Raw genomic sequence first — 56,526 nt, 5'->3', positions numbered from 1 at the left:
CTTTGCGCTCTGGCGGCGGCGGGGGCCGCGATGTCTTTCTTCGCCGGCGTCGATGAATCGGCTGATTTCGTCTTCAACGAAACCCAGTTCGACAAGCTGACCGGATTGCTGGCGCGTCCGGCAATGGTCGGCAAGATCGCCGAGGCAGCCTGCGCGACGAGCCGCACCGGGGCCCCGATGTTCCTCATCGACATCGACATCGACCGGTTCAAGCAGATCAACGACGCGATCGGCTACAGCCAGGGCGACGAACTGATCCGCGCCTTCACCAAGCGGCTGCAGGCCTGCGTGCCCGAGCGCGTGCTGATCGGGCGCATCGGCGCCGGCGAGTTCGCGGTGCTGCTCCCTGATCATCAGATCCAGGGCACGATGGAAGCTATGGTGGAGAGGCTCATCGACGAGATGATGGAGCCCTATGAGCTTAGCAGCCACCAGCAATCGGTGAGCCTGTCGGTGGGCATCGTGGCGATGCCCAAGGACGGCGTCGACCCAGTCCTCATCCTGCGCCGCTCCAACCTGGCGCTGCAAAATGCGCGCGCCAGGGGAGTCGGCAACTGGTCGGTCTTCGATACCGAGATGGGCCGGGTCGCCGATCATCGCCAATGGGTCGAATCCGAGCTGCACATCGCATTCGAGCGCGGTGATTTCGACCTTCACTATCAGCCGCAGTTGGACCTGCCGAGCGGCCGCATCGTCGGCTATGAAGCGCTCATCCGCTGGAACCATCCAGAACGCGGCATGATCCCGCCTCTGGAGTTCATCCAGATCGCCGAGGAAACCGGCATGATCAATCCGATCGGCGAATGGGTTCTGCGCAAGGCATGCAGCGACGCCCGCCATTTGCCCGACGACTGCTTCGTCGCCGTCAACATCTCGCCGGTCCAGTTCATGACCAAGGACTTCATCGGCCTCGTGCGCGACACGATGCGGACCACCGGCATCAAGCCGTCGCGGCTGGAGCTGGAAGTCACCGAGACGGCCATGATGCAGGATCGCGACCGCGCCGCCGCCATCCTGAAAGAGCTTGCGGATATGGGCATCTCGGTTGCCGTTGACGATTTCGGCACCGGCTATTCCAATCTCAGCTACCTGATCGATTTCTCCTTCGGCAAGCTGAAGATCGACCGCTCCTTCGTCAGCCGCATCGATACGGATTCGAGCTCCGGCGCCGTCGTATCGACCATTGTCGGCCTCTCGCGAGCACTCGGCGTCAGTATCATTGCCGAGGGTGTCGAGACAGAGGACCAGGCGACACTGCTCAGGGCTGCCGGTTGCGAGGTGGTGCAAGGCTATCTGTTCGGCCGGCCGGCGCCGCTTGCGGTCATGGCCGGCGCGGAACATGTCGTCGAGGATTCGAGGCGCGTCGCCAATCTGCACTGAGTGCCACGCCGTTGCGTGTCAGCGACGCGCGGAAAGAACCTTGAACATGCCGTCACGGGCGAGCTCAGCATGGCTGGAGAAGGCGGCGGCCAGTACCGGCTCGTAGGGCAGCTGGCGGTTCGCCACCATGTACAGCCGGGCCCCCGGCTTCAGCGCCTTTGCCGCTGCCCGGATCAGGCTGGCGCCGATCTCCGGTTCAGCCGCCCGGCTGCGATGAAAGGGCGGGTTCATGACGACCGCGTCGTAGCGACGCTCGACCGGCTCGCTCTGCAGGTCCGTCCAGAAGAAACCTTTCGCAACCGACTGGCTGGCCATGGCAAGATTGGCTTTGGCGGCTTCGAGAGAAGCGAAATCCGCCTCATAGAGATCAAGTGCCGAGATGCCGGGCGAGCGCGCTTCCATCTCCGCCGCCAGATAGCCCCAGCCGGCGCAGAAATCGGCGACATGGCCGCGCAGGTCGGCCGGAAGATGGTCGGCCAGCAACTTCGAACCGGCATCGACACGATCAAAGGAAAACATGCCGGGCGCCGTGCTGAAGCGGCCGTCGACCAGCCCGGCGGGATTGGCGGCACGCAGCGCGGCTGCTGCCGTCGTCCCGGCCGGCCGGCGAAGCCAGAAGGCGATGCCGTGATATTTGGGCAGATGGCCTTCGAGGGGCACAAGCTCGTCGATGCGCTTGCGCAAGCTGGCGATGCCGTCATCCTTGCCGCCGGCAATGACGATCAATCCGCCCTCGGCGACGCGCTCCAGCGCTTCCGCGATGCGCAGCTCGTTCTGGCCGCGATGGCGACCCGCGAGCACCAGCGCGGCCTCAAAGCCATCGCCTTGCGTTTGCGGGGTGACAGTGAAGCCCGCGGCTTGCAGCGCGCGAAAGTGCGGCCGGAAGCCTTGCACCACGTGCAGCTCGGCATCGAAGTCCTGCGGTGTCCGCAAGCCGGATTCGGCCCCGAGAAAAAGCACGCGCTCGCCCTTTCGCGGCAAGGCGACCGCCTCGGCCTCGAATGGATGGAACAGCGTCTTCAGCGCTTCAGCGGACATGCCTTTGCTCCATAAACGAAAGCGGGCGCGACATGAGCCGCGCCCGCTTCGATTTTTCCGTCAGCCCGTTCAGGCGGCGTTTTCTTCGCTCTCGGCCTTCTTGTCGCGAACGATTTCCTTGCCGGTGGCCTGGTCGACGACCTTCATCGACAGGCGGACCTTGCCGCGCTCGTCGAAGCCCATCAGCTTGACCCACACCTTGTCGCCTTCCTTGACGACGTCCGAAGTCTTGGCGACCCGGTCGTTGGCTAGCTGCGAGATGTGGACCAGGCCGTCACGCGGGCCGAAGAAGTTGACGAAGGCGCCGAAGTCGGCGGTCTTGACGACCGTGCCTTCGTAGATTTCGCCGACTTCCGGCTCGGCGACGATGGTGTGGATCCACTTCTTCGCAGCCTCGATCTCCTTGGCGTTCGCCGAAGCGATCTTGACCGTGCCGTCATCCTCGATGTTGATCTTGGCGCCGGTCTTCTCGACGATCTCGCGGATGACCTTGCCGCCGGAACCGATCACGTCGCGGATCTTGTCGGTCGGGATGTGCATGACCTCGATGCGCGGCGCGAACTCGCCGAGTTCGGCGCGCGCGCCGGACAGCGCGTGGCCCATTTCGCCGAGAATATGCTGGCGACCGTCCTTGGCCTGGTCGAGAGCGATCTTCATGATCTCCTCGGTGATGCCTTCGATCTTGATGTCCATCTGCAAGGAGGTGATGCCGTTGGTGGTGCCGGCGACCTTGAAATCCATGTCGCCGAGGTGATCCTCGTCGCCCAGGATGTCGGAGAGCACGGCGAAGCGCTCACCTTCCTTGATCAGACCCATGGCGATACCGGCGACGGGCTTTGCCAGCGGCACGCCGGCGTCCATCAGCGCCAACGAGGTGCCGCAGACGGTTGCCATCGACGACGAGCCGTTGGACTCGGTGATCTCCGAGACGACGCGCAGCGTGTAGGGGAACTGGTCTGATGTCGGCAGCATCGGGCGGATGGCGCGCCAGGCGAGCTTGCCGTGGCCGATCTCGCGGCGGCCGGGCGAGCCCATGCGGCCGGTCTCACCGACGGAATAGGGAGGGAAGTTGTAGTGGAGGAGGAACTTCTCCTTGTACATGCCGGTCAGCGAATCGACATACTGCTCGTCCTCGCCGGTGCCCAGCGTGGCGACGACCAGCGCCTGGGTCTCGCCTCGGGTGAACAGCGCCGAACCATGGGTGCGCGGCAGGACGCCGACCTCGGACACGATCTTGCGCACGGTCTTCAGGTCACGGCCGTCGATGCGCGAACCGGTGTCGAGAATGTTCCAGCGCACGACCTTGGCCTGGAGCTCCTTGAATACGCTGCCGATCTGCTCGGAGGAATATTTCGGCTCTTCGCCTTCGGCCGGAGCGAAGGCCGCCTTGACCTTGGCCTTGACGGCGTCCACGGCGGCATAGCGCTTTTGCTTGTCGGTGATCTTGTACGCGTCGCGAAGCTCGTCGCCGACGATCTTCAGCATCTCGGCTTCGAGAGCGGAATAGTCCGGCGCGGTGAAGTCGCGCGGGTCCTTGGCGGCGACCTCGGCCAGCTTGATAATCGCGTCGATCACCGGCTGGAAACCGCGATGGCCGAACATGACCGCGCCGAGCATCAGGTCTTCGCCGAGTTCCTTGGCTTCTGACTCGACCATCAGCACGGCGTCGGCGGTGCCGGCGACAACGAGGTCGAGCTTGGATTCCTGCATCTCGTCGACATGCGGGTTGAGCACGTATTCGCCGTTGATGTAGCCGACGCGGGCGCCGCCGATCGGGCCCATGAAGGGCACACCAGACAGGGTCAGGGCCGCCGAGGTGGCGACGATCGACAGGATGTCCGGATCGTTCTCGAGATCATGCTGGACGACGGTGACGACGATCTGCGTGTCGTTCTTGTAGCCGTCGGCAAACAGTGGACGGATCGGGCGGTCGATGAGGCGCGAAACCAGCGTTTCCTTTTCGCTCGGACGACCTTCACGCTTGAAATAGCCGCCCGGGATCTTGCCGGCGGCGTAGGTCTTTTCCTGGTAATTGACGGTCAGCGGAAAGAAGTCGAGGCCCGGCTTGGGCTCCTTCATCGAAACGACCGTGGCGAGAACCTTGGTCTCGCCGTAGGTGGCGAGCACGGCGCCGTCGGCCTGGCGCGCGATCTTGCCGGTTTCGAGGATGAGCGGGCGACCGCCCCATTCGATTTCCACTTTGTGGTGATTGAACATGTCTTGTCCTTCATATGAGGAAGGGCCGCGCCGTTTCAGCGTGCGCGGGTGCCCTTTCCCCTGGCTTCCTTTCTCGGGCAGCCACGGGCAAGACAACGGGAAGCTCGATCCATGTCGGCCGGATGGCCGCACGAGCGTCCTGCAATCCTGCCCCATGACCGTCCATGGGGTGGCTTCGAGGGGGCCCTCTGCACGCTCGAAGCCGGATTTGGCCAATCGATCCGACTGGCCCTGCGCATGACCCCACAAGCAGCGGCTTGCGGAATGCGTCACGCGCAAACTCAACTTGTTGGAGCGTCCGTCCGGCATCCGAATGGGTGCGCGGCGCTCCAGTCCTGCATTCGAGATCGGATTGGTCCGGTGCTCAAATGCGCGACCGGCGGGCCCTTGTGAGGGCCCGCCGGTCAATTCGTCAACGGCGCAGGCCGAGCTTCTCGATCAGCGTCTGGTAGCGCGTGTCGTCCTTGCGCTTGAGATAATCAAGCAGGCTCCGGCGCTGGGAGACGAGAGCGAGCAGACCACGGCGGGAATGGTTATCCTTCTTGTGGTCCTTGAAATGGTCAGTCAGGTTCTTGATGCGCTCGGAAAGGATGGCCACCTGAACTTCCGGAGACCCGGTGTCGCCCTTGGCGGTTGCGAATTCAGTCATCAATTCCTGTTTGCGCTCGGCAGTGATCGACATCGTGTTTTTCCTTATCTGTTCGAGGAAACGGGTCGCCCTCAGCCGGGATGTCGTCCAGCAGGGGCCGGTGCAAGCAGAGCGTCATAGCGCTAAGCTGCGGCGCATATAGTGCAATTCCCAAGAAAACACCAGCCCAATTCACGAAGCCGGCTTTTCACGCCAAAACGGCAAGTTATCCCTGTCAAAGCCATTTCTTCCATTTGAAGAACGCAATCAGCCCAACCGCCACCACGGCCATGAACAGCAGAGCCAAGGGATAGCCGTAATAGGCCTTCAGCTCCGGCATGTTCCAGGGCGACGTCTCCGGATCGAAATTCATGCCCCAGACGCCGACCAGAAACGTGAGCGGCATGAAGATCACCGACACGATCGTCAGATAGGAGATGACCTCGTTGGTGCGTGCCTGGCTCAGCGACAGATGCATCTCGATGAGGCCGGTCAGCATGTCGCGCTGGTTCTCGACCAACTCGATCAGCCGCAGCGCGTGGTCGAGCGTATCGTTCAGGAAGACCTTGGTTTCGGCTTTCACATAGGACACGTCGTTGCGGATCAGCGTCGCCAGCGCGTCGCGCATCGGCCACAGAACCCCCTTCAACACATTGGCGTCGTGCCGCAATCCATGAAGCTGCTGCATCTGATGCTTGTGCGGCGCGTGCAGCATCTGGTCCTCGATGCTGTCGACGAGTTCGCCGGCCGCCTCGATCGGCGGAAAGTAGCTGTCGACGATGGCGTCGATCAGCGCATAGGCGAGATAGTCGGCGCCACGGGCGCGCAGCCGGTTCGGCGCCGAGCTTTCGATGCGCTTGCGCACCGGATCGAACGGATCGCCTTCACGCTCCTGGAAGGTGACGACGAAATTCTTGCCAAGGAAGACGGCGATCTGCTCGTAGCGGTGCGAGGCGACGTCGTCGATCACCCGCATGACCACGAAAGCGTGATCTTCGAAGAAATCCACCTTCGGCCGCTGGCCTGTGTTGACGACGTCCTCCAGCGCCAGCGGATGCAGGCTGAAGATGCGGCCGATCTCCTCGATCAGCTCGATATTGGCTAGGCCGGTGCAGTCCAGCCAGATGACCGGCCACTTTTCGCAATTGGCATTGACGTCGTCGATGCTGGCATTGTCGATCGTTTTGGACTTTTGCGGCGAGATCAGGGTGAGCCGCAGTTCCGAGCGTCGCGCCGCGGGATCGGCGATCAGCGTGCCGGGAGATGCGCCTACCGGCGGCCGCCTGATCCTGAGCGGCGCCCGTGTCTTGATCGCCTCAACCTTTGCCATGCGGTCCCTCGGATAGATGTCGCATAGAGATCAGATGAGGGTTCTCACCCGGCAAAAACCCGTTTGGGCTTGAACATGCCCTGCTCGACGGCGCCGATGGCCACCAGCTTGCCGCGCGCGGTCGCGCAGGCTTCTTCGGCCTCCACCGGCGCGTCGCGGCCGCGGATGATGACGGGATTGCCGAGGCGGATCTTCGTCGCCGCATCGTCGCTGATGGCGATCTGCGGCAGGCAGTCGAGTGCTGCCGAGGTGTCGACAAGCAGCGCATCGATCGCGCCAAAATCGATCGGCGCTTCTATCGTATCGGGGGACGGTTCCTGCGTGCCATGATCCTGCTCGCCGAAGCGCGCCGCCTCCAGTTCGGCGACGGTGACGAAATCCTCGGCAGTGAACGGCTCGACCTCGATCCGGCGCAGTTCAGAAATATGGCCGAAGCAGCCGAGATCGCGGCCCATATCGCGGGCCAGCGAGCGCACATAGGTGCCCTTGCCGCATTCGACCTCGAAAACCGTATGATCGGCCCCGTGCTCGACGATGTCGAGGCGGCCGATTTCGATCTCGCGCGCGGGAATATCGACCGTCTCGCCGTCGCGGGCGAGATCATAGGCGCGTTCGCCCGCGATCTTGATGGCCGAGAATTGCGGCGGCGTCTGCATGATGACGCCGGTGTATTTCGACAGCAGCGCCTGCACTTCGGCCTCCGCGGGACGCCGATCGGAGTCCCTCGTCACCGGACCTTCGAGGTCGTCGGTCGAGCGCTCCTGCCCCCAGGCGACGGTGAAGCGGTAGATCTTGGCGCCGTCCTGAACGTAGGGCACGGTCTTGGTGGCTTCACCGAGCGCGATCGGCAGCATGCCGGAAGCGAGCGGATCGAGTGTGCCGGCGTGGCCGGCCTTCTCCGCCTGGAACAGCCACTTGATCTTGGAGACGGCCTCGGTCGAGCCCATGCCGACCGGCTTGTCCAGCACCACCCAGCCCGAGACCGGCCGGCCCTTCTTCTTGCCGCGGCGCGCCATTATTCGCTGTCCTTATCGTCGTCGTTCGCATCCAGATCGCGCGATACTTCCGGCGACTTCAGGAGATCGTTGATCCTGGCGAAATTATCGAAGGAGGTGTCGAGCCGGAAGCGAAACTCGGGCATGTACTTCATCTGCCGCAGCGCGCCGGAGACACGGCCGCGGATGAACTTGGCATGCTTGTTGAGCGCCTCGACCACCGCGCCGGCGTCCGTGGCGCCGAGCGGCGAGATGAAGGCGGTTGCGATCTTGAGGTCGGGCGACATACGCACTTCCGAGACCGAAACCACGGCATTCTCGACCAGCGGATCGATGATCTCGCCGCGCTGCAAGGTTTCGGACAGCGCATGGCGCACCTGCTCGCCGACGCGCAGCATGCGCTGGGATGGGCCTGATGTGGTCGAACGGGGCATTTTTCTCGATCCTGAAAGCGTGGGGCGCGGGATAGGACCGTGCCTCATGTCTCAAATGTTAGCCAGGCGGCAGCCTCTCGGCCACCGCCTGGCATGACGGACGTCGCACGAACTCAGAGCGTGCGGGTTACCATCTCGACGCGGAAGCACTCGATGATGTCGCCGACGCGCATGTCCTCGTAGTTCTGAAAGGCCATGCCGCATTCCTGGCCGCCCGGGACTTCCGAAACCTCGTCCTTGAAGCGCTTCAGCGTCTTCAGCGTGCCTTCGTGGATGACGACGTTGTCGCGGATCAGGCGCACGCCCGCGCCACGCTCGACCTTGCCTTCGGTGACACGGCAGCCGGCGATCTTGCCGACCTTGGTGATATCGAAGATCTCGAGGATCTGCGCATTGCCGATGAAGGTCTCGCGACGCTCCGGCGAGAGCATACCCGACAGAGCCGCCTTCACGTCATCAACGAGGTTGTAGATGATCGAGTAGTAGCGGATCTCGATGCCCGCGGCCGCGGCGGCGGCGCGTGCCTGCACATTGGCGCGGACGTTGAAGCCGATGATCGCCGCACCCGACGTCTCCGCCAGCGACACGTCGCTTTCGGTGATGGCGCCGGCGCCGGCATGGACGATGCGCGCACGCACCTCGTCGGTGCCGAGCTTGTCGAGCGCCGCGTTGATCGCCTCGATCGAACCCTGCACGTCGCCCTTGATGACCAGCGGGAACTCCTTCAGTCCGCTCGTCTGCAGCTGCGACATCATCTGTTCGAGCGAACCGCGCTGGCCGGCATGGCGGGCAACCGCCTTCTCGCGGGCCAAACGCTGGCGATATTCGGTGATCTCGCGAGCGCGGGCCTCGTTGTTCACCACCGCGAAGCGGTCGCCGGCCTGCGGCGTGCCCTGGAGGCCGAGCACCTCGACCGGCATCGCCGGCGGCGCTTCCTTGACGTGTTCGCCACGATCATCGACCAGCGCGCGCACACGGCCCCATTCATTGCCGGCGACAAGGATGTCGCCCGGCATCAGCGTGCCGGTCTGCACCAGCACGGTGGCGACGGGGCCCCGGCCCTTGTCGAGCTGCGCCTCGATGACGACGCCCTCGGCGGTGCGGTCCGGATTGGCCTTGAGGTCGAGGATTTCGGCCTGCAGCAGGATCGCTTCGAGCAGCTTGTCGAGATTGGTGCCCTTGGTCGCCGACACTTCGACGTCCAACACCTCGCCGCCCATCGATTCCACGAACACCTCGTGGCGCAACAGCTCGGAGCGCACTTTCTGCGGATCGGCGTCATGCTTGTCGATTTTGTTGATCGCCACGATGATCGGAACGCCGGCCGCCTTGGCATGACTGATCGACTCGATCGTCTGCGGCATCACGCTGTCGTCGGCCGCCACCACCAGGATGGCAATGTCGGTGGCCTGGGCGCCGCGGGCGCGCATGGCCGTGAAGGCGGCGTGGCCGGGCGTGTCGATGAAGGTGATCTTCTGGCCGTTCTTCTCGACCTGATAGGCGCCGATATGCTGGGTGATGCCGCCGGCCTCGCCGGAGACGACATTGGCGTTGCGGATCGCGTCGAGCAGCGAGGTCTTGCCGTGGTCGACATGGCCCATGATGGTCACGACAGGCGGACGCGACACCAGGTCTTCCGGACGGTCGGCGATGTTGAACAGGCCTTCCTCGATGTCGGACTCGGCGACGCGGCGGACCGTGTGGCCGAATTCAGTGGCGACCAGTTCCGCCGTGTCGGCGTCGATGACGTCGCCCGGCTTCAGGATCTGGCCCTGCTTCATGAAGAACTTGACCACATCGACGGCGCGCTCGGACATGCGTTGCGCCAGTTCCTGGATGGTGATGGTTTCGGGCAGGATCACTTCGCGCATAACCTTCTCGCGCGGCTCATTGTGCATCGCGCGCTTGAACTTTTCCTGGCGGCGGCGCATCGACGACAGCGAACGGGCCCGCGCATCCTCGTCGGAAAGCGCGGAGTTCAAAGTCAGCTTGCCGCGACGGCGGTCTTCCTCGCCCTTGGTCGGCTTGGCCGGACGCGCCACTTCGGGCGTCACCAGACGGCGCACCGGCGCACCGGCGCCAGTCCGCTTCGGCTTGACCTCTTCTTCCTCGTCGGCGGTCGCCAGTTCGGCAGCCTGCGGCGCGCGGCGACGCGCCTCTTCCTCGGCGCGGCGGCGGGATTCGGCCTCGGCCTGCAACCGCGCTTCTTCCTCGGCCTGGCGGCGTGCGGATTCCTCGCGCTCGCGCTTGCGGCGCTCCTCATCCTCGGCGCGGCGCTTGGCTTCCTCGACGGCGCGCTGGCGGTCCTCGACCTCACGGGCCTTGGAGCCTTCGAGCGCCCTGCGGCGCGCTTCCATTTCGCTACGCGACAGCTCGTTCAACACCATGCCGCTACGCTCGACCGGTGCCGGCGGAGGTGGAGGCGGTGCCTTGGGTGCCTCCTGCACGACGGGAGCCGCCGCGACCGCCGGCTTCGGGGTGAACACGGGCGCCGCCACCGCCGGCTCCGGCTTGTCGCCGGGCAGCGAGAATTTGCGCTTCTTGGTCTCGACCACGACCGACTTGGTGCGGCCGTGCGAGAAGTTCTGGCGCACGGTGCCCTGTTCCATGCCGGGGCGCTTCAGCGTCAAGGTCTTCTTCGGCGTAACACTCAACGTCTTGTCGTCGCCCGATTTCGTATCGCTCATTCCATATCCTCTGCGGCCTCATCTTCGTCAGCAACGGCCGCAAGCATTGCCAGATCGTCCGGGGTACCGCCCCGATATCGGTCGAGCGCAACCATGCGCTTCTGGACCGCCTTACCCGCGTCTCCCGCGAGGACGGCAGCATGTATCACATTTGTACCCCCCAATGCCAAGCTCAACTCGGCCTCGGAGAAAAGTTTGTAGGCAAGGATGGAGGGGCCGCCAATATGGACGGTCGCCCGCCGCGCCTGGTTGATCTTGCGCACACCATCGTCTGAAGCTTCGGTCGCGTGGAGCACGAAAAGCGCCAATCCACCGCGCACCGCGCTCTCCACCTTGGTGGCGCCCAGCGCGATCGCCCCTGCCTTGCGAGCGAGACCCAGCATGCCAAGGGCGGATCTGGAAAGCAGCCCATCGACCATGCCGCCGAGATCGGGCGGTACGATCACCTGTGCCTTGAAGGCGCGGGCGAAGAGGTTCTTCGCCGCCGCCTTGTCGATATGTAGGCGGTCGGCGCTCACCCAGCAACCACGGCCGGGCAGATTTCTCTTGAGATCCGGAACGACGGCCGAATCCGGGCCGACGACGAACCGGATCAGTTCATCCGGTTCGGCCTGCTTGCGGGTGACGATGCAGGTGCGATCGTTCATCTCGTCCAAGGGCGGTTTCTGTGCGATGCGGTTTCACCTCACGCACCAACGGCTTCGTCAGCCGGCGCTTCTTCGGCTGCAAGCTCGTCTTCGGAAATCCAGCCGGCCTTGAGACGGGCCGCGAGCACCATCTGCTCGGCATCGGCGCGCGAAACGCCATGATCGGCCAGCACGCCCGGATACACCTTGGTCTCGCCGTCCTTGCGTTCCTTCCAGCCGGTGAGGTCGTCCGCGGCATAGCCGGCGAAATCCTCGATCGTCTTCACGCCGTCCTCGCCAAGCGTCACCATCATGGCGGTGGTGATGCCGGGGATTTCGCGCAGCTCGTCCTTGACGCCCAGCGCCTTGCGCTTTTCGTCGTGCTCGGCTTCGATCTTCTCCAGATATTCGCGGGCCCGGGTCTGAATCTCCGAGGCGGTATCCTCGTCGAAGCCGTCGATCGAGGCGATTTCGCCGGCATCGACATAGGCGACTTCCTCGACGCTGGTGAAGCCTTCGGAGGCGAGCACCTGGCCGACCATCTCGTCGACGTCGAGAGCTTCCATGAACAGCGCCGAGCGCTCGACGAATTCCTTCTGGCGGCGCTCGGATTCCTCGGCCTCGGTCAGGATGTCGATATCCCAGCCGGTGAGCTGCGAAGCAAGGCGCACATTCTGGCCGCGGCGGCCGATGGCCAGCGAGAGCTGGTCGTCCGGCACCACCACTTCAATGCGCTCGGCGTCCTCGTCGAGCACGACCTTGGCGACTTCCGCCGGCTGCAGCGCGTTGACGATGAAGGATGCGGCCGAGGGCGACCACGGAATGATGTCGATCTTCTCGCCCTGCAATTCGGCGACGACCGCCTGGACGCGGCTGCCGCGCATGCCGACGCAGGCGCCGACCGGATCGATCGAGCTGTCGCGCGAGATGACGGCGATCTTGGCGCGCGAACCGGGATCGCGGGCGACCGACTTGATCTCGATGATGCCGTCATAGATCTCCGGCACTTCCATGGTGAAGAGCTTGGCCATGAACTGCGGATGGGTGCGCGACAGGAAGATCTGCGGGCCGCGCTGCTCACGGCGCACGTCGTAGACATAGGCGCGGACGCGATCGCCATATTTGTAGTTTTCGCGCGGGATCAGCTCGTCGCGGCGGATGATCGCTTCGCCACGGCCGAGATCCACGATGACATTGCCGTATTCGACGCGCTTGACGGTTCCGTTGACGATCTCGCCGATACGGTCCTTGTATTCATCATACTGGCGGTCGCGCTCGGCCTCGCGCACCTTCTGCACGATGACCTGCTTGGCCGACTGGGCGGCGATGCGGCCGAAATCCATCGGCGGCAGCTGTTCGGCGATGAAGTCGCCGAGCTGGGCGTCGGGATTGCGCTCGCGCGCCGAGGAAATGGCGATCTGCGTGGCGTAGTCGTCGACCTTCTCGACCACTTCCATCAGTCGCTGGAGCTTCATCTCACCGGTGTTGGGGTTGATGTCGGCGCGGATGTTGGTCTCCTGGCCATAACGCGAGCGTGCCGCCTTCTGGATCGCATCGGCCATGGCGGCGATGACGATCGACTTGTCGATCGACTTTTCACGCGCGACCGCGTCGGCAATCTGCAGCAGTTCAAGTCTGTTGGCGCTTACAACCATGTTTTTTCTCCCGAGCCTGTTTGCCGGCCCTTGGGGCCTGGCAGCTCAATCAACTTTCCTGTTCGTGTTCTTCCGTAGCGCCCGAATCCGTACCCTCCGGTACGTCGTCGTCCGGTTCGCCGCGGCGTTTCCTGGCTTCCTTGCGCGCCCTGTTGTCCTTCGACAACGCATCACGGATGAGGTCGTCGGTCAGGATCAGCCGGGCTTCGGCAATGGCGTCGTAGGGCACGCGCACTGTCGGCTCCTCACCGTAGGCCGCCTTGTCGCGCTCGATCAGCACATCGTTCTCACCGGCTTCGGCGATCTTGCCCTTGAAGCGCTTGCGATCCGCGACAACGACCGATGTTTCCATCTTCACCAGATGACCGGTCCAGGTCACGAAATCCGATTTGCGCACCAGCGGCCGGTCGATGCCGGGCGATGAGACTTCGAGATGATACGCCTTCTCGATGGGATCGTCGACGTCGAGCGCCGGCGATACCGCACGGCTCACCTCTTCGCAATCCTCGACGGTCATGGTGCCGTCCTCGCGCTCAGCCATGATCTGCAGCGTCAGCCCGTTCTGGCCGGACAGATGCACGCGCACAAGGCGAAAGCCGATGCCGCGCAGCACCGGCTGGACGATCAGCGCGATGCGCGCATCGATGCCGCTTTCGCGGATGGTGCGATCGTCGCTCTCGCTTGCCGTTGACGTCATTCGATTCCTGTCGATCATTCTCTAGCCGTCGGCAGGTAATAAAAAAGAGCGGGACCGGGTGGACCCACTCTTCGTCATACCGACCAAGAATTTGAGGCTGATATAAACGATCCGCCCCCGTGTTTCAAGCCCGCCGTCCCAACTGCGCGCATGTCCGGTGCATTGGGCTTGCGCCAGGTGCATGCCATCCATGCGGCAACGGCCCTTGTTGGTCCTCAAGCCGCGCTCCTATCTGTGTTGCATTGCACAAAACGATAGCGATAGCGCGTTACCGCACGCAAAAGGACATGACAATGAACAGCCGCAAGGTTTTTTCCGCCATAGGCGATCTCTTCACCACATTCGGCAGCGCCGTAGCCGCGTCGCGGGCTGTGGAAGCCGGCCGCAAGCCGCGCGTCCACGATCTGCGCAGGCTCGGCATGGATCCGACGGCTTTCGACAAGATCGGCCGTTTCTGAACTCCGGCCAGCGGGCGACATTCGATTTCTGTGCCCCGCAACAGTTGAAGATCGCGCCCTCACGAGGGGCGCCCAGATCCTGATGCCCAAATCCCGATGCCTAGGTCCCGATGCCTAGGTCCTGATGAAGGTAAGGTAGGCCGGCCGCCTGCCCTCGCGGACGGCTTTCGCCTCGTAGCGGGTGCCTGGCCAGCCATCGTAGGGGCGATGCCAGTCGGCGGCCTCTGAAGCCTGCCAGGCGAAACCGCCATGCGCGCGGCAATGCAGCAGGGTCCAGTTCACATAGGTGTCGATGTCGGAAGCGAAACGGAACTCGCCACCACGCTTCACAACGCGTGCGAAACGCTCGAGATTGACCGGACTGACGAAACGGCGCTTCCAGTGCTTCTTCTTCGGCCACGGATCGGGATAGAGCAGGTCGATGCCATCGAGCGAGGCCTGCGGCAGCCAGTCGAGCAGTCGGGTGGCGTCGTCGTCATAGACCCTGAGGTTGGCCAGCGGCTTTTCCCGCACCGCCGTCATCATCTTGGCCATGCCGTTGACGAAGGGCTCGACGCCGATAAAGCCGGTCATCGGCGCTTCGGTCGCGCGATGCAGGAGATGCTCGCCGCCGCCAAAGCCGATTTCGAGGCGAACGGCGGAAACATCGGCTTCGAACAGAGCCCGCAAATCCGACGGCGCCTCGGTCGTCAGATCGAGCCGATAGGTGTCGAGGCCGCTTTGCAGCGCCGCCGCCTGCTGCGGGCGAACCGGCTTGCCGCGCCGACGGCCGAAGAAGGCTTCTGTCGCGCGGCTTGGCCTGTCTCCGGAGTTCATCGGCTGATCAAGGCCCCGTCGCCGCCCTCAGGCAGCGACGGCATCCTTGAGCGCCTTGGCGAGATCGGTCTTTTCCCAGGAAAAAGATCCATCGCGGCCGGCCTTGCGGCCGAAATGACCGTAGGACGAGGTCTTGGCGTAGATCGGCTTGTTGAGGTCGAGGTGGCGGCGGATGCCGGACGGCGACAGGTCCATCACGCTGCGCAGCGCCTCCTCGAGCTTTGCCTCGTCGACCTTGCCGGTGCCGTGCAGGTCGACATAGACCGACAAGGGCTGGGCAACGCCGATGGCGTAGGAAAGCTGGATGGTGCAGCGGTCTGCAAGTTTCGCCGCCACAACGTTCTTGGCCAGGTAGCGCGCCGCATAAGCGGCCGAACGGTCGACCTTGGTGGTGTCCTTGCCCGAGAAGGCGCCGCCGCCATGGGGCGCGGCGCCGCCATAGGTGTCGACGATGATCTTGCGGCCGGTCAGCCCGGCGTCGCCATCAGGCCCGCCGATGACGAACTTGCCGGTCGGATTGATGTACCACATGCAATCGTCGGCGATCTTGAGGTCACCCAGTGCCTCGCGGATATAGGGCTCGACGACCTTGCGCACCTTCTTGGAATCCCAGCTCGCATCGAGGTGCTGGGTCGACAGCACGATCTGCGTCGCCTCGGCGGCCTTGCCGTCGATATAGCGGACGGTGACCTGGCTCTTGGCGTCCGGCCCGAGCTTGCCGGCATCGCCGTTGTTCTGGTGGCGGGCAGCGGCCAGAAGCTCGAGGATCTTGTGGCTGTAGTAGATCGGCGCCGGCATCAGGTCCGGCGTCTCGCGGCAGGCATAGCCAAACATGATGCCCTGGTCGCCGGCACCCTCCTCGCCCTGCCGGTCGGAGGCATTGTCGACGCCTTGGCCGATGTCGGGCGACTGGCCATGCAACAGAACGTCGATCTTGGCCTTTTTCCAGTGGAAGCCGGCCTGCTCATAGCCGATCTCGCGGATCGCCTTGCGGGCGACCGACTTGAACTTCGCCGGGTTGACGACCGGATGGCCGGCGGCATCCCTGAGGATGTTGCCTTCCTTGTCCTTCTTCAGCAGCGTCTCGGGGACGCGCACCTCGCCGGCGATGACGACGCGGTTGGTGGTCGCCAGCGTCTCGCAGGCGACGCGGACTTTCCACGGGTCCATGCCCGTCTTCTTGGCCTCACGGTAGACCAGGTCGACGATCTCGTCGGAGATCCGGTCACAGACTTTGTCGGGATGGCCCTCGGCAACGGATTCCGAGGTAAAGAAGTAGTTCTGCCGCGTCACGGGTGTCCCCTCTTGAAAAACGATCGGCAGGCTGCCGATTTGGCGCGCCACGTGTTAGCGGGGCGAAGCGCCGCTCGTCAAGCGGTGCCGCCCTTCTGGCATGAATGTCGATGTCGATATTTTGTACCACCAGCGGCCGGAATGCCGCCGGTTCGAGTACTGTTGCGGATCAGTCGGAATCTTCGGACGCCAGCGACTTCACCAGGTCTATGATCCTGCGACGCACCTTGACGTCGGCGATCTTGACGAAGGCCCGGTTGAGCTGAAGGCCCTCCGGGCTGCCGCAGAATTCCACGGCGAAAGCCATCGAAGCATCCTCCGCGAATCCGCGGCCGGCCGGGCTCTCCTGGCCCGGCGCATCCTCGAAAAAGAAGGCGACAGGCACGCCGAGTATGGATGCTATCGCCTGCAGGCGGCTTGCGCCGACACGGTTGGTGCCCTTTTCATATTTCTGTATCTGCTGAAATGTGATGCCGAGGTTCTCGCCTAGTTTTTCCTGGCTCATTCCCAACATATTGCGGCGAAGCCGGATGCGACTTCCAACATGGATGTCGATCGGATTCGGTTTCTTCTTGTTATCTTCTGTCATTTTTTCCTCGCCGAATTTTTTCGGCTTTGTGATTTTTTTCCTACCCAAACAAAGCCGGAGGCGACTGCCCCAACAGAACGATCCACCGACTTCGAGAAATTTTCAGGCGTTACAGTATGAGTTTCTAATGTGTCGACTGTCAATTCACCCGTAGCCTTTGCCTTACATTGAACAGGACGGCAGTCAGGGCAAACAGCAACATGATCAGCATTCCGTTAATGCGCAGCTGGCCGGCGGACACGACCGCCTGCCGCGAGATTGGCACACGGACGTCGATGGCCCCGCGCGCGTCGATCGCCAACGCATCGACGATGCGCCCGCGTGAGTCGACAACCGCCGAGATGCCGTTATTGGCCGCACGCAACAAGGGCAACCCGTTCTCCACCGCGCGAATCTGAGCCTGCCTGAAATGCTGATAGGGACCCGGCGTATCGCCGAACCACGCATCGTTGGTAACGTTGACAATAAGCTGCGCTGACGTTGCGTCAACCGCCACCAACTCAGGAAAGATCACCTCGTAACAGATGAAGGGCAAGGCGCGGACGCCGTCCGGCAGCGTGATCGCATGCCGCTCATTGCCTGCCGTGAAGGTCACCGGGCCAGCGACCAGTTGTTCGATGCCGAAACGGTCGAGCAGGTCGGCGAAAGGCAGGTATTCGCCGAACGGCACCAGATGGACCTTGTCGACGGCGTCAGCGATTTCGCCCTTGTCGTTGATCGCCACCACGGAGTTGTAATAGCGGCTGCCGGCACCGGCCGCCGGACCGCCTTCCTCGCGCACGACGCCGGCGATCAGCATCTGGCCGGCGTCCAGCATGTCGCCCAGTGCGGTCAACGCGTCCGGCCGCTCGGTGAGGAGGAACGGGACCGAGGTTTCGGGCCACAGGATCAGTTTCGGCTTTTCATGGCCGGGGTCCGGCGCCTTGGCCGACAGGCCTATCAAGGTGGCGAAGATGCGGTCGCGTACCGAGGCGTCCCACTTTTCCGAAAGGTCGACGGCCGGCTGGACGATGCGCACATCGATCGTGCGGGTCGCAGGCGCGGCCGGAGCGTTGAGCCTGAGATAGCCGAAGCCGGCATGAGCGGCGACCAGCACGACAAGCAGCGCGACGCCAAGACGAAGATGGGTGCGCGCCGCCAGCAGCGCCGGCAGCGAGAAGACGAACACGGCGAGCACGTTCATGCCGACCATGCCGGTGACCGAGACGCTCTGCATCAGCAGAGGCACCGGCATTGCCGCGTAGCCGATCGCATTCCAGGGAAAGCCGGTGAACAGGAAGCCGCGCAGCCATTCGGCCAAGCCGAAGGCGGCGGCCAGGGCCGCGATGCGGCCGATATCGTTGCTCCACAGGAGCCGGGCGACCATGGCCGCAAAGCCGTAGAAGAAGGCCAATGCAAAGGGAATGCCGACCACCGCGAAGGGCAGCGCCCAGGCGAAACTGTCGGCCTCTACAAGCAGGGCCGAGCCGATCCACCACAGGCCGGCGAGGAAATAGCCGAAGCCGAACCACCAGCCGACGGCAAAGGCCGGCCGCAGCCGCGCAAACAGGCTGCCCGAGGCCTCACCGGTCGCCCCGTCGAGCAGCCAGACCAGCAGCGGAAACGAAATGAAACAGGCGGCAAAGAAATCATACGGCGCCTGGCCGAGCACCGCCAGGGCGCCCGCGAGGAACGCCACGAGCGCACGCCGCCAACCCCAAAACAGAATTATCCGGCCGGCCAGGCGGTTCATGCATGGTTCCGAGTCGTGCGAATCACGGCAGCAGATTTATCAGGCCGCGGCCTGCGCTCCAAACTTCGGGTGGCCTGCCGTGAAACCCACTCACCACTGCTGGAGCCATCACGCAATTCCAGACGCAAAACCGTACACGTTTTCTGGAATTGCTTTAGCGGTGCCACCCTTCTATGCGTACGTCGCCGAGCCGTTCGGCCTCTTCCAGCGGAACCGAGCGGATGGTCTGCGTGAAGGTCCAGACATGGCCCTCGGGATCGCGCGCCCGATATTGGCGCTCGCCGTAGAACTGGTCCGCCGGCTCCTGGATTATACCGGCACCCGCCGTCCGCGCCTGCTCGCAATGTGCATCAATGCCGTCTTTCAGCCTGACATAGACCGACTGCGTGTTCTTGCCCGAGACCGAGGCCGGGCTGGCGACGTAGTCGCTCCATTCGGAATCGACGATGATGTAACAGTTGCCGAACCGCATCTCGGAATGGACGAGCTTGCCGTCGGCATCGCTGACCACCATGCTGCGTTCGAAGCCGAAAGCTGCTTCCAGCCAATCCAGCGCGGCCCGCGGATCCCTGTAGAACACGCCGGATCCCAACGCGGCATGCTTGAAGGGGTCTTCGGTCATCCGCGGGCGCTTAAGCCTGCTCGGTGCGCGCCGCGGCGCGGCGGCGGCGTTCGCCCTTCTGGTTCTGCACGATGCGCACGCGCTTGACGCGGCGCGGATCGGCGTCGAGAACATGGAACTCGAAGCCAGGGATGGCCTGCACCACCTCGCCGCGCGCCGGCACCCGGCCAAGCGTGTTGAAGATCATGCCGCCGATGGTGTCGACATACTCGCCATGTTCACCGGCGGCGAAATCCCCGCCGATCATCTTGGCAACCTCGTCGATCTCGGCCTTGCCGTCGACGATGAACACGCCTTCACCGGTCTGGGTGATCAGCGGCTCGTCGTCGTCGTGCTCGTCCTCGATGTCGCCGACCACCATCTCGACGATGTCCTCGAGCGAGACAAGCCCGTCGGTGCCGCCATATTCGTCGATGACCAGCGCCATCTGCGTGCGGGTCGTCTGCATGCGGCCCATCAGATCGGAGGCCAGCATGGACGGGGGCACGAACAGCACCGGCCGGATCAGGTTCAGTTCGCCTATGGTGCGCGAGAGATCGACCTGGGTGAGGTCGAGAACCGTGGCGGCGGGTGTCTTCCTGGTCGCCCGGCCCCTCCTGACGCGCGCAATCTTGGTGATATGGGCCAGCACGTCGCGGATATGGACCATGCCGCGCGGGTCGTCGAGCGTCTCGGCATAGACTGGCATGCGGGAATGGCCGGACTGCTCGAACACGCCAAGCAGATCGCCAAGCGTGGTCGCGATCTCGACCGCCTCGATGTCGGCGCGCGGCACCATGACGTCCTCGACGCGCACCTCGCGCAGCCGCAGGATGTTGTTGAGCATGGCGCGTTCGCCCGGCGAGAAGGATTCGACATCGCTCGTCGTCTCGGCGAGCGCGCCGGCGATCTCCTCGCGCAGGCTAGTTCCGTTGCGTTGCCTGAACAGGCCCAAAACGCGGTTGAACAGGGAGGGGCCGGCAGGCGACGGCTCACTGGCGGCGCTGCCGGTGTTGGCAACACCAGGGGTAACGGTACTCGGACTTGATCCCTCTTCCGACGTATCGGAAGCCTTGGTCGCACTGCCGGCGTCGGCGCGGGCGGCAGTCTCTGGTTTGTCGTTCATCTTCGTCCGGTCAATTGGTTAGAAGTAGTTACGCATAGGGATCGGGAATGGCAAGTCTGGCGAGCGCGGCGCGCTCGATCGCCTCCATCTCCTCGGCCTCCACGTCCGTCTCGTGATCATGGCCCATGAGATGCAGCAGGCCGTGGATGACGAGATGGGAAATATGGTTCTCCAGCGGCTTGTCTTCCAGTGCCGCCTCGCGCGCCACAGTCTCCGCGGCCAGCACGATATCGCCGAGCATCGGCGGCAGCGGACCGCCCTTGGGGAAAGGAAAAACCGGAAAAGACAAGACGTTGGTGGGCTTGTCCTTGCCGCGCCAGCCGGCGTTGAGCGCCCGGATGTGGGCATCGTCGGAAAAAACGACGCTGAGTTCGGAATGGCCAGCCACACCCATCTCGGCGAATGCCGCGGCGGCGGCGGCGCCGACCAGCCGGACAAGCTCGGCTTCGTCCGGCCAATGCCCGGCCTCGACCGTCAGATCGATGTCGACGGGCAGCGGCGGAGCCGGCCCGTTCGGCGTTTCGGGCTCAACCATGAGGTCGCTCGATCAAATCAGCCTTCGGTCCCCAAGCCGCGGGCGAGCTTGCCGTCACGGTCGTAGGCCTTGACGATCTCGGCGACCAGCGGATGCCTGACGACGTCGCCTTCATTGAAGCGGACCGTCACCATGCCGGTCACACCGTCGAGGATCCGGAGCGCCTCGACAAGGCCGGACTTGGTGTTCTGCGGCAGGTCGATCTGCGTCGGGTCGCCGGTGACGATCATGCGCGAATTTTCGCCCAGACGGGTCAAGAACATCTTCATCTGCATCGGCGTGGTGTTCTGTGCCTCGTCGAGGATGACGGCGGCATGCGCCAGCGTGCGGCCGCGCATGAAGGCGAGCGGCGCGATCTCGATCACCTCGGCGGCGATGGCGCGTTCGACCTTGTCGGCCGGCATCATGTCGTAGAGCGCGTCATAGAGAGGCCGCAGGTAGGGATCGACCTTCTCCTTCATGTCGCCGGGCAGGAAGCCCAGCCGCTCGCCGGCCTCGACGGCAGGCCGCGACAGCACGATGCGCTCGACCATGCCGCGTTCGAGCAGCATCGCCGCATGCGCAACCGCCAGATAGGTCTTGCCGGTGCCGGCCGGGCCGATGCCGAACACCAGTTCCGAGCGCTCCAGCGCCCGCATATAGGCATCCTGCGTGAGCGAGCGGGCGTAGATCGTCTTCTTGCGCGTCGATATCTGGGCGGCCGAGACCTTGCCCTTGCGCTCCAGTGTCGGCAGCGTGAGCTGGTCATCGGCGGCGACCGCCATGCGCACGGCGCCGTCGACATCGGACTGGCCGATATCCACCCCCTTCTGGAGGATGCCGTAGAGGTTGTCGAGCGCGCGGCGGGCCTGCTCGGCGGCGGAAGCCGACCCCTTGATGGTCAGCTGGTTGCCGCGCGAGCGGATGTCGACGCCCAGTTTCTGCTCGAGCCGGGCGAGGTTCTCGTCGAACTGGCCGTAAAGGGCGCTGGCAAGCTTGTTGTTGTCGAAAGTCAGTACGATGTGCGCCATGTCAGAAGCCCCAGATGCCGGTACCGGGGGCAGGTTCTTCAGCTCCGCTGCGCTCAACCGTCTCTCCTCATCTGCCGAGGCCATCAGACCAATTCGGCGAACAGGCTATTGTAGCCCGTCTTCGTGATTCGCACCTGGATAATGTCACCGATTTCGCCGGCCTTTTCATCAACAATAACGGGCTGAAGCCAAGGTGAGCGGCCGACCTTCTGGCCGGCTTGGCGACCGGGCTTCTCGATCAACGTATCTATGGTGCGGCCGACGAGACTCAAGCCGAAATCCTGCTGCTGCTTCAAAAGCAGCGCCTGGAGCCGCTGCAAACGCTCGTCCTTGACCGCTTCCGGCACATGGCCGGCCATCTCGGCGCCCGGCGTGCCGGGGCGCGGCGAATATTTGAACGAGAAGGCCGAGGCGTAGTTCACCTGGCGTACCAGTTCCATCGTCGCCTCGAAATCGGCTTGCGTCTCGCCAGGGAAGCCGACGATGAAATCGCCCGACAGCGCGATATCGGGCCGCGCGGAACGGATGCGGTCGAGCAGCGCCAGATAATCATCCGCCGTATGCCTGCGGTTCATCGCCTTCAGGATGCGGTCGGACCCGGATTGCACCGGCAGATGCAGATACGGCATCAGTTCCGGCAGGTCGCGATGGGCCGCTATCAGTTCGTCATCCATGTCGCGTGGATGGCTCGTGGTGTAGCGCAGGCGCGCCAGCCCGGGGATTTCGGCCAGCCTGAACAGAAGGCGGCCAAGGCCCCATTCCTCTCCGTTCTCGCCTTGTCCGTGCCAGGCATTGACGTTCTGGCCAAGCAGCGTCACCTCGCGCACTCCGGCCTCGGCCAGGCGCTCGGCTTCGGCGACGATCTGTGCCACCGGCCGCGACACTTCGGACCCCCTTGTGTAGGGCACGACGCAGAAGGTGCAGAACTTGTCGCAGCCTTCCTGGACGGTGAGGAAGGCGGTGACGCCGCGCTTGATCACCTCGGCGCGCTTCGGCTGCGGCAAGTGCTCGAACTTGTCCTCGATGGCGTAGTCGGTCTCGACGATCTTCTCGCCGCCGCGCACCCTGGCCAGCACGTCCGGCAGCCGGTGATAGGTCTGCGGGCCGATGACCAGGTCGACGGCGGGCGAGCGGCGGATGATCTCGGCGCCTTCGGCCTGCGCCACGCAACCGGCGACACCGATCAGCAATTCGCGGCCGGCGGCGGCGCGTTCGGCCTTCATTTCGCGAATGCGACCGAGCTCGGAATAGACCTTTTCAGCCGCTTTTTCCCTGATATGACAGGTGTTTAGCAGCACCAGATCGGCTTCGCCGATGGTCTGCGTCGCCGTGTAGCCGTCGGTGGCCAGCGCATCGGTCATGCGCTGCGAATCATAGACGTTCATCTGGCAGCCATAAGTCTTGACGAAGACCTTTTTCGCTGCCGCGGAAATCACTGCCTGCTGTCCAGCCGCAGTGCCGATGTCGTCGCTTTCAACCGTGTTCAAGTCCATCGGCGGCTTCTAACGCCTTTCCGTGACAAAAAACAGACGATTCTGCCTGGGGGTCTTCGGGATTCAGCGGCTCGGGCGCGGCGCGGCCAGTGCCGCCTGCATCATTTCGCGCACGCGGCTTTCCATCAGCTTCGCCGTTTCCTTCCGGTTCGACCCCTTGGCGAAGGCAATCGGTTCGCCGAAATGCACCTCGACATCGAGCGCGCCTTCCGCCATCAGCACCTTGAGGTGCGGCATCAGATCCTCGTCGCCGATCCACGCCGCGATCGGCCGGTGCCGGCGGCCGAGCGGCACGCCATGCAGCCGGGTATAGGCGATCGCCACCGGCTGGATGAAGACCTGCTCCGCCGCGCCCTCCGAAATCGCCATCGAGGCGGCGCCGAACAGCGTGCTCTTGAACGGCAGGACGATGTTGCCGTCGCCGGTCGAGCCCTCGGCAAACAGCACCATGGCATCGCCCTTGGCCATGCGGTTGGCGATCTCGCTCGCCTGGTCGCCGGACGAGCGCTTGCGCTCACGCTCGATGAAGACGGTGCGCTGGAGCTTCGACAGCATGCCGATCAGCGGCCAGCCTTCCATGTCGGCCCTGGCGATGAACTTCACGTCGGCAAAAGAGCCCAGCACCATGATGTCGGTCCAGGAGATGTGATTTGAGGCGATGAGCAAGGGCCGCCGGTCGGACATCGCGCCGTTGACATGGATGCGCATGCCGAGCGCCCTGACGATCAGCCTGTGCCATATCTTGAGGATGAAGGTTTCCGGCCACCAGCCGGTCTTCATCGACAGGACCTGCAAAGGCACCAGGATCAGCGACCCGGCGACGACCAGCCCTATCGCCAGGAAAATCCTGATTTTTCCGATCATCGCTCCACCCCGAAACCCTGGCTAGCGAAGATCGCGGCGCATGACAAGCGCGCCGGTCGGGCCATGCTCGGGCGACCTGTAATAGTTGGGGCGCTTGCCGACCTCGCGGAACCCGAGACGCCTGTAGAGGGCGATCGCGGCGACATTGGTCTCGTCGACCTCGAGGAAGAGCGCTTCGGCGCGCTGCGCGTGCAGTTCGCGCAGCACCGCGTCCATCAGCTGCCAGCCTAGCCCCTGGCGGCGATGCGACCGCGCCACCGCGACGGTCAGGATCTCGCCCTCGCCGGCCGCCAGCCGGGCCAGCACGAAGCCGACCGGTGGCTTGGCGCCCTGCCCGGTTTCGCGCGCGGCATAGCCGAATACGGTGTCCTGTTCGAGCAAGGCCGCGAACTCGCCATCGGTCCAGGGGCGGACGAAGTCCTCGCGGTGCAGCAGCGAGACCGCCGGACTGTCGGTGGTCCTGAGCGGTTCGAGCGCGTAATCGCGGCGGCGCGGCTGGAGAAAAGGTATGCGCATTATTTCCCTTGCCTGGAAAGTATGAACCCGGCCTGCGGCTTGGCGTCGGCGCCGCGCAGATAAAGAGGTTTCGGCCTCTCGCCCTCGCCCTTGGCGGCCGCCAGGCGGGCGTAGGTGAGAATGTCCGCGGTCGCCGTCTCGGGTCCGGTGTCGAAGGCGCGTCCGGCGGAGGCCGCGATCCGCGTCGCGGCGGTTCCGGCGAGCACCGAAGACCGCTCGCTCGCCATGGCCACGGCATCCGCCAGCGTGACCACGGCCGGACCGTAAGTCAAAACCGACATTTCATCATAGAGAGCGGCATGGATCTCCTCGCGGCCGGCATCGAGCGCGGCCAGCACGGCGCGGCCGGGAAATGCCCCTGCCGCCTCGGCCGCCAGCGCCTCGAGCGTCGTCACGCCGACTGCAGGCACCTTGAGCGCCAGCGCCAGGCCACGCGCCGTGGAAACTCCGACACGCAGGCCGGTGAAGGAACCGGGGCCGACGGAGACGGCGATGGCGCCAAGGCCGGCATAGGCGGTTGCGCCGGCCTTCAGCGCCTCGGCGATGACTGCCATCAGATGCTCGGCATGGCCCTTGCCGAGATCGAGCACCGCGCGGCCGAGCTCCTGCCTCGCCCCGGCGTCATAGACGCAGGCAGCGCAGAGGTTGGCGGCACAATCGATGGCAAGCACTTTCATGAAACGACCGGTTCGAAAACAATTCCCTGTGCCTGCCACAGCGCGCCACCGCAAGGGGATAGCGCATAATTTGTTAAGCGGCTTCGCTCCGACGCAGCGGGAAAGGTGTCTAGGCGCCCCGCTCGATGCGCAGCATGTGATTGTCCCAGACATAGTCCGGTTCCGACCGCGTCGCGCCATTGCCTTCTATGATCTCGCCTGCGCCCGTCGTCGCCATGAAGCCCCCCTTGTCCGGCGCCACGCCGCAGACCTCGACCAACGCACTGGTCGCGACCACCTTGCCGCTCGCCGCCTCGATCACCACAAGCGAATCGCCTTCCGGCGAAGAGACGGCGAGGGTGCCGGCAGCCGGATTGGCGGCGACGGAACCGATATAGTTGCGGAAGCCGGACAGGACATCCCGCGGCATGTCGAGGAGTTGCAAATCCTTGCCGCGCGCCGCGCGGCCGACCAGCAGCGGACGGTCGGTGCCGGGTCCCCTGTACTGGCAGCCGAACCAGACTGTGCCGGTCTGGTCGGCGTCCATGTGGCGGATCGACAGCTGGTGCAGCGCCGCCGGCAATTCGTGCTTCTCGACCAGGTCGCCGGTGATACGGTCGATGAGCACATAGGATGGCTTCATGGTGGCGATGTTGAGCTCGGCGCGGCCATAATCGGGATGGGTCTCGATGCCGCCATTGGCAACGGCGATCGTCCTGCCGTCGCCCAGGAACAGAACCTCGTGGGGCCCCATGCCATAGGTCGGGAATTCACCAAGGCGCTTGAATTTCGCCCGCGCGTCGTAGACGCCGACGACGCCGGCCGCGTTGTCGAAATCGTTCTCGGTGGCGTAAAGCAAGGCGCCGTCCGGGGAGAATACGCCATGACCGAAGAAATGCCGGCCGGTGATGCTGGCGATGGTCAGCGGTTCATCGCGCCCGGCGTGATCGAAGACCACGGCAAAGGTGCCGGGCTGGCGGGCGAAGACCACCGAGCGCTTCGATATGGGATCGAAGGTGACGTCGTGGCCGCGGTCGGGCAAGTCGATCGCGTGCAGGAGCTTGCCGGCCTCGGACAGGATTGCAGCGCCATAGCTGCCGTCGCGCTTGACGAAGGCGGTGGCGAAGACGGCATCGGCGGCAAGCGTGTTTGCCCAGGCCGGCGGCGCCATCGCCGCCACGAAGCCTGCTCCCGCGGCTCTCAGGAAATCGCGACGGTCGATGAGGGAGGTTTTCACGCTCAGTCCCCATCCAGCGACGAGAAGCCGGCGGTCAGGCCGAATTCGGCGGTCAGCCTAGTGCCGAACAGGGTCGACAGGCTGGAGGTGATCAGCGCGAAATGCTCGAGCTTTTCGCGCAGCGCCGGGTCGGCGAGCGCCAGATCGATCGGCCCCTGGACCGACTTCGCAGTAGCGACGCCGTTGACAAGCTGGATGTGGATCGATTCCGCCATCCAGCGCGCATCGGCCGGCAGCGCATCGCCGAGCTTCGAGGCCTCGAACAGCCCGTCGATGCCGGCAAGGTTTCCGGCCAGCGAATTGGTGGTGTTTTGCGAACGCCAGTAGATCGCCTGTTTCGGCTTGTCCGCCTCCGGCTTGTCGCCCAGGAAGCCTTTCAGGCGCACGTCGCGAACCATTTCCAGCTCGTTGATGAAGATGCCGACCAGCTCCGTCACCGCTTCCGTGCCGTCGCGATAGAGCGGATTCTGCGGCCCCGGATTGGCCCAGAGCGCCGCAAAGCCGTCCGGCTTGTTCCAGGCGTCCGCGACATCGCCGGCCATGGTTTCGATGTTGCCGGCAACCGCGGCGCCATAGGCGCAGCGATAGGGATCGTTCTTGCCGGCAAGCGCATCGGCGCCGTCACCGTAGAGCACGAACTCCAAGGCGCCGAGCCCCTGCATGGCGACGCTCTTGCCGGAAAGCTGTGCCGGATCGGTGGCGCTCGGGTCTTGGGCGGCCAACGCGGCCTGCACCTGTTTCAAGCCAATGCTTTTGCGATCCGGCCAGAACAGCATTCGCTCCAGCCGGTTGTTTTCCTTGATCGGGCCGAACCCGATGATCTCGGCCGACGACCAGGCATCCACCGTGCGCGAGAATTCGGCGCGTGCCGCATCGAGATCGCCCTTTGATGGTTTTTCGCAAAGCGCGTGCATCGCCTTGTTCAAGCCCGCCGCGCGACGGTGCAGACTGGCATAGGCCGGGCGGACAAATCCGTCGATTGCCCGCTGGATGACGTCAGTGGCCTTCACCGCCGCCGCCCATGTCGGGGTGGCGCCCAGCAGGGCCAGAGGAAGAAGGATTACCAGCGCGGAACGCTTCAACATCACAGGGACTCCAGGAAACATCACAGGGACTCCAGGAATTTAACCAAGGCATCGCGGTCGGCCGCATCGGCGGCGGCGAAGCGGTCGCGCGACTTCTGGCCCTCGCCGCCATGCCAAAGAATCGCCTCGACCAGGCTGCGGGCGCGGCCATCGTGCAGATAAAAATTGTTGCCGTTGACCGTTTCGGTGAGGCCTATGCCCCATAGCGGCGGCGTGCGCCATTCGTTGCCCGTCGCCTCGCCCACCGCCTGGCCGTCGGCAAGGCCGGGGCCCATGTCGTGCAGCAGGAAGTCGGAATAGGGCCAGACAAGTTGGAAGGCCTGCGCCTTGTTGGGCGCGTCGCGGCGGGTGACGAATTTCGGCGCGTGACATGAAACGCAGCCGATCTCGTAGAACAATCTCTTGCCCGCGAGCACATCAGGGGCGCCGAGGTCGCGGCGTGCCGGCACGGCCAGGTTCTGTGAATAGAAGGTGACGAGGTCCATGACCGGCGCCGGCGCCTCGGCCGGACCGAGCCGCTCCTGCACGCCGTTCGGCATGGCAAGGCAATCCTTCTCGGCGGCGGTGCAGTCGCCCCAGTGTTTCGGCTCCTCCGGCGTCGAGATGCCGATGTCGCCGGCAAAGGCATCCGCGGCCTGCTGGCGGATCGACGCGGTCTGCGCCTTCCAGCCGAAACGGCCGAGAGTGAGTTCGCCGCTCATGCCGTCGCGCACGATGTTCGGCCTGCCGGAAATGCCGTCGCCGTCCCGGTCGTTCGGATCGGCATGGGCGAGTATATCAGCAGGCGCGATCTGCTCGATGAGGCCGAGCCCGATCATCGGCGGCGTCAGGCGCGGCGAAAGCGTGGTGCGCGGACCGAGCGGGCCGTAGGCCAGATCATCGACCGCGTAAGCGGGTTTGCGCAGCGAAACCACGGTGCCGTCGCCGAGCCCGACCTTTTCCTCGCTGTAGTCGACGCGCATCCGGCCCTCGCCGCGCAGGCCGGGGACGGCCAGGTCCTGCAGCTGCGAACCGTAGACCGGATCGGGGATGTTGAGCAGTCTGTGGTCGGCAAGCCCAGCCTTCTCCTCCTCGCTGCTCGCCTCGCGCGCCAGCCGCAGGAACATCGACGTCGTGCCGGCCGCGTCCTGCGGCGGGCGGCCGCGGCCGTCCTTCAGATGACAGTTCTGGCAGGCGCGTTCGTTGAACAGCGGTCCAAGCCCGTCGGAGGCCTGCGTCGAGGACGGCGACGACACCCAGTTCTTGCGGAACAGGGCGTTGCCCAGCTTAAAGGTGCCTTCTTCCTCGAAGGTGATGTTGGCCGACGATTGCGAGAAGGAATCGCGGTTGACGTCCTTCCTGGATGTGCCGGCGCCGCCTTGCATCAATTCGAACTGCTCGGGTTTCGAGAAGTCCTTGGTCGGCCTGGTAACGGCTGTGACGCGCGCCTGATCCTTCGGGCTGAGGTCGGTGCGCGTGGCGGCGAAACTGGCGGGCTGCTGCGAGCCGGACCCGCCCGTGGCGAAGGCCAAAAGAACGATGGCGGCAGCACCGGAAAGCACGACGCTTCCCGGTTTTCTGTTTGACGACGGGCCTTTGGCCCGCCGCCAGCGGCGCAGCAATGCTAGGGTGCGCCGCATTCCCGCATGCCCTTACTCCGCCTCGTCCGCCGATGCGGCATTGAGCTGGCCGTATTTTTCCTCGCCGATCGAGGCAAGCAGATCGAGCTGCGTCTCAAGGAAGTCGATGTGCCCCTCCTCGTCGGCCAAGAGCTCCTCGAACAGCTTCATGCTGACATAGTCGCCGGCTTCGTTGCAGATCTCACGCGAGCGCTTGTAGGCGGTGCGAGCGTCATACTCGCCGGCAAGGTCGGATTCGAGCACTTCCTTCACGTTCTGTCCGATACGCAGCGGCGCCACGGACTGCAGATTGGGATGGCCTTCCAGGAAGATGATACGGGCCACGAGCTTGTCGGCATGGTGCATCTCCTCGATCGATTCGGCGCGTTCCTTCTTGGCGAGCTTGGCGTATCCCCAATCCTCCAGCAGACGGAAATGCACCCAATACTGATTGACGGCACCAAGCTCCAGGAACAGAGCCTCGTTAAGCCGCTCGATGATCTGTGGTTCGCCTTTCATGGGTTCTGCTCCCGTATTGGACGCGCAGGCCTCTGACGCGATCCAGATGTGAAACGATGTCAACGCCGCTCGCCTCCGAGCGGGCGTGGTATTTCTCGGTGACCCGAATGATCGTTTCGACCACATTTGGGAAGCAGCCGCAACAGCGACCGCGCTTGTGCATGGCGTGATAGACTTTTGCCGGCACGATGAGCTGCCAGGGATCCTGGTCCAGCAGCCCGACGATCGTCTGCTCAATCTCCTTCTCGGTGATGATGTTGCAATGGCAGATCAGCATAAACTTGCTCGGATGGCTGACGGCGCCTCCCGCGCCGTGTGGCTTGACTCTATCTTCCCCGGGCCGAAGCCGTGTGACCCCGGCCCGGGCTTCCAGCTTCGACGCTTACTGGAACACCTTGTCCGGCGCGTCGAGGCTGTCTGAACCCTCAAAGGCGATGGCGTTGAGCTTCAGCGCGCCGACGGCGCGTTCGACGGATTTGGTCTGGTCGATCAGTGCGTCGATTGCCGCCTGCACCGTGGCGTTGCCCTCGGTGTTGCCTTCGGCGATCTGCTGGTCGTAAGCCTCGCCGCCTTCGGCGCGGGCCTTGATCGCCTCCATCCTGGCGACAGTGACATCGAGCTTGTCAGACAGTTCCTTGTCGATGGCCGGATCAGCCGCCTTGACCATGTCGGCCACCGACGGCCCTGAAACGACGGTGCCGTCCAGCCTGGTGTAGCTGGCGTGATAGGCGGCGCGGATGCCGACGGCGTCATAGAGATGGGAATTGTAGGTGTTGTCGGAGAAGCAGTCATGCTCCTCTTCCGGATCGTGCAGCAGCAGGCCAAGCTTCATGCGCTCGCCGGCGAGTTCTCCGTAGGAGAGCGAGCCCATACCGGTGAAGATGGCCGAAATGGCGGCGTTCGGCTCGCCGTCGACCAGGTTCTTGCGCGCAGCGCCGCCTTCCTTCCAGTCGCCGACCATCTCCTGGAGGTCGGACACCAAAAGGGTGCTTGCGGACTTCAGATATTCCGCGCGGCGATCGCAATTGCCGCCGGTGCAGTTCTTGAGATCATAATCGGTGTAGGGGCGCTCGCCGGCGCCCGGTCCGGTGCCGTGCAGGTCCTGGCCCCAGAGCAGGAACTCGATGGCGTGGTAGCCGGTGGCGACATTGGCCTCCACGCCGCCCGCCTCCTGCAGCGTGCCTGCGAGGAATTCCGGCGAAAGCTTCGAGGCGTCGACCTTCTTGCCGTTGATCTCGATCTCCTTGTTGGCGATCACATTGGCGGTATAGAGCGAATTCGAGTCGGATTCGGTGCCGTAGCTCTTGGCGACATAATCGATCAGGCCTTCGTCCAGCGGCCAGGAATTCACCTTGCCTTCCCAGTCGTCGACGATCTTGTTGCCGAAGCGGTAGACCTCGGTCTGCTGGTAAGGAACGCGCGATGCCTTCCAGGCCTCGCGGGCGGCATTGAGCGTCTCGGCCGAAGGCTTGGCCAACAAGGTGTCGACCGCCTTGTCGAGCGCCTGCGCGGTGGTCAGCGAATCCTCGTATTTGGCAAGCGCGATGTCGGCATAGGTCTTGATGACCGCCTTGGGATCGTTCTCGGCCTTGGCCGGCAGCACGAACACCGCCGCCGTCAGCAGGGCCGTGGCACCGATCGCCGCAAGCCTGCTGCCATGTCGTGCCGTCATTATCGCTCTCCAGTTTTTCGGGAATCTTGTGAACGGCGCGCGCGACAACCGGCGCCAGGCCATGTGCAGGCCGCCATTCGCGGGGTATGCCGCGCTGTCGCGCGGGTCGAAGAAGAAAGACACCAAAATGCCTCCAATCGAAAGGGTTCAAGGCCCAGACATCAAAGGGATGCGCCGATGCGCGAGGCTCCATAAAGCTTCAGGACCGATGGAAGTCAACGAAAATCGACAGGAAAACTCAATCGAAACAACAGTTTAGAATTATTCTAAACTGCGATAGTCAACTTTAGCCGCCTGCACCGTGTACCGAGTTCGTCGCCGAACTGTCCGATTGACAGCCGCCGTTCCGGGTGCGACCCGCAAATGCCCCCTTGCGGCGGCGCCAGACAATTGCCACGTGGCGAGACACCCTAAAATCAAGCTGGGATCGGAATGCGATGAAGAACGGCGTGGTCATTGTCGGTGCGGGACATGCGGGCGTGCAGGCGGCGGCAAGCCTGCGCGAGGAGGGCTATGAGGGGCCGGTGGTCCTCGTCGGCGACGAGAACGAACTGCCCTATCACAAGCCGCCGCTGTCGAAGACCTTCATCAAGGATGCCGAGGCCAAGCCGCAGCCCTTGCGTGGCGAGGCATTTTACACCGGCAACGCCGTCGACTACCGGCCGGGCGTTCGGATCGACCGCATCGATGCCGGCAGCCGTCGTTTGGAGATATCAGGCGGCGGCGAACTTGCCTTCGATCATCTGATCCTCGCCACCGGCTCGCGCCCGCGCCTCCTGCCGCTGCCGGGCGCGGATCTGTCCGGCGTGGTGTCGCTGCGCTCGCTGGCGGACGCCCGCCTGATCCGGGACTTGAGCGCACGGAGCGAAGACGTCGTCATCCTGGGCGGCGGCTTCATCGGGTTGGAGATCGCGGCGACGCTGCGGGCGGCCGGCCGCACCGTAACGGTCGTGGAAGCGGTCGACCGGCTGCTTGGCCGCGCCGTGGCGCCGGTCGTGGCGAGCCATGTCCGCCAACGGCTGGAAGCGACGGGCGTTCACATTCTCACCGGCACCACGATCGCAAGGCTCGAAGGCGAAAACGGCCATGTCACGGCCGCGATCACCTCGTCAGGCGAAAGGCTGCCGGCGCGCATGGTCGTCGTCGGCATCGGCGCCGTGCCCAATGTCGAACTGGCCGGGGAAGCCGGCCTCACCATCGCCAACGGCATTCGCGTCGACCACCAGATGCGCAGCTCGGTGCCGGAAATCCTCGCCATCGGCGACGCCGCCTCCTATCGGCATTGGTTCACCGGCGGCGACGTGCGGCTGGAATCGGTACAGAACGCCACCGACCAGGCGCGGCTTGCCGCGCGCACCATCACTGGCCACGCCGACGCCTATTCGGCCGTGCCCTGGTTCTGGTCCGACATTGGCGACATGAAGCTGCAGATGGTCGGCCTGACATCCGGCGGCGACAGCCATGTCGTGCTGGGCGATCTCGCCGACAACAAGTTCTCGATCTACCACTATGCCGCAGACAGGCTGCTCGGCATCGAATCGGTCAACCGCCCCGGCGACCACATGCTGGGCCGCAAGATGCTCGGCGCCGGCTTCTCGCCGAGGCCGCAGGCGGTGGCAGCGGGGCCGGACGGATTGAAAGCGGCGCTGGCCGCGTTTCAGAACATGGAGCCAACCAGGGCCAGTGCATAGGATTGCCAATTTTGCCATTCCCCATAAAATGCCTGAATGAGCACCATGAATATCTCGCTGCCAGACAGCTTGAAGCATTTTGTCGATCAGCAAGTAACGGATCGCGGCTATGGCACAAGCAGCGAGTATGTGCGTGAATTGATCCGCCACGATCAGGACCGCCAACGCCTGCGCGGCCTGCTCCTTGAAGGCGCATCCGAGCCGGGTGTTCCCGTTGACGACAGCTATTTTGCCGCGCTGCGGAAGCGGGCGCAGGGTCAGTAAATAGGTCGCTATAAAGACAGTTGTTCCTCGAAAACTAGCTCTGCGGGATATCGAGGACGCTATCGACTACTATGTGAGCGAAGTTGGTTCGCATGTGGCATTGGGCTACGTCGAGGAGCTTCAAAACGCCTATAAATTGATAGCGAACCATCCAGCATCCGGCTCTCTCAGGTATGCCTACGAACTTGGACTGCCCGGTCTGCGCCGTGTGTGAAGCTTAAGCGCTATCCATATCTGATTTTCTATGTTGAGCAGCCCGACACTGTCGATGTGTGGCGAGTGCTGTATGCCAAGCGGGACATTCCAGCTTGGCTTCAAAATCCGAGCTCCTGACTGTGCGTCCACCCGCTTCGGCATGGGCCGTCAGGAAACTGGCGCCGCCTTTTCAGGCGGCGCGGACTTCGCGGATCGAGCTTTCCAGAATATCGAGCGCCTCGTTCATGATGCCGTCCTGGATGGTGATCGGCGCCAGGAAGCGGATGACGTTGCCGTGGACGCCGCAGGTGAGCAGGATCAGTCCCTTGTCGAGCGCCTCCAGCCTGACCGCATTGGCCATCTCGGCCGACGGCAGCCCCTTCCTGACGTCATTGAACTCGACCGCATTCATGAAACCGGGGCCACGGATGTCGACGATTTCCGGGACGTCGTCGCGGATCGAGCCCAGACGCTGCTTCAGCCTGGCGCCGAGCGAATTGGCGCGGTCGCACAATTTCTCTTCCTCGATCACGTCAAGCACCGCGTGCGCGGCGGCAACGCCGATCGGGCTGCCGCCATAGGTTCCGCCCAGCCCGCCGGGGCCAGGCGCATCCATGATCTCGGCGCGGCCGGTGACCGCCGCCAGCGGAAAGCCGCCGGCCAGGCCCTTGGCCATGGTGGTGATGTCGGCAGTCACCTCATGATGCTCCATAGCGAACATCTTGCCGGTGCGCGCGAAGCCGGTCTGCACCTCGTCGGCAACGAGCAGGATGCCGTGCTGATCGCAGATCTTGCGCAGCGCGGTCATGAAATCGCGCGGCGCTTCATAGAAACCGCCCTCGCCCTGCACCGGCTCGACGATGATGGCCGCGACCCTGGCCGGATCGACGTCGGCCTTGAACAGGCGATCGAGGGCGGCAAGCGAATCGGCCACCGACACGCCGTGCAGCGGCACCGGGAACGGGGCGTGGAAGACGTCGGCCGGCATGGCGCCGAAGCCGACCTTGTAGGGCACGACCTTGCCGGTCAGCGCCATGCCCATGAAGGTGCGGCCATGGAAGCCGCCGGCAAAGGCGATGACGGCTTGGCGGCCGGTGGCATTGCGGGCGATCTTGATGGCGTTCTCGACCGCCTCGGCTCCGGTGGTAACGAAGATCGTCTTCTTCTCGAACTTGCCCGGAAGAAGGCCGTTCAGCCGTTCGGCCAGCCTTACATAGCTCTCATAGGGCACCACCTGGTGGCAGGTGTGGGTGAAGCGGTCGAGCTGCGCCTTGACCGCCTCGATGACCTTGGGGTGGCGATGGCCGGTGTTGACGACGGCGATGCCGGAGGAGAAATCGATATAGCGGCGGCCCTCGACATCCCAGATCTCCGAGTTCTCGGCCCGGTCGGCATAGATCTGGGTGGTCATGCCGACGCCGCGCGAGATCGACTGGCTCTTGCGTTCGGAAATGGCTGAGTTCTTCATTATGTCCCTCATGGGCCGGCGCCCGTTCTGCTTGATCAGATGTCTTCTGGGCTTATTTCATGATTTCCTCAAGTCGGCACCGCCGGCAGGCGATTGGGCCTGAGGTATCGCGCCTGACCAGCCGGCGATACCTGTACCAGGGCAACGGACCGCGTAACGGGTTCGGAGCCTTCGCGGCGCGCTATAGAGGAGCATTGAACGAAAAACCCGCCTGTGCGGCGGGTCCCTTGGCGCAACTCAGCACCATGACCGAATATCTACCATAGTTGCCTTCACCCAGTCAAGAAAAAATTCCTATTGTCAGAAACCGGCACAGCCGGACTGGCCGTCGTCAGGCCTTTGTCGGTCCGAAATTCGGAGCCCTGATCCGTGTGCGAGACCGGTTTTCTTTTTCGGGAGATCGACTATCGTGCCGGGATCCGCGAGGCATCGCGATCGGCGAGCTGCCCGCGACCGAGGGAGCCCATGAGCAGGAACGCGACATCGTCCGTCTCGCCGCCATCGGCCAAACCTTCCAATTTTTTGACCTTTCCCATCGGCGCAGCGCTTTTCACCTGCATCGCCGCCCTGCTTTTGGCCGGCTGCCAAAAACAGGAAGCGGCCGAGAAAAAACTGCCGATCATGGTGCGCACCGAGACCGTGGCGATGGCCGACTATGCGCCGAGAACCTCGCTGACTGGGGTGATCGCGGCGCGCACGCTGAACAATTTGTCGTTCCGGGTCGGCGGCCGCGTCGCCGAACGGCTTGCCGATGTCGGCCAGCATGTCGACAAAGGCGCGGTGCTTGCCCGCATCGACCCGCAGGAACAGGAATCCGATCTGCGCTCGGCGCAGGCCGATCTCGACGCGGCGCAAGCGCAGTTGACCCAGTCCGCCGCCGCCTTCGGGCGGCAAAAGACGCTGCTTGCTCAGGGTTACACCACCAGGCGCGACTATGACGCCGCCGACCAGGCATTGAAGGTGGCGCAAGGCAGCCTCGACGCAGCGCAGAGCGCGTTCGCCAATGCCAAGCAGAACCTGTCCTTCACCGAACTCAAGGCAAGCGCCGCGGGCGTCATTACCGCCCGCCAGGTCGAAACCGGCCAGGTGGTGCAGGCTGCGCAGACCGTCTTCACCGTCGCCGAGGACGGCGACCGAGACGCGGTGTTCAACGTCCAGGAGACGCTGGTCGCCAGGACGCCGACGTCGCCGGCGGTGACGATCACGCTCCTGTCCGATCCGCAGATCAGGGCAACGGGCAAGGTGCGCGAAATCTCGCCGGCGGTCGATCCGGCGTCGGGCTCGATCCGGGTCAAGGTCGGCATTGCCGATACGCCCGCCGGCATGCCGCTGGGCGCCGCCGTTATCGGCTCGGTCGGCGCAAAACCGGCGAAGGCGATCCTGCTGCCCTGGCAGGCACTAATGTCCAGCGCCGGCAAGCCGGCGGTCTGGATCGTCGATCCCTCGACCGGGACGGTGACGATGGCGCCGGTCGAGGTGCTGGCTTTCAATTCCGGCACCGTCGTCATCGGCGGGGGACTGGAGGAGGGCCAAAGCGTCGTCACCGCGGGCGGACAGTTGCTCAGTGCGGGCCAGACAATCGAGGTATCGGGAGCGGGCCAATGAGCCGGCTGCAGCGCCTCCTGCTTGGCGTGATCGCGCTTGGCGCGCTCGCCGCCTGCTCGAAATCGGAGGAGAAGCCGCCGGAGATCATCCGGCCGGTGCTGTCGGTGGTGGTCGAGCCGCGCACGACGCAGGTCTTCGGCTTCGCCGGATCGGTCGAGCCGCAGGTCAGCGCCGATCTCGCCTTTCGCCTGCTCGGCCGGGTCGTGGCCCGCGACGTCAATGTCGGCGACATCGTCAGCAAGGGCACGACGATCGCGGCACTGGATCCGACCGCCTTGGAGCTGTCCGTCCAGGCGGCCAAGGCCGAGCTCTCCAATGCCGAGGCACAGTTTGCCAACGCCGCCGCCAGCGAGGAGCGCCAGCGCCAATTGCTTGCCACCGCCAACACCACACAAGCCGTCTTCGATGCCGCGCAGCAGGCGAGGAAGGCGGCCGAGGCCAGTGTCGAGCGGGCCAAGGCCTCGCTGGCCAAATCGCAGGAGCAGCTCGGCTATGCCAGGCTGTTCTCCGATTTCGACGGCGTCGTCACCGCTGTCGGCGCCGAGGTCGGCCAGACGGTCTCCCCCGGCCAGACGGTCGTCACCGTGGCGCGCTCGGACCCGCGCGAAGCGGTGGTCGATATTCCAGACCAGTTGACCGGCGATCTCACGGCCGGCACGCCGTTCCAGGTCATCCTGCAATCGTTGCCGACGATCCGGACCGAGGCCAAGCTGCGCGAGATCGCGCCGCAGGCCGAGGGCTCGACGCGCACGCGGCGCGTGCGGCTGACGCTCACGGATCCGCCGCAGGCCTTCCGGCTCGGCTCGACCGTGACGGCAACGCGCATGACCACGGTGGAGCCGACGATCGAACTGCCGCTCTCGGCGCTGCTCCAGAGGAACGGCTCCGACAGGGTGTGGATCGTCGATGCGCAGACATCGAGCGTGAGCACGCACGAGATCAAGGTTGCCTCCAGAAACGGCGGAACCTTCACGGTGGCTCAGGGACTGGAAGCGGGAATGCGCGTCGTCACCGCCGGCGTCCACAGCCTGACCGAAGGCCAGAAGGTCAAACTGCCCGCGGGAGGCGCCTCGTGAAGGGCTTCAACCTCTCCGACTGGGCGCTCAACCACCGCTCGATGGTCTGGTATTTCATGCTGGTCTTCGTTGCGGCCGGCATCTTCTCCTACCTCAACCTCGGCCGTGAGGAAGACCCCGCCTTCACCATCAAGACCATGATCATCCAGGCCAATTGGCCCGGCGCTTCGGTCAAGGAGACGGTGCAGCAGGTGACCGACCGCATCGAGAAGAAGCTTGAGGAACTCGACAGCCTGGACTACACGAAATCCATTACCACAGCCGGCCAGACCGTCATCTTCGTCAACCTGAAGGACACCACCAAGGCGCGCGATGTCGTGCCGAACTGGATTCAGGTGCGCAACATGGTCAACGATATCAAGGCGCAGTTCCCGCAAGGCGTCCAGGGACCGTTCTTCAACGACCGCTTCGGCGACGTCTACGGCAACATCTACGCCTTCACCTCGGACGGGCTGACGCCGCGCCAGCTGCGCGACTATGTCGAGGATGTCAGGACAAAAATCCTGACCGTGCCGAATGCCGGCAAGGTGGATCTGGTCGGTGCCCAGGACGAGGCGATCTACCTTGAATTCTCGACCCGCCAGATCGCGGCGCTCGGCCTCAACCAGCAGGCGATCGTGGCCAGCCTGCAGGCGCAGAACGCGATCACGCCGTCCGGCGTCATCCAGTCCGGCCCGGAACGCATCAGCGTGCGCGTCGGCGGCCAGTTCACCTCCGAAGACAGCCTGCGCGCCATCAACCTTCGCGTCAACGACCGCTTCTTCCGGCTGAGCGACGTGGCGACGATCACGCGCGGCTATGTCGATCCGCCAACGGCACTGTTCCGCTTCAACGGCCAGGACGCGATCGGGCTCGCCATCGGCATGAAGCCAAACGCCAACCTGCTCAAATTCGGCGAGGCGCTGCATGAGGCGATGAACAAGGTGCTGGCCGACCTGCCGGTAGGCGTCGGCGTGCATCTGGTCGCCGACCAGCCGGTCATCGTCGAGGAGGCGGTCTCGGGCTTCACGCGCGCCCTGTTCGAGGCGGTGGCCATCGTGCTGGCCGTGTCCTTCATCAGTCTCGGCATGCGCGCCGGCTTCGTCGTGGCGCTGTCGATCCCGCTGGTGCTGGCCATCACCTTCACGGTCATGGCCTATCTCGGCATTTCGTTGCAGCGCATCTCGCTCGGAGCGCTGATCATCGCGCTCGGGCTTCTGGTCGACGACGCCATGATCGCGGTCGAGATGATGGTGGCGCGGCTGGAGGTCGGCGACAATCTGCGCAAGGCGGCGACCTATGTCTACACATCGACCGCCTTCCCGATGCTGACCGGCACGCTGGTGACGGTCGCCGGCTTCATCCCGATCGGGCTCAACAACAGCGCCGCAGGCGAATACACCTTCACCCTGTTCGTGGTCATCGCCGTGTCGCTGCTGGTGTCGTGGATCGTGGCGGTGCTGTTCGCGCCGCTGCTCGGCGTCACCATCCTGCCGGCGACGATGAAGACGAAGCACCACGACCAGCCGGGCCGTTTCACCTCGCTGTTCCGGCGTGTCCTTGTCGGCTCGGTGCGCCATCACTGGCTGACCATCATCGCCACGGTGCTGTTGTTTGCCGCCTCGATCGCCGGCTTCGGCCTGGTGCAGCAGCAATTCTTCCCGCCTTCGGACCGGCCGGAGCTGATCGTCGACTGGAACCTGCCGCAGAATTCCTCGATCGCCGACACGGGCGAGCAGATGGAGCGGTTCGAGCAGCGGGCGCTGGTCGGCAATCCCGACATCGACCATTTCTCGTCCTATATCGGCCAAGGCGCGGTGCGGTTCGTGCTCGCCTATGACGTGCAACCGGCCAATCCCTATTTCGGCCAGACGGTCATCGTCACCAAGAGCATCGAGGCGCGCAACCGGGTGAAGCCGGCGCTGGAAAAGCTGCTGCGCGAGGAATTCGTCGGTACCGACGCCTTCGTGAAGCTGCTCGAACTCGGACCGCCTGTCGGCCGCCCCGTGCAGTACCGCGTCGGCGGGCCCGACATCCAGACCGTGCGCGCGCTGGCCCAGCAATTCGCCGGCGTGATTTCCGCCAATCCCAAACTCGCCGCGCCGACCTTCGACTGGAACGAGCCGCAGCGCGTGCTCAGGGTCGACGTGCTGCAGGACAAGGCGCGGCAGCTCGGCATCACCTCCTCCGACATCGCCAGCGCGCTCAACAGCACCGTCGGCGGCGCCACCATCACGCAAGTGCGCGACGCCACCTACCTGATCAACGTGGTGGCGCGCTCGCGCGAGGCCGAACGCGGTTCGATCGAGACGTTGCGGAACATGCAACTGCCGACCAGCACCGGCGAGGCTATCCCGCTCGCGGCGGTGGCCAACTTCCGCTACGAGCTCGAACAGCCGACGGTGTGGCGACGCGACCGCATCCCGACCATCACGGTGCGGGCCGGCCTGGTCGGCGACGTTCTGCCGGCAACGGTGGTCAGCGAATTGAAGCCTTCGGTCGATGCCTTTATCGCCAAGCTGCCGCCGGGCTATTCGATCGAGACCGCCGGCTCCGTTGAGGAAAGCGCCAAGAGCCAGGGGCCGATCGCGGCCGTCGTGCCGCTGATGCTGTTTGTGATGGCAACCATCCTGATGGTCCAGCTGCAGAGCTTCCAGCGCCTGTTCCTGGTCGTTGCGGTGGCGCCGCTCGGGCTGATCGGCGTGGTGGCGGCCCTGGTGCCGAGCGGCGCGCCGCTCGGCTTCGTCGCCATTCTCGGCGTCCTGGCGCTGATCGGCATCCTGATCCGCAACTCGGTCATCCTGATCGTGCAGATCGAGGACCTTGTCGCAGAGGGCAAGGACCGCTGGGCCGCCGTCATCGAAGCGACGGAACACCGCATGCGGCCGATTGCGCTGACGGCCGCCGCCGCCAGCCTGGCGCTGATCCCGATCGCGCGCGAAGTGTTCTGGGGACCGATGGCCTACGCGATGATGGGCGGCATCATCGCGGGTACTGCGATCACGCTGCTGTTCCTGCCAGCGCTGTATGTGACGTGGTTCAGGATCAAGGAGCCGAAGCGAGGGCAGGAAAGCACTGCGCCGGCCGATGATGCCATCCCGGAAAGCGGCAGGCCCTGAAGACAAGTGCGATCAGCGTCGCGTTCCGTGCGCCCCCCTCTGCCCTGCCGGGCATCTCCCCCTCAAGGGGGGAGATTGGCGGCTTCGGCGCCATGCTCAATCATGCCACGGTGGTGGTTGGCGAAAGCCGCAACGACTGCCGATCTCCCCCCTTGTGGGGGAGATGGCCGGCAGGCCAGAGGGGGGCGCACGGAACGCGACGTTTGAAAGTTCCGCTACACTCTCACAAACCCCTCGCTGGCCCGCAAGAGATTGCGCGTATAATCCTTTGTCACACGCCGTTCTACAAGATCGCCAGCCGCCAGATTCTCCACTGCCTCGCCGCCCTGCATCACCATCAGCCGCTCGCACATATGGGTGATGATGGCGAGGTCGTGGCTGACCATCAGGAAGGTCAGCTTGCGCCGCCGGCGGACCTCCTCAAGCAGGTTGAGCACCTCGGCCTGCACGGAGGCATCGAGCGCCGAAGTCGGCTCGTCGAGCAGCAGGATCGAAGGTTCGAGGATCAACGCGCGGGCAATGGCGACGCGCTGGCGCTGGCCGCCGGACAATTGATGCGAGTAGCGGAAGCGGAAGCCGTTGCCGAGGCCGACCTCGTCCAGCGCCCGCTGGATGCGCTTTTCGCCGTCGCCAAAGCCATGGATGGCGAGCGGCTCCTGCAGCAGGCGGTCGATGGTCTGGCGCGGGTGCAGCGAGCCGTACGGATCCTGGAAGACCATCTGCACTTCGCGGTAAAAGGCCTTGTCGCGACGCGCGCCGAGCTTCTTGCCATTGACCGTGATGCTGCCCGAAGCGATCGGCGCAAGGCCGGCGATCGCCCTGAGCAGCGTCGATTTGCCGGAACCGGATTCGCCGACAAGGCCGAAGGATTCGCCCGGCTGCACGTCCAGGCTGACGCCCTTCAGCGCGCGAAAGCGGTCGAAGACGACCTCCAGCCCGTCGACGGTGATTGCTGACGTCATGCCGCCCACTCCGGCTTGCGGTCGAGCACCGGCAGCGGGTGACGATCGGCGCCGATCTTGGGCATGCAGTTGAGCAGCCCGCGCGTGTAGGGGTGCTGGGCCCGGCCGAGTTCGGAGGCCTTGAGCTGCTCGACGACCTTGCCGGCATACATGACGATGACGCGGTCGCAGAAGGACGAGACCAGACGCAGATCGTGGGAGATGAAGATCAGCCCCATGCCGCGCTCGGCTACCAGCCGGTCGAGAATGCCCAGCACGTCGAGTTGCACGGTGACGTCGAGCGCAGAGGTCGGCTCGTCGGCGATCATCATTTCCGGACCGGCGATCAGCATCATGGCGATCATGGCGCGCTGGCCCATGCCGCCGGAGACCTCGTGCGGATGCAGGTCGAAGACACGCCCGGGGTCGCGGATCTGCACCGCCTCCAGCATGGCCAGCGCCCTCTCCCGCGCCTCGGCCTTGGAGACCTTCTCATGCGTGCGCAGCGTCTCGACGATCTGGCGGCCGATGCTCATCACCGGGTCGAGCGAATATTTGGGATCCTGCAGGATCATGGCGATGCGGTTGCCCCGCAGCGCGCGGCGCTCGCGCGCCGAGACGCCGAGCAGGTCGATGCCGTCGAAGGCCAATTTATTGGCTGATATCCGCGCCTGTGGCGGCGTCAGCCCCATGATGGCGCGGCCGGTCTGCGACTTGCCCGAGCCGCTCTCGCCGACAATGCCCAGCCTTTCGCGGCCGAGCGAGAAAGAGACGCCGCGCACCGCCTCGATCAGCCCGGTGCGCGTCGGGAAGGTGACGCGCAGATCCTCGACTTCGAGCAATGCGCCTTCTGGCAGCGTCTTGCTATTAGCGTTCATTGGTCGCCGCTCCGCGGGTCGAGCGCGTCGCGCAGGCCGTCGCCAAGCAGGTTGAAGCCGAGGCTGACGATGAGGATGGCGAAGCCCGGCGCGCCGGCCACCCACCATTGGTCGAGCACGAAACGGCGGCCCGAAGCGATCATCGTGCCCCATTCGGGCAGCGGCGGCTGCGCGCCGAGCCCGAGGAAGCCGAGGCCGGCGGCGGTGAGGATGATGCCGGCCATGTCGAGCGTCACGCGGATGATCAGCGAGGAGATGCAGAGCGGCATGATGTGGCGCAGAACGATGCGGAAGGGCGAGGCGCCCATCAGTTCCACCGCCTTGATGTAATCGGAATTGCGCACGGTCAGCGTTTCGGCACGCGCGATGCGGGCATAGGGCGGCCAGGAGGTGATGGCAATGGCGAGCACCGCGTTCTCGATGCCTGGGCCGAGGGCCGCGACGAACGCCAGCGCCAGGATCAGCTTGGGAAAAGCGAGGAAGATGTCGGTGATGCGCATCAGTATGGCATCGGTCCAGCCGCCGGCATAGCCGGCGACCGTGCCGACCACGAGGCCGATGGGGGCGGCGATGATGGCGACCAGGATGACGACATAGAGCGTCCAGCGCGAACCGTAGAGGATGCGCGAGAGTATATCGCGGCCGAGATCGTCGGTGCCGAACCAGTGCTCAGCGCTTGGCGCCAGCAGGCGCGCGTTCTTCAGATCGCCGAAGGTCGGCGAATAAGGCGCCAGCACCCCGGCAAGGGCGGCAATGACCAGCAGCGCGATGATGATGAGCAGGCCGAGAAGGGCCAGCCGGTTGGCGGAGAAACGCCGCCACGCGACATAGGCGCGGCCGAGCCTTGCCTGCATGCGCGAGGCCGGCCGCTCGCTGAGCAGCCAGTCGCGGCGGCTCTGGATCGCCTCGGCGCTCATGCGGATTTCGTCCTCGGGTCGAGCACCCGGTAAAGCAGGTCGGAGAGGAGATTGATGGCTATGAACACCGAGCCGATGACGATGGTGCCGCCGAGCACCGCGTTCATGTCGGCATTCTGCAGCGAATTGGTGATGTAGAGGCCGATGCCAGGCCAGGAGAAGACCGTCTCGGTCAACACCGAGCCTTCCAGCAGCCCGGCATAGGAGAGCGCGATCACGGTCACCATCGGCACGGCGGCATTGCGCAATGCATGAGCCCAGATGATGCGGGTTTCCGACAGGCCCTTGGCGCGCGCGGCGACGATGTATTCCTGGGTAAGTTCGTTGAGCATGAAGGAGCGCGTCATGCGGCTGATATAGGCGAGCGAGAAATAGCCGAGCAGCGAGGCCGGCAGGATGATGTGGCGGAAGGCATCCCAGAAGACGTCCCACTGCCCCTGCATAGCCGAGTCGAGAAGGTAGAAACCAGTGATCGGCGTGAAGGTGTATTCGTAGACGACGTCGAGCCGCGCCGGGAAAGCCACCCATTGCAGCTTGGCGTAGAACAGGACGAGCCCGAGCAGGCCAAGCCAGAAGATCGGCACGGAATAGCCGATCAGGCCGATGACGCGCACGACCTGGTCGATGATGCTGCCGCGCCTGACGGCAGCCAGCACACCCAGCGGCACGCCGAACAACGCGCCGATCAGCGTGCCCAACGTCGCCAGTTCCGTCGTTGCCGGAAGGGCGCGGCGGATGTCGGTCATGACCGGATTGGTGGTCAGCACCGAGGTGCCGAAATCACCATTGAGGGCATTTTTGACATAAATGTAGAACTGCTCGACCAGCGGCAGGTCGAGACCCATCTCGCGGCGCGTGCGTTCCACGACATTGGCCGGCGCCCGGTCGCCGAGCACGGCCAATACCGGGTCGATGGGAATGACGCGGCCGATGAAAAAGGTCACCGCGAGCAGACCGAGATAGGTCGTGATCGCGATCACCAGGAAGCGGCCGATCGATGAGAAAATGGCGACGGCACGGGCGCTGCCGCGCCCTGCCGCCGCCTGATTTTCAGCTACGCTCATCCGCCGGCGCTATTCCTTGGAAACCGGCCCGACGAAATTGGTGTCGAAGCTCGGGCCGAGGGCGAAGCCCTTGAGGTTCTTGCGCAACCCGGCGACTTCCAGCTGCTGGTGGATAATGACGAAGGGACTGGTGTCGAGGATCTTCTGCTGCAGATCCTTGTACATGTCGGCGCGCTTGCCCGAATCCTTCTCCAGCAAAGCCGCTTCGGTTTGCTTGGTCAGGTCCGGAATGTCCCAGGCGTTGCGCCAGGCCAGCGTCTTGGACTTGCCCTCATCCGAATTGTCCGGGTTCGAGGCAAAGGTCTGGGCATTGGAGTTCGGATCGAAATAGTCCTGGCCCCACTGACCGATATAGATGTCGTGGTTGCGGGCGCGATACTTGGTCAGCGTCTGCTTGCCGTCGCCGGGAATGATCTCCAGCTTGATGCCGGCCTGGCCGAGCGTCTGCTGGATCGATTCCGCCATGCCGGTCGTCGGCTGGCCGGTGCGCACATCCATGGTCACGCTGAAGCCGTCGGGCAGGCCTGCCTTGGCCAGCAGTTCCTTGGCCTTGGCGACGTCGAGCTTGAAGGGGTTCTTGTCCAGTTCTCCGAGCACGCCCTTGGGCAGGAAAGTCTGGTGGATTTCACCGATGCCCTTGAGGATGGTCGAGCTCAGCGCGTCATAGTCGACCAGATATTTGAAGGCCTGGCGGACTTCGGGCTTGGCGAGGTTCTGGTTCTTCTGGTTGAGGCTGATGTAGTAGACAGTGCCCTTCGGCGCACTGGTGGTGGTGAGGTCAGCGTTCTTGGCAATGGCGTCGAGGTCGTTCGGCTCGAGATTGCGGGCAACGTCGATGTCGCCGGCCTCGAGCGCCAGGCGTTGTGCCGAGCTTTCCTTCATGTTGCGGTAGATGACGCGGGCAAGCTTGGCCTTTTCGCCGTAGTAATTGTCGTTCCGCTCGAGCACGACGGCCTCGTTGGCGCGCCACTCACGCAGCTTGTAGACGCCCGAGCCGGCATAGCCCGTCTTCAGCCAGGCATTGCCGAAATCATTGTCCCATTTGTAGTCGGCGCTCGGCGTGACCGCCGCGACATGTTCCTTGACCAGCTTGGCGTCGACGACCGAGGCGACGGTGGCCGACAGGCAGTTCAACACGAAGCTCGGCGCATAGGCCTTGTCGACGATGAACTGGAAGGTGGTGTCGTCGACCGCCTTGGCCTTTTCGGCGACATTGTCGCCGCTGATGCCGAACTGGTCGATGATGAAGGCCGGGCTCTTGTCCAGCTTGACGGCGCGTTCGAACGAATAGGCGACGTCGGCCGCGGTGATCGGGTTGCCCGAGGCGAATTTCAGGCCGGGCTTGAGCTTGAACGTATATGTCAGGCCATCGTCCGAGACGGTCCAGCTCTCGGCGAGGTCGCCCTTGACCTTGGAGGTGTCGCTGAGGTCGAGCCGGACCAACAGGTCATAGGTGTTGCCGGTGACCTCGGCGGTCGACAGCTCGAACGCCTCGCCCGGATCCATGGAGATGATGTCGTCGATGGCGAAGCCTTCGACCAGCGTGTCGGCTGGGGTGACCGCGCCAGCCGGCGCTCCCGCCAGAAGCAGCGCCGACATGGCGGCACCCGCAAGCAGAATGCGGGATCGTAGAGCAAGCTTTTCCATCATCATGGTGATTGTTCCCTGTTTTGTTGACCTGAGTTCCCGGCTCAGGGTTGCGGTGTTTTCCAGGCCGACAAGGGCCCCTTTGACCACTTACCGTCGTGGTTTTTGTCCAGTTGGTCAACAGCATATCCGGCGGCCTCGCGGCGGGCAACGAGCATTTATGCGTCGGCTCACTGGATCATAGCGGCAGGCGGGCGAGCCGGAGCAGGCGAAGGCCAACAGAGGCCGGCAATCGAGAAAAAACCCTGACTTGGGAATTACTTCAGCGCGGCAACCAACCCGGCATCGGGGAAGCAGGTGGCGGGCTTGCCGTTCTTTTCCTGCCAGGCTCCGATCGAGCGGCGGGTCTTGAAGCCGGGCAGTCCGTCGGCGCTGCCGACATCGTAGCCCTTGGCCTCCAGCGCCCGCTGCAGGGCGGCGATGTCGGAGCGGTGGAGGTCGCCGACCGCGCCCCAGCTGCCGGAAAAATTGGCATCGCCATGGGCGATGCGGTCGGCGCCATGGCCGATGAACAGCGCATAGAGATCGCTGGTGTTGTATTGCTTCAGCACGTAGAAATTGGGCGTGGCGATGAAGGCCGGGCCGCTGCGGCCGGCCGGCATCAGCAGGAAGCCCTCGGCCTTCAGTTCGCTCGCCGGGAATGCCTTGCCGCCGACACGCCTGATGCCCATTGCGGCCCATTGCGAGATTGTCTTGCCCTGGTCTGGGCCCTCGAGCGAACAGGAGACGCTCTCGGGCACGGTCACTTCGAAGCCCCAGCCACGTCCCCTCACCCAGCCATAATGGACGAGATAGTTGGCGATCGAGGCGAGCACGTCAGGCGTCGAGCTCCAGATGTCGACACGCCCGTCGCCATCGAAATCGACGGCATGCTTGAGGAACGATGTCGGCATGAACTGCGGCTGGCCGAGCGCGCCGGCCCAGGACGATTTCATCGCATTCACCGGGGCCAATCCGCGCTGGACGATCTCGAGCGCCGCCAGCAGCTCGGTGCGGAAGAAGTCCTTCCTCGTCGACATGAACGCCTTGGTACCCAGCACCTCGAAGGCGTCGTAAGGCATCTTCGCCGCGCCGAACCCGGTTTCGCGGCCCCAGATCGCCAAAAGGACCTCGCCCGGCACGCCATAGCGCTTCTCGATCGCGGCGAGCGTCCTGGCGTTGGCCGCCTCGCGCGCCCGCCCGCCCGATGTGACGGCGCGGATGGTCTTTTCGGCGAAATAGGCGCCAGGCGAGCCGAACTCGGCCTGATGCTGCTTCTGCGGGGTCTTCGGCTTCTCGCCGGGCATGACTAGGTCCGGCAGCTTGAGATTGGGTTTGACCCCGTCGAAGGCGGCGGCGAAGGTTTTTTGAGAGATGCCTTTGGCCTTGGCGTCGGACCAGAGGTCGTTCTGCAGCCAGGAGCGGAACTGGTCGTCGATGGGGGCGGCCGAGGCGGGTGTGGCGAAGACATGGAAGGCGAGAGCAGCCAGGAAGCACGCAAGACAGAGCTGGCGAAGTCCGCGTTCTGTGTTGCCCCCCTCTGTCCTGCCGGACATCTCCCCCTCAAGGGGGGAGATTGGCAGTTTCGCGCTTGGCGTTTTTTGAGCGGTGGCGGTTGGCGAAAGCAGAGACAACAGTCGATCTCCCCCCTTGAGGGGGAGATGTCCGGCAGGACAGAGGGGGGCGTGTCCCACCAGCTTCAAAAGATGCGTAACAATCACGGCGCGCATCTCTCCTACCAACCCTGTCAAAACGCCGTCCTGGAGCGCAGCGCTGCCGCCAGCGTGCCTTCGTCGAGATAGTCGAGTTCGCCACCGACCGGCACGCCATGCGCCAGCCGCGTTATCTTCACCTCGAAACCGGACAGTTGATCGGTCAGGTAATGGGCTGTGGTCTGGCCCTCCACCGTGGCATTGACGGCCAGGATGATCTCCTTGACCTCGCCGCCGGCGACGCGGTCGACCAATGAGCGGATGTTGAGCTGGTCGGGGCCGATACCGTCGAGCGGCGACAGCGTACCGCCCAGCACGTGGTAGCGCACGTTCATCACCGCCGCCCGTTCCAGCGCCCAGAGATCCGAGACGTCCTCGACGACGATCAGCGTGCCGGCGTCACGGCGCGGATCGGTGCAGATCATGCAGGGGTCGGACGTGTCGACATTGCCGCAGGTCGAGCAGATGCGCACCTTGTCGGCCGCCTCGGCCATGGCGGCGGCGAGCGGCGACAGCAGCTGTTCCTTCTTCTTGATCAGATGCAGCGCGGCGCGCCTGGCCGAACGGGGACCGAGCCCCGGCACTTTGGCCAGGAGCTGGATCAGGCGTTCGATCTCGGGACCCGCGATTCGCTTGGACATTGCCCTGATCTAGAGCAATTCCACGAAAAGTGCGAAGCGGTTTTGCGTCCGGACAGCATCTCCAACCAGCGCATGCAGGCCGTCAAGTGCGGCCCGCCTCAGTTGGTTTCGAGCGGCCGGTTCTGGCTGACGATCATCGCGCCGATGGCGTCGGTGTTCTCAGGCGTCGACTGGAACCCCATCGCCGCTTCCTGCGCCGCACCCTGCACCGAGGAAATGACCCTCGTGTTCAAGGTCCCGCCAAAGCGAGCGGCATCCGGTTCCTCCATCGGCTCCTGCATCGCCACCACCGTCGGCTTCTCCTGGACGCGCGCGGACTTTGCGGCCGGCGCAGCCGATGCCGTCACGTAGGTCTGCTGGGCAGGGACAGTGCGGACAGCTGCCGTCTTGCTGGAGCGTGCCGGCTCCGCCTCGGCAGTCATGTAGACCTGTTGTGCCGCAGCGGTGCGATCGGATCTCTCGGCCGGACGCGCCGGCTCGGCGGAAGCGACACGAGTCGCGGCTACTCCGGGCAAGGCTGCCGGCGTTTCCGCCGAAGCGACCGCGACCGTCGGCTCGTCCGGCAGCGGCTGCCAGTTGCGGCCGCGCTTCTCGTAAAACGCATTGCCGCCGGCGACCATGGTGTAATGCATGTTCTTGTAGGGGAAGCGTAGGCCCGCGGTGTGGAAATACATCGTGTTCTTGAGCTTGGCCTTGCGCTCGCCCTTGAGCACGGCCTCGGCGGCTTCCTCGACATCGGGCATGGCACGCGAATTCATCGGCCTGGTCATGACGCCGGGCGCGAACTGGCCGCGCTCGCCCACCACCGCGCAGATGGTGTCGCCATGCTTGCCGGAGCGCAGCCGGTTCATCACGACAGTGCCGACGGCGATCATGCCATCGCGGCTCGAGCGGTTGGATTCGAAGAACATCGCCCTTTCCAGGCATTCCCTGTCCTTCGGCGTGTGGTAGCCGCGGGAGCTCAGGAAACTCGGCGTGATGGCGTCGGTCAGGCTGGACATGCCGTGTGACGCGGTCTGGCTGCAAGCGGCCAGGAACAGGGGAGACGTGACGACGCCGAGCAATAGCGGCGTCTTCCATCGCGTGGAAATCAACAGGTAACCCTCTCACTTCGATGCCCCGCCCCCAGGCTGCGGCAAGAATGAGACACTTTCAGGCAAAATGATGGCTAAAACGTTATTGGTGAGATGCTGTTGCCAAACTGGCACAGTTACGTGGCAAGATCCGGACTTCAAGCCTTTGTTTTATGCACGCCCTTGTCCATGCCGAGACCGCTTTTGGGCGACATGCATTATCGCCCGGCTGAAATCGCAGCCGGCCGTCCTGGCTCAATTTCTTCGAATTTCTCCGAGAACAGCCCGCGCTTCAGGAACAATGCTCGCGCATTCCGGGCGACCGGCGCGATCTTTCCCGGCCAGTCGCTGTCGATGAACTCGGACCTGGTGAAATCGGGGTTGGCCTCCCCGGCAGCCTCCAGGAAATCCGCGATCTCCAGCACGATGGCGCGTTCTTCCTTCGAGAGCGCCGAGGTGCCCGCTTCGATCGAGGGGCGATGCACGAAATCCTCAAACAGGTTGAAATAGCCCTTGATGCCGACGAGATCGACGCCGGCATCAGAATCGGCCAGGATTTCCAGGATCTCGTAGATCCTGTTGCGGATACGCTGCTCGATCAGCCTTTCGGACGGCTCTTCGGCCATGGCCAACTAGTCTTTGGCTTTATGCATGTCGTTATCCCCAAAACCCTCGCACACTCTTGGGCGACATGCATTTAGAAGGGCAGTTTCATTCCCGGCGGAATCGGCAGGCCGGCGGTCAGCGCCTTGGTCTTTTCCTGCATGATCTGCTCGACCTTGGACTTGGCGTCATTGTGGGCGGCCAGAAGCAGGTCTTCGAGGATCTCGACCTCATCCTCCTTGAACAGAGAGGGGTCGATCTTCAGCGACTTCATCTCGAACTTGCCGGTCAACGTCACGATGACCAGGCCGCCGCCGGCCTGGCCGACGGCTTCGACTGTGGCGATCTCGTCCTGCATGGCCTGGAACTTGGCCTGCATTTCCTTCGCCTTGCCCATCAGGCCGAGAAGATCTTTCATGGTCCGATCCTTTGCAGAGTCGTGGTTTCGTCAGGGTTCGTCGTCGTCCGCCGGCGGCTCGACCGGCACTTCGGCTTCGACCGCATCGGCTTCCGGCGCGTCGGGAATGCGCACGTCGATGATCCTGGCGCCAGGAAAACGCGCCAGGATGGCGGCGACCGTCGGATCGCTCCTGGCGTCGAGCAAAGCGTTCTCGCGCCTGGTCGATTCCATTTCGGCCAGCGTCTGGCCGCCCTCTTCCTTCGACAGCGATACCAGCCAGTTGCGACCGGTCCAGGCGCGCAGCTTGGTCGTCAAATCGTTGAGCAGCATTTTGGGCGCATCGTCGGTCAGGCTGACGTCGATGCGGCCGGGCTCGATGCGCACGAGGCGGATGCAGCGCTTGACCAGCACCTTGAACGCGATGTCGCGCTGCGCGTCGGCAAGGGCGACAATATCAGCCAGCGATTTCAGCGGGATTGGCTGCGCCTCCGGCGCCGGCTGCACAGGCGAAACGAAGGCGGCCGGAGCGGGCGCGGCCTCCACCAGCCGCATGGTCTGCGCGCCGCCCGACCCGCCGGGCATGCGCGTCTGCGCCACTGCGCTGGCGCCGTTGACGCCGGACGTGCCGCCATTACCGGGGCTCGCCGGCGCGCCGTTCGAACGCGGCGCGGCGCCCGGCGCCGGCAGGCCGTTCTCCAGCGACCTCAATGCCTCGTCCAGCGTCGGCAGGTCGGCCGCGTGCGCCAGCCGGATCAGCACCATCTCGGCCGCACTTACCGGCCGGTTCGAGGACTGCACCTCCGGGATGCCCTTGAGCAGCATCTGCCACGTCCGCGACAGCACCTTGATCGAGAGCGTCCGAGCGAAATCGGCGCCGCGCTCGCGCTCGTCCTGCGACAGCGCCGCGTCGTCGGCGGCGGTCGGCACGAAGCGCAGCCGGGTGACGAGATGGTTGAATTCGGCAAGGTCGGTCAGCACGGCGGCCGGATCGGCGCCGGTGTCGTATTGCGCGCGCAATTCAGCCAGTGCCGCGGCAACGTCACCCTTCATGACATGTTCGAACAAATCGACGACGCGGGCGCGATCGGCGAGGCCCAGCATCGCGCGTACGGCTTCGGCGCTGACCGTACCGCCGCCATGCGCGATGGCCTGGTCGAAAATCGATTGAGCATCGCGCATCGACCCTTCGGCGGCACGCGCGATCATTGCCAGCGCGTCGTCGTCCGCCTCGATGCCCTCCAGGCCCGCTATCCGGGCGAGATCAGCCTTCACGACAGCCGCATCGATGCGCCTCAGGTCAAAGCGCTGGCAGCGCGACAGCACGGTGATCGGGACCTTGCGGATTTCGGTGGTGGCGAAGATGAACTTGACGTGCGGCGGCGGCTCTTCAAGCGTCTTCAACAGGCCGTTGAAGGCCTGCGTCGACAGCATGTGCACTTCGTCGATGATGTAGACCTTGTAGCGGGCCGAGACCGGCGCGTAGCGCACCCGTTCGATGATGTCCCTGATGTCGTCGATACCGGTGTGCGAGGCGGCATCCATCTCGATGACGTCGACATGGCGGCCTTCCATGATCGCCTGGCAGTGCTCGCCGAGCACGGCAAGGTCAACGGAAGGCTGGTCGATTGTTGCCGTTTTATAATTCAGGGCCCGCGCGAGAATGCGCGCGGTCGTGGTCTTGCCGACGCCGCGCACGCCGGTCAACATCCAGGCCTGGGCGATGCGGCCGGTGGCGAAAGCGTTGGTGAGCGTGCGCACCATCGGCTCCTGGCCGACCAACTCGGAGAAATTCGCCGGACGGTACTTGCGCGCCAGCACGCGATAGGCGCCGGCCTTGCCTATCTCCAGGCTTTTTGGTCCCGAATTTCCGGCTTCGCTCATTCGCCCGCAAAACTCCAAATGGCCGCGCCAAAAGGCGGCCGATTCCTGCGCATAGTTTCGCCCGCGCTGCAATGCGTCGTCAACGTCGCGAGAAGGGCCGATGAGGTGGGAGGCTGGAACAATGACCCGTTCCGGGCTCGTTAGGGCTGCTTCCTTCCGGACCTGACCCGGTTGGCGAGTGGATCGTCCACCACCAACCTCCCGCCGTCCATATCGGCAATTGCGCGACGAAATGCAAGAGCGCAGGCAAATCGGCTGCACCAGCCGCGAGATTCGCTTGCAGCCTCGATGCAGCCGCTCTAGCGTTCATGAACTCTGAGGAAAACACCGAAAGCAAGGGAAACGCCGATGTTGCCGGGCCTGAAGGCCGGATTCACGCTGGATGCCCGGCTGGAGGCGGACAGCGAGCAGTTGATGTGGCTTGGGCTGTGTGAATTGCGCGTGATGAACGACCGCCGCTGGCCATGGCTGCTTCTGGTGCCGCAGCGGCCGGGCGTCGAGGAAATCCACGACATGACGCCGCTCGACCAGACAATGCTGACCTTCGAGACCAATATGGTGGCGCAGGCGCTGAAGAAGGTGACCGGCTGCACCAAGATCAACACCGGCGCGCTCGGCAACATCGTGCGCCAGCTGCACATCCATGTCATCGCCCGTTCGGAAGGCGATCCCGGCTGGCCAGGCCCGGTGTGGGGGCACGGCCTGCGCGAGCCCTATCAGCGCTCCGAGCTGCGCCGGTTTGCCGAAACGATAAGGGCGGCGCTATAAGCCTTCCCGTGTCCATCCCGAACGTGTCCATCCCGAACGCCCAGAGTCCGCATGAGCTTTAGCCTGTTTGACGCGCCCTTGCGCGAGCCGAGCCAATTCGTCGGCTTCGCCGGCAACAGTATCGACCGACAATCCGAGAACCGCGCCGACGATTCGGTCGACAAAGCGCTCGCCGATCCTGGAACCAGGCTGCTTTTGATGCAGGGCGGCCGGCTCTACCTGAAGGTTCGTGACGGCGGCTTCGACCCCTGGTTCGGCGTCGCCGAAAGCCTGCCCTTCCAGACCTTGCCCGGCAGCGGCGTACTGCTCGGATTCTCCGATCAGGGCCCGGTGCTGGCGGTGACCGCCGGCCTCGAGCCGGAACAGCTTCCGGAAACGGTCAAGGCCATCGACTACCGCTCGGTCTATATGCAAGGCCTGATCGACGAAGCGGCCGCCGGAGCGATGGCGCAGGGCGCCGCGCTGCTCGCCTGGCACGCAAGCCATCGTTTCTGCAGCAAATGCGGGACCGAGTCACAAATGCGGGCCGGCGGCTACAAGCGCCATTGCCCGAATTGCGGCACCGAGCATTTTCCGCGCACCGATCCGGTGGCGATCATGCTGACGGCGACGCGCGAGAAATGCCTGCTTGGACGCGGCCGGCATTTCGCGCCGGGCATGTATTCCGCCCTTGCTGGCTTCATCGAGCCGGGCGAGACGATCGAGGCGGCGGTGCGCCGCGAGACGCTGGAGGAGGCGGGCATCCGGCTCGGCCGCGTCGTCTACCATGCCAGCCAGCCCTGGCCATTCCCCTATTCGCTGATGATCGGCTGCTTCGGCGAGCCGCTCAACGAGGACATCCAGGCCGACCTCAACGAGCTGGAAGACTGCCGCTGGTTCTTGCGCGACGAGGTGCGCCTGATGCTGGCCAGGGAGCATCCGGGCGATCTGATCACGCCGCCGAAGGGCGCCATCGCGCACCACCTGATCCGCGCCTGGGTCGACAGCGAATAATGGAAATCAGGAGAGGGAAATGATCCGCCATACCGTCGTGTTCACGCTGAAGCATCCGCCGCACTCGCTGGAGGAAAAAAGGTTCCTGGTCGACGCCAAGAGAATCCTCTCGGCAATCAGGGGCGTCACCCATTTCGAACAGCTGCGTCAGGTCAGCCCCAAGAACGACTACCAGTTCGGCTTCTCCATGGAATTCGCCGACCAGGCCGCCTATACCAGGTACAACGACCATCCCGACCATGTCGCCTTCGTGCGCGACCGCTGGGTGCCGGAGGTAGAAACCTTCATGGAGATCGATTACGTGCCGCTGGGCTGGTAGCTCAGTCCGCCACCTTCCACTGCTCGCGTGACTCACTTGCCGGATAGACGCCGAGGATGCGCACCTCGCGCGAGAAGAAGCGAAGCTCGTCCAGCGCCAGCTTGACCAGCGGATCGTCGGGGTGGCCCTCGATGTCGGCGTAGAACAGTGTCGCCGTGAAGGCGCCGAGCTGGTAGCTCTCGAGCTTGGTCATGTTGATGCCGTTGGTGGCGAAACCGCCCATCGCCTTGTAGAGCGCGGCCGGCACGTTGCGGACGCGGAAGATGAACGTCGTCATCATCTTGACGTCAGGCGCCGGTCGTTCGGCCCATTGCTTGCTCTTGCTCAGGACGACGAAGCGGGTGACGTTGCTGTCTGTGTCCTCGACATTCTCCTCGATGATATCGAGCCCGTAGAGCGTCGCGGCCAGCGCTGGCGACAGCGCCGCCATGGTGCGGTCCTTGACCTCGGAGACCATCTTGGCGGCACCCGCCGTGTCGCCCGCGACTATCCCTTTCCATCCATTCTTGCGGATATATTTGCGGCATTGGCCAAGCGCATGGATGTGGGTGTGCACAGTCTTGATCTCGTCGCGTTTGACGCCGGGCAGCACCATCAGCTGGAAATGGATCGGCAGGAAATACTCACCGACGATGTGCATCCTCGATTCCGGCAGCAGGTGATGGATATCGGCGACGCGCCCGGCGATGGTGTTCTCGATCGGGATCATGGCGAGATCAGCCTTGCCGGTCTCGACCGCGTTGAACGCGTCCTCGAAGGTCGGACACGGCAGTGGCTGCATCGAGGGATAGACGTTGCGGCAGGCGGTGTCGGAATTGGCGCCGGGCTCGCCCTGGAAGGATATTCTGTTGGTCTTTTCAGGCATGGCCAATTCTCGATTGAGGGAGTGCCGGTTCGGCGCTCAGTTTGACAGGATCGTCCTGGCCCTTTCCAGGTCTTGCGGCGTGTCGACGCCGAGCGGCAGCGAACGCACGATCTCGGCGTCGATGCGCATGCCGGCCTCCAGCGCCCGCAGCTGCTCCAGCCGCTCGCGGCGTTCCAGCGGCGACGGCTTCAGCGCCACGAAGCGCTCGAGCGCCGAGCGGCGATAGGCATAGAGGCCGATGTGATGATAGAGCGCGCCCTCGCCCCAGGGCGCGGTGGCCCGGGTGAAATAAAGCGCCCTCAGCCTGGTGGCCGACAATGGCGAACCGACGATCTTGACCACGTTGGGATTGGTCTTTTCCTCCTCGCGCTCGATCTCGACGCCGAGCGTTGCGATGTCCACCGCCTTGTCCTCGAACGGCCTGAGCGAGGCCACGATGATCGCGGGATCGATGGTCGGCAGGTCTCCCTGCACATTGACGACGGTTTCGACCTCGTTTGCCGGATCCAGCACCGTCAGGGCCTCGAATATCCGGTCCGAACCCGATTCGTGGTCCGATCGCGTCATCACCGCCTCGAAACCGTGTGCGCGCACGGCTTCTGCCACGCCTTGCGTGTCGGTCGCCACCACGACACGGCCAAGCCCGGCCTCGGCGGCGCGGCGCGCGACATGGACGATCATCGGGGCGCCGGCAATGTCGGCCAGCGGCTTGCCCGGGAGCCGGGTCGAGGCCATGCGGGCGGGGATCAGGATCAAGGTGGACATCGGTTTGGCGGGCGTTCGAAACGAGGAGGGGAAAGTGGCAAAAGGTCTCACTGGAAGCGCCCTTATAGGTGTTGCAACGCCGGAGCAAAAGACCTAGTTTCCGCGCGATTTGACCGGCTCTGGAGGGCAGGTCTCGATACCGACGGACGGAGTGGACGGTTCGGTCCGCCGGAAAAGGGAGCAAGGGGCGTATGGA

At 64.3% G+C, this 56,526-nt stretch carries 53 protein-coding genes, 1 other RNA gene and 1 pseudogene (2 of these 55 running past the window's edge); 12 read left to right on the top strand and 43 right to left on the bottom strand.

Annotation, left to right across the window (positions count from 1 at the left end; genetic code table 11):
• Positions 1-1,380, top strand: partial view of a putative bifunctional diguanylate cyclase/phosphodiesterase gene (locus LB566_RS14930; protein WP_140550082.1) — the 3' portion only. The gene continues 165 nt to the left of window position 1, outside the view; the window shows 1,380 of its 1,545 coding nt (coding positions 166-1,545); its start codon lies off the left edge, out of view; its stop codon occupies positions 1,378-1,380.
• Positions 1,381-1,398: 18 nt separating this feature from the next.
• Here the strand turns inward: LB566_RS14930 and LB566_RS14925 are convergent, their stop codons facing one another.
• From LB566_RS14925 to rimP, 10 genes are all read right to left on the bottom strand, one after another.
• Positions 1,399-2,418, bottom strand: a complete 1,020-nt coding sequence (locus LB566_RS14925; protein ID WP_224624953.1) for a class I SAM-dependent methyltransferase — start codon at positions 2,416-2,418, stop codon at positions 1,399-1,401.
• A 69-nt stretch (positions 2,419-2,487) separates the two neighbouring features.
• Positions 2,488-4,635: a polyribonucleotide nucleotidyltransferase gene (gene pnp / locus LB566_RS14920; protein ID WP_140550084.1), complete on the bottom strand. Its 2,148-nt coding sequence runs from the start codon at positions 4,633-4,635 to the stop codon at positions 2,488-2,490.
• Positions 4,636-5,047: 412 nt separating this feature from the next.
• Positions 5,048-5,359: a 30S ribosomal protein S15 gene (gene rpsO, locus LB566_RS14915; protein ID WP_281405124.1), complete on the bottom strand. Its 312-nt coding sequence runs from the start codon at positions 5,357-5,359 to the stop codon at positions 5,048-5,050.
• A 139-nt stretch (positions 5,360-5,498) separates the two neighbouring features.
• Positions 5,499-6,593: a magnesium/cobalt transporter CorA gene (corA, locus tag LB566_RS14910; protein ID WP_140550085.1), complete on the bottom strand. Its 1,095-nt coding sequence runs from the start codon at positions 6,591-6,593 to the stop codon at positions 5,499-5,501.
• Between the two features lie 44 nt (positions 6,594-6,637).
• Positions 6,638-7,609: a tRNA pseudouridine(55) synthase TruB gene (truB, locus tag LB566_RS14905; RefSeq protein ID WP_224624952.1), complete on the bottom strand. Its 972-nt coding sequence runs from the start codon at positions 7,607-7,609 to the stop codon at positions 6,638-6,640.
• Positions 7,609-8,022: a 30S ribosome-binding factor RbfA gene (rbfA, locus tag LB566_RS14900; RefSeq protein WP_140550087.1), complete on the bottom strand. Its 414-nt coding sequence runs from the start codon at positions 8,020-8,022 to the stop codon at positions 7,609-7,611. Before rbfA ends, truB begins: the two co-directional genes overlap by 1 nt.
• A gap of 113 nt (positions 8,023-8,135) precedes the next feature.
• Positions 8,136-10,709, bottom strand: a complete 2,574-nt coding sequence (gene infB / locus LB566_RS14895) for a translation initiation factor IF-2 (protein ID WP_140513170.1) — start codon at positions 10,707-10,709, stop codon at positions 8,136-8,138.
• Positions 10,706-11,356: an RNA-binding protein gene (locus LB566_RS14890; RefSeq protein ID WP_224625052.1), complete on the bottom strand. Its 651-nt coding sequence runs from the start codon at positions 11,354-11,356 to the stop codon at positions 10,706-10,708. Before LB566_RS14890 ends, infB begins: the two co-directional genes overlap by 4 nt.
• A gap of 38 nt (positions 11,357-11,394) precedes the next feature.
• Positions 11,395-12,990, bottom strand: a complete 1,596-nt coding sequence (gene nusA, locus LB566_RS14885) for a transcription termination factor NusA (protein ID WP_140496790.1) — start codon at positions 12,988-12,990, stop codon at positions 11,395-11,397.
• 49 nt (positions 12,991-13,039) lie between these two features.
• Complete coding sequence (rimP, locus tag LB566_RS14880) at positions 13,040-13,687, bottom strand: ribosome maturation factor RimP (RefSeq protein ID WP_224624951.1); 648 nt, start codon at positions 13,685-13,687, stop codon at positions 13,040-13,042.
• A 293-nt stretch (positions 13,688-13,980) separates the two neighbouring features.
• On the opposite strand from rimP, the gene LB566_RS14875 reads away from it, so the two are divergent.
• Positions 13,981-14,145, top strand: coding sequence for a hypothetical protein (locus tag LB566_RS14875; RefSeq protein WP_140550089.1), 165 nt, complete (start codon positions 13,981-13,983; stop codon positions 14,143-14,145).
• A 114-nt stretch (positions 14,146-14,259) separates the two neighbouring features.
• On the opposite strand, the gene trmB is transcribed toward LB566_RS14875, so the two are convergent.
• From trmB to LB566_RS14785, 18 genes are all read right to left on the bottom strand, one after another.
• Positions 14,260-14,961 (bottom strand): tRNA (guanine(46)-N(7))-methyltransferase TrmB, encoded by a 702-nt coding sequence (gene trmB / locus LB566_RS14870; protein ID WP_224624950.1) that lies wholly within the window; start codon positions 14,959-14,961, stop codon positions 14,260-14,262.
• A gap of 27 nt (positions 14,962-14,988) precedes the next feature.
• Entirely contained in the window at positions 14,989-16,254 is a 1,266-nt protein-coding gene (metK, locus tag LB566_RS14865; RefSeq protein ID WP_224624949.1) for a methionine adenosyltransferase, read from the bottom strand.
• A gap of 169 nt (positions 16,255-16,423) precedes the next feature.
• Positions 16,424-16,843: a helix-turn-helix domain-containing protein gene (locus LB566_RS14860; protein WP_140496800.1), complete on the bottom strand. Its 420-nt coding sequence runs from the start codon at positions 16,841-16,843 to the stop codon at positions 16,424-16,426.
• A 139-nt stretch (positions 16,844-16,982) separates the two neighbouring features.
• A complete protein-coding gene (lnt, locus tag LB566_RS14855; protein ID WP_224624948.1) occupies positions 16,983-18,575 on the bottom strand; it encodes an apolipoprotein N-acyltransferase in 1,593 nt (530 codons plus the stop codon).
• 154 nt (positions 18,576-18,729) lie between these two features.
• The gene (locus LB566_RS14850; protein ID WP_140550093.1) at positions 18,730-19,197 is read right to left on the bottom strand and encodes a VOC family protein; all 468 of its coding nucleotides are present in this window, start codon (positions 19,195-19,197) and stop codon (positions 18,730-18,732) included.
• 10 nt (positions 19,198-19,207) lie between these two features.
• The gene (locus LB566_RS14845) at positions 19,208-20,302 is read right to left on the bottom strand and encodes a hemolysin family protein (protein ID WP_224624947.1); all 1,095 of its coding nucleotides are present in this window, start codon (positions 20,300-20,302) and stop codon (positions 19,208-19,210) included.
• A 28-nt stretch (positions 20,303-20,330) separates the two neighbouring features.
• Positions 20,331-20,837: an rRNA maturation RNase YbeY gene (gene ybeY, locus LB566_RS14840; protein WP_224624946.1), complete on the bottom strand. Its 507-nt coding sequence runs from the start codon at positions 20,835-20,837 to the stop codon at positions 20,331-20,333.
• A gap of 17 nt (positions 20,838-20,854) precedes the next feature.
• Positions 20,855-21,847: a PhoH family protein gene (locus tag LB566_RS14835; RefSeq protein WP_224518987.1), complete on the bottom strand. Its 993-nt coding sequence runs from the start codon at positions 21,845-21,847 to the stop codon at positions 20,855-20,857.
• A gap of 83 nt (positions 21,848-21,930) precedes the next feature.
• Positions 21,931-23,340, bottom strand: a complete 1,410-nt coding sequence (miaB, locus tag LB566_RS14830; RefSeq protein WP_224624945.1) for a tRNA (N6-isopentenyl adenosine(37)-C2)-methylthiotransferase MiaB — start codon at positions 23,338-23,340, stop codon at positions 21,931-21,933.
• A 63-nt stretch (positions 23,341-23,403) separates the two neighbouring features.
• Positions 23,404-24,204, bottom strand: a complete 801-nt coding sequence (locus LB566_RS14825) for a lysophospholipid acyltransferase family protein (protein WP_224624944.1) — start codon at positions 24,202-24,204, stop codon at positions 23,404-23,406.
• A 21-nt stretch (positions 24,205-24,225) separates the two neighbouring features.
• Positions 24,226-24,720, bottom strand: coding sequence for a ribosomal protein S18-alanine N-acetyltransferase (gene rimI, locus LB566_RS14820; RefSeq protein WP_140496816.1), 495 nt, complete (start codon positions 24,718-24,720; stop codon positions 24,226-24,228).
• Positions 24,720-25,397, bottom strand: coding sequence for a tRNA (adenosine(37)-N6)-threonylcarbamoyltransferase complex dimerization subunit type 1 TsaB (gene tsaB, locus LB566_RS14815; RefSeq protein WP_224624943.1), 678 nt, complete (start codon positions 25,395-25,397; stop codon positions 24,720-24,722). Before tsaB ends, rimI begins: the two co-directional genes overlap by 1 nt.
• A 109-nt stretch (positions 25,398-25,506) precedes the next feature.
• Positions 25,507-26,613 (bottom strand): DUF1513 domain-containing protein, encoded by a 1,107-nt coding sequence (locus tag LB566_RS14810; RefSeq protein WP_224624942.1) that lies wholly within the window; start codon positions 26,611-26,613, stop codon positions 25,507-25,509.
• Between the two features lie 2 nt (positions 26,614-26,615).
• The gene (locus LB566_RS14805) at positions 26,616-27,698 is read right to left on the bottom strand and encodes an imelysin family protein (RefSeq protein WP_224624941.1); all 1,083 of its coding nucleotides are present in this window, start codon (positions 27,696-27,698) and stop codon (positions 26,616-26,618) included.
• A 20-nt stretch (positions 27,699-27,718) separates the two neighbouring features.
• Entirely contained in the window at positions 27,719-29,317 is a 1,599-nt protein-coding gene (locus LB566_RS14800) for a di-heme oxidoredictase family protein (RefSeq protein WP_224624940.1), read from the bottom strand.
• Between the two features lie 12 nt (positions 29,318-29,329).
• On the bottom strand, positions 29,330-29,815 hold the full coding sequence (bfr, locus tag LB566_RS14795) for a bacterioferritin (protein WP_140550103.1): 486 nt from the start codon (positions 29,813-29,815) through the stop codon (positions 29,330-29,332).
• A complete protein-coding gene (locus LB566_RS14790; RefSeq protein ID WP_140550104.1) occupies positions 29,781-30,092 on the bottom strand; it encodes a (2Fe-2S)-binding protein in 312 nt (103 codons plus the stop codon). The genes bfr and LB566_RS14790 overlap by 35 nt, the downstream gene beginning before the upstream one ends.
• Positions 30,093-30,197: 105 nt before the next feature.
• Positions 30,198-31,487 (bottom strand): imelysin family protein, encoded by a 1,290-nt coding sequence (locus tag LB566_RS14785; RefSeq protein ID WP_224624939.1) that lies wholly within the window; start codon positions 31,485-31,487, stop codon positions 30,198-30,200.
• A gap of 437 nt (positions 31,488-31,924) precedes the next feature.
• On the opposite strand from LB566_RS14785, the gene LB566_RS14780 reads away from it, so the two are divergent.
• From LB566_RS14780 to LB566_RS14770, 3 genes and pseudogenes are all read left to right on the top strand, one after another.
• Positions 31,925-33,178: an NAD(P)/FAD-dependent oxidoreductase gene (locus tag LB566_RS14780; protein ID WP_224624938.1), complete on the top strand. Its 1,254-nt coding sequence runs from the start codon at positions 31,925-31,927 to the stop codon at positions 33,176-33,178.
• Between the two features lie 36 nt (positions 33,179-33,214).
• Positions 33,215-33,442 carry a type II toxin-antitoxin system ParD family antitoxin gene (locus LB566_RS14775; protein ID WP_140550107.1) on the top strand — a complete coding sequence of 76 codons (228 nt, stop codon included), beginning with the start codon at positions 33,215-33,217 and terminating at the stop codon, positions 33,440-33,442.
• 10 nt (positions 33,443-33,452) lie between these two features.
• Positions 33,453-33,775, top strand: a pseudogene (locus LB566_RS14770) (type II toxin-antitoxin system RelE/ParE family toxin).
• A gap of 52 nt (positions 33,776-33,827) precedes the next feature.
• On the opposite strand, the gene LB566_RS14765 reads toward LB566_RS14770, so the two are convergent.
• Positions 33,828-35,105 carry a 4-aminobutyrate--2-oxoglutarate transaminase gene (locus LB566_RS14765; protein ID WP_224624937.1) on the bottom strand — a complete coding sequence of 426 codons (1,278 nt, stop codon included), beginning with the start codon at positions 35,103-35,105 and terminating at the stop codon, positions 33,828-33,830.
• Positions 35,106-35,570: 465 nt separating this feature from the next.
• On the opposite strand from LB566_RS14765, the gene LB566_RS14760 reads away from it, so the two are divergent.
• The 3 genes from LB566_RS14760 to LB566_RS14750 are packed head-to-tail and all read left to right on the top strand — an operon-like array spanning position 35,571 to position 40,884.
• Positions 35,571-36,710, top strand: coding sequence for an efflux RND transporter periplasmic adaptor subunit (locus LB566_RS14760; protein WP_224624936.1), 1,140 nt, complete (start codon positions 35,571-35,573; stop codon positions 36,708-36,710).
• Complete coding sequence (locus LB566_RS14755; RefSeq protein WP_224624935.1) at positions 36,707-37,786, top strand: efflux RND transporter periplasmic adaptor subunit; 1,080 nt, start codon at positions 36,707-36,709, stop codon at positions 37,784-37,786. The genes LB566_RS14760 and LB566_RS14755 overlap by 4 nt, the downstream gene beginning before the upstream one ends.
• Positions 37,783-40,884, top strand: coding sequence for an efflux RND transporter permease subunit (locus tag LB566_RS14750; protein ID WP_224624934.1), 3,102 nt, complete (start codon positions 37,783-37,785; stop codon positions 40,882-40,884). Before LB566_RS14755 ends, LB566_RS14750 begins: the two co-directional genes overlap by 4 nt.
• 215 nt (positions 40,885-41,099) lie before the next feature.
• Here the strand turns inward: LB566_RS14750 and LB566_RS14745 are convergent, their stop codons facing one another.
• From LB566_RS14745 to ffs, 12 genes are all read right to left on the bottom strand, one after another.
• Positions 41,100-41,846 (bottom strand): ABC transporter ATP-binding protein, encoded by a 747-nt coding sequence (locus LB566_RS14745; protein WP_224624933.1) that lies wholly within the window; start codon positions 41,844-41,846, stop codon positions 41,100-41,102.
• A complete protein-coding gene (locus LB566_RS14740; RefSeq protein ID WP_224624932.1) occupies positions 41,843-42,703 on the bottom strand; it encodes an ABC transporter ATP-binding protein in 861 nt (286 codons plus the stop codon). Before LB566_RS14740 ends, LB566_RS14745 begins: the two co-directional genes overlap by 4 nt.
• Positions 42,700-43,620 carry a nickel transporter permease gene (gene nikC, locus LB566_RS14735; protein ID WP_224624931.1) on the bottom strand — a complete coding sequence of 307 codons (921 nt, stop codon included), beginning with the start codon at positions 43,618-43,620 and terminating at the stop codon, positions 42,700-42,702. Before nikC ends, LB566_RS14740 begins: the two co-directional genes overlap by 4 nt.
• Positions 43,617-44,684 (bottom strand): ABC transporter permease, encoded by a 1,068-nt coding sequence (locus LB566_RS14730; RefSeq protein WP_140550115.1) that lies wholly within the window; start codon positions 44,682-44,684, stop codon positions 43,617-43,619. Before LB566_RS14730 ends, nikC begins: the two co-directional genes overlap by 4 nt.
• 9 nt (positions 44,685-44,693) lie before the next feature.
• Positions 44,694-46,337 (bottom strand): ABC transporter substrate-binding protein, encoded by a 1,644-nt coding sequence (locus LB566_RS14725; RefSeq protein WP_140496855.1) that lies wholly within the window; start codon positions 46,335-46,337, stop codon positions 44,694-44,696.
• A 251-nt stretch (positions 46,338-46,588) separates the two neighbouring features.
• On the bottom strand, positions 46,589-47,866 hold the full coding sequence (locus LB566_RS14720; RefSeq protein ID WP_224624930.1) for a lytic murein transglycosylase: 1,278 nt from the start codon (positions 47,864-47,866) through the stop codon (positions 46,589-46,591).
• A gap of 191 nt (positions 47,867-48,057) precedes the next feature.
• The gene (recR, locus tag LB566_RS14715; RefSeq protein WP_224624929.1) at positions 48,058-48,663 is read right to left on the bottom strand and encodes a recombination mediator RecR; all 606 of its coding nucleotides are present in this window, start codon (positions 48,661-48,663) and stop codon (positions 48,058-48,060) included.
• A gap of 98 nt (positions 48,664-48,761) precedes the next feature.
• Positions 48,762-49,757, bottom strand: coding sequence for a cell wall hydrolase (locus tag LB566_RS14710; RefSeq protein WP_224624928.1), 996 nt, complete (start codon positions 49,755-49,757; stop codon positions 48,762-48,764).
• Positions 49,758-49,954: 197 nt separating this feature from the next.
• Complete coding sequence (locus tag LB566_RS14705; RefSeq protein WP_140496863.1) at positions 49,955-50,362, bottom strand: hypothetical protein; 408 nt, start codon at positions 50,360-50,362, stop codon at positions 49,955-49,957.
• A gap of 71 nt (positions 50,363-50,433) precedes the next feature.
• Positions 50,434-50,757 (bottom strand): YbaB/EbfC family nucleoid-associated protein, encoded by a 324-nt coding sequence (locus LB566_RS14700; RefSeq protein WP_140550119.1) that lies wholly within the window; start codon positions 50,755-50,757, stop codon positions 50,434-50,436.
• Positions 50,758-50,787: 30 nt separating this feature from the next.
• On the bottom strand, positions 50,788-52,620 hold the full coding sequence (locus LB566_RS14695) for a DNA polymerase III subunit gamma/tau (protein WP_224624927.1): 1,833 nt from the start codon (positions 52,618-52,620) through the stop codon (positions 50,788-50,790).
• 105 nt (positions 52,621-52,725) lie between these two features.
• Positions 52,726-52,822: signal recognition particle sRNA small type (ffs, locus tag LB566_RS14690), an RNA gene on the bottom strand.
• Between the two features lie 146 nt (positions 52,823-52,968).
• Between ffs and LB566_RS14685 the strand changes: the two genes are divergently transcribed.
• Genes LB566_RS14685 through LB566_RS14675 form a run of 3 tightly spaced genes read left to right on the top strand, consistent with a single transcriptional unit; the run spans position 52,969 to position 54,700 of the window.
• The gene (locus tag LB566_RS14685; protein WP_140496869.1) at positions 52,969-53,388 is read left to right on the top strand and encodes an HIT family protein; all 420 of its coding nucleotides are present in this window, start codon (positions 52,969-52,971) and stop codon (positions 53,386-53,388) included.
• Between the two features lie 51 nt (positions 53,389-53,439).
• Entirely contained in the window at positions 53,440-54,381 is a 942-nt protein-coding gene (gene nudC, locus LB566_RS14680; RefSeq protein WP_224624926.1) for an NAD(+) diphosphatase, read from the top strand.
• A gap of 19 nt (positions 54,382-54,400) precedes the next feature.
• A complete protein-coding gene (locus LB566_RS14675; RefSeq protein WP_224624925.1) occupies positions 54,401-54,700 on the top strand; it encodes a Dabb family protein in 300 nt (99 codons plus the stop codon).
• A gap of 1 nt (position 54,701) precedes the next feature.
• On the opposite strand, the gene LB566_RS14670 is transcribed toward LB566_RS14675, so the two are convergent.
• On the bottom strand, positions 54,702-55,565 hold the full coding sequence (locus LB566_RS14670) for a prephenate dehydratase (protein ID WP_140550124.1): 864 nt from the start codon (positions 55,563-55,565) through the stop codon (positions 54,702-54,704).
• 36 nt (positions 55,566-55,601) lie between these two features.
• Positions 55,602-56,330, bottom strand: a complete 729-nt coding sequence (locus LB566_RS14665) for a 3-deoxy-manno-octulosonate cytidylyltransferase (RefSeq protein WP_224624924.1) — start codon at positions 56,328-56,330, stop codon at positions 55,602-55,604.
• 191 nt (positions 56,331-56,521) lie between these two features.
• Between LB566_RS14665 and LB566_RS14660 the strand changes: the two genes are divergently transcribed.
• On the top strand, positions 56,522-56,526 hold the beginning of the coding sequence (locus LB566_RS14660; RefSeq protein ID WP_224624923.1) for a c-type cytochrome. Its footprint extends 679 nt past the window's final position; the window shows 5 of its 684 coding nt (coding positions 1-5); its start codon is at positions 56,522-56,524; the stop codon falls past the right edge of the window.

This window comes from Mesorhizobium sp. CA13 (assembly GCF_020165235.1).
GTDB lineage: Bacteria > Pseudomonadota > Alphaproteobacteria > Rhizobiales > Rhizobiaceae > Mesorhizobium.
Note: the sequence above shows the minus strand (reverse complement) of the source record. Positions and strands in the feature narration are given on the sequence as shown.

Coding starts and splice junctions, on each gene's coding strand:
- rimP (WP_224624951.1), bottom strand. CDS start 13,687: ATGACGTCAACGGCAAGCGAGAGCGACGATCGCACCATCCGCGAAAGC.
- miaB (WP_224624945.1), bottom strand. CDS start 23,340: ATGGACTTGAACACGGTTGAAAGCGACGACATCGGCACTGCGGCTGGA.
- recR (WP_224624929.1), bottom strand. CDS start 48,663: ATGTCCAAGCGAATCGCGGGTCCCGAGATCGAACGCCTGATCCAGCTC.
- LB566_RS14775 (WP_140550107.1), top strand. CDS start 33,215: ATGAGCACCATGAATATCTCGCTGCCAGACAGCTTGAAGCATTTTGTC.
- trmB (WP_224624950.1), bottom strand. CDS start 14,961: ATGAACTCCGGAGACAGGCCAAGCCGCGCGACAGAAGCCTTCTTCGGC.
- LB566_RS14845 (WP_224624947.1), bottom strand. CDS start 20,302: ATGAACGACAAACCAGAGACTGCCGCCCGCGCCGACGCCGGCAGTGCG.
- LB566_RS14760 (WP_224624936.1), top strand. CDS start 35,571: ATGAGCAGGAACGCGACATCGTCCGTCTCGCCGCCATCGGCCAAACCT.
- corA (WP_140550085.1), bottom strand. CDS start 6,593: ATGGCAAAGGTTGAGGCGATCAAGACACGGGCGCCGCTCAGGATCAGG.
- LB566_RS14805 (WP_224624941.1), bottom strand. CDS start 27,698: ATGTTGAAGCGTTCCGCGCTGGTAATCCTTCTTCCTCTGGCCCTGCTG.
- nusA (WP_140496790.1), bottom strand. CDS start 12,990: ATGGTTGTAAGCGCCAACAGACTTGAACTGCTGCAGATTGCCGACGCG.
- LB566_RS14780 (WP_224624938.1), top strand. CDS start 31,925: ATGAAGAACGGCGTGGTCATTGTCGGTGCGGGACATGCGGGCGTGCAG.
- LB566_RS14850 (WP_140550093.1), bottom strand. CDS start 19,197: ATGACCGAAGACCCCTTCAAGCATGCCGCGTTGGGATCCGGCGTGTTC.
- LB566_RS14685 (WP_140496869.1), top strand. CDS start 52,969: ATGTTGCCGGGCCTGAAGGCCGGATTCACGCTGGATGCCCGGCTGGAG.
- LB566_RS14675 (WP_224624925.1), top strand. CDS start 54,401: ATGATCCGCCATACCGTCGTGTTCACGCTGAAGCATCCGCCGCACTCG.
- LB566_RS14755 (WP_224624935.1), top strand. CDS start 36,707: ATGAGCCGGCTGCAGCGCCTCCTGCTTGGCGTGATCGCGCTTGGCGCG.
- LB566_RS14785 (WP_224624939.1), bottom strand. CDS start 31,487: ATGACGGCACGACATGGCAGCAGGCTTGCGGCGATCGGTGCCACGGCC.
- LB566_RS14860 (WP_140496800.1), bottom strand. CDS start 16,843: ATGACAGAAGATAACAAGAAGAAACCGAATCCGATCGACATCCATGTT.
- LB566_RS14730 (WP_140550115.1), bottom strand. CDS start 44,684: ATGAGCGTAGCTGAAAATCAGGCGGCGGCAGGGCGCGGCAGCGCCCGT.
- LB566_RS14740 (WP_224624932.1), bottom strand. CDS start 42,703: ATGAACGCTAATAGCAAGACGCTGCCAGAAGGCGCATTGCTCGAAGTC.
- LB566_RS14720 (WP_224624930.1), bottom strand. CDS start 47,866: ATGTCCGGCAGGACAGAGGGGGGCAACACAGAACGCGGACTTCGCCAG.
- LB566_RS14745 (WP_224624933.1), bottom strand. CDS start 41,846: ATGACGTCAGCAATCACCGTCGACGGGCTGGAGGTCGTCTTCGACCGC.
- LB566_RS14725 (WP_140496855.1), bottom strand. CDS start 46,337: ATGATGATGGAAAAGCTTGCTCTACGATCCCGCATTCTGCTTGCGGGT.
- LB566_RS14835 (WP_224518987.1), bottom strand. CDS start 21,847: ATGGCGCACATCGTACTGACTTTCGACAACAACAAGCTTGCCAGCGCC.
- LB566_RS14800 (WP_224624940.1), bottom strand. CDS start 29,317: ATGCGGCGCACCCTAGCATTGCTGCGCCGCTGGCGGCGGGCCAAAGGC.
- LB566_RS14890 (WP_224625052.1), bottom strand. CDS start 11,356: ATGAACGATCGCACCTGCATCGTCACCCGCAAGCAGGCCGAACCGGAT.
- bfr (WP_140550103.1), bottom strand. CDS start 29,815: ATGAAAGGCGAACCACAGATCATCGAGCGGCTTAACGAGGCTCTGTTC.
- lnt (WP_224624948.1), bottom strand. CDS start 18,575: ATGAACCGCCTGGCCGGCCGGATAATTCTGTTTTGGGGTTGGCGGCGT.
- LB566_RS14825 (WP_224624944.1), bottom strand. CDS start 24,204: ATGATCGGAAAAATCAGGATTTTCCTGGCGATAGGGCTGGTCGTCGCC.
- LB566_RS14670 (WP_140550124.1), bottom strand. CDS start 55,565: ATGCCTGAAAAGACCAACAGAATATCCTTCCAGGGCGAGCCCGGCGCC.
- LB566_RS14765 (WP_224624937.1), bottom strand. CDS start 35,105: ATGAAGAACTCAGCCATTTCCGAACGCAAGAGCCAGTCGATCTCGCGC.
- tsaB (WP_224624943.1), bottom strand. CDS start 25,397: ATGAAAGTGCTTGCCATCGATTGTGCCGCCAACCTCTGCGCTGCCTGC.
- LB566_RS14695 (WP_224624927.1), bottom strand. CDS start 52,620: ATGAGCGAAGCCGGAAATTCGGGACCAAAAAGCCTGGAGATAGGCAAG.
- LB566_RS14790 (WP_140550104.1), bottom strand. CDS start 30,092: ATGCTGATCTGCCATTGCAACATCATCACCGAGAAGGAGATTGAGCAG.
- LB566_RS14875 (WP_140550089.1), top strand. CDS start 13,981: ATGAACAGCCGCAAGGTTTTTTCCGCCATAGGCGATCTCTTCACCACA.
- LB566_RS14665 (WP_224624924.1), bottom strand. CDS start 56,330: ATGTCCACCTTGATCCTGATCCCCGCCCGCATGGCCTCGACCCGGCTC.
- LB566_RS14705 (WP_140496863.1), bottom strand. CDS start 50,362: ATGGCCGAAGAGCCGTCCGAAAGGCTGATCGAGCAGCGTATCCGCAAC.
- truB (WP_224624952.1), bottom strand. CDS start 7,609: ATGGCGCGCCGCGGCAAGAAGAAGGGCCGGCCGGTCTCGGGCTGGGTG.
- rbfA (WP_140550087.1), bottom strand. CDS start 8,022: ATGCCCCGTTCGACCACATCAGGCCCATCCCAGCGCATGCTGCGCGTC.
- infB (WP_140513170.1), bottom strand. CDS start 10,709: ATGAGCGATACGAAATCGGGCGACGACAAGACGTTGAGTGTTACGCCG.
- LB566_RS14700 (WP_140550119.1), bottom strand. CDS start 50,757: ATGAAAGATCTTCTCGGCCTGATGGGCAAGGCGAAGGAAATGCAGGCC.
- LB566_RS14925 (WP_224624953.1), bottom strand. CDS start 2,418: ATGTCCGCTGAAGCGCTGAAGACGCTGTTCCATCCATTCGAGGCCGAG.
- pnp (WP_140550084.1), bottom strand. CDS start 4,635: ATGTTCAATCACCACAAAGTGGAAATCGAATGGGGCGGTCGCCCGCTC.
- nudC (WP_224624926.1), top strand. CDS start 53,440: ATGAGCTTTAGCCTGTTTGACGCGCCCTTGCGCGAGCCGAGCCAATTC.
- ybeY (WP_224624946.1), bottom strand. CDS start 20,837: ATGGTTGAGCCCGAAACGCCGAACGGGCCGGCTCCGCCGCTGCCCGTC.
- nikC (WP_224624931.1), bottom strand. CDS start 43,620: ATGAGCGCCGAGGCGATCCAGAGCCGCCGCGACTGGCTGCTCAGCGAG.
- rimI (WP_140496816.1), bottom strand. CDS start 24,720: ATGCGCATACCTTTTCTCCAGCCGCGCCGCCGCGATTACGCGCTCGAA.